This window comes from Pseudorhodoplanes sp., assembly GCF_050250235.1.
Taxonomy (GTDB): Bacteria; Pseudomonadota; Alphaproteobacteria; order Rhizobiales; family Xanthobacteraceae; genus Pseudorhodoplanes.
The window spans coordinates 1-51,647 of the sequence record NZ_JBFWPA010000046.1 but is presented as its reverse complement, the minus strand read 5'-3'; the positions used below and the strand labels follow the sequence as shown (position 1 = coordinate 51,647).

Annotated in this window: 53 protein-coding genes, 2 tRNA genes and 2 pseudogenes; 32 read left to right on the top strand and 25 right to left on the bottom strand. The window is 62.8% G+C overall.

Annotated elements, in window-relative coordinates; genetic code table 11:
• Positions 1 to 236 precede the first annotated feature (236 nt).
• Positions 237 to 3,680, bottom strand: coding sequence for a carbamoyl-phosphate synthase large subunit (gene carB, locus AB7F49_RS19885; RefSeq protein ID WP_428525485.1), 3,444 nt, complete (start codon positions 3,678 to 3,680; stop codon positions 237 to 239).
• A gap of 193 nt (positions 3,681 to 3,873) precedes the next feature.
• On the opposite strand from carB, the gene AB7F49_RS19880 reads away from it, so the two are divergent.
• From AB7F49_RS19880 to AB7F49_RS19870, 3 genes are all read left to right on the top strand, one after another.
• A complete protein-coding gene (locus tag AB7F49_RS19880) occupies positions 3,874 to 5,088 on the top strand; it encodes a YihY/virulence factor BrkB family protein (protein WP_428525483.1) in 1,215 nt (404 codons plus the stop codon).
• 35 nt (positions 5,089 to 5,123) lie between these two features.
• On the top strand, positions 5,124 to 5,522 hold the full coding sequence (locus AB7F49_RS19875) for a RidA family protein (RefSeq protein ID WP_428525481.1): 399 nt from the start codon (positions 5,124 to 5,126) through the stop codon (positions 5,520 to 5,522).
• Between the two features lie 482 nt (positions 5,523 to 6,004).
• Positions 6,005 to 6,247 (top strand): hypothetical protein, encoded by a 243-nt coding sequence (locus tag AB7F49_RS19870; RefSeq protein ID WP_428525479.1) that lies wholly within the window; start codon positions 6,005 to 6,007, stop codon positions 6,245 to 6,247.
• 89 nt (positions 6,248 to 6,336) lie between these two features.
• Here AB7F49_RS19870 and AB7F49_RS19865 read toward each other — a convergent pair whose 3' ends face one another.
• A complete protein-coding gene (locus AB7F49_RS19865; protein ID WP_428525477.1) occupies positions 6,337 to 6,699 on the bottom strand; it encodes a PRC-barrel domain-containing protein in 363 nt (120 codons plus the stop codon).
• A 132-nt stretch (positions 6,700 to 6,831) separates the two neighbouring features.
• Positions 6,832 to 7,008 (bottom strand): hypothetical protein, encoded by a 177-nt coding sequence (locus tag AB7F49_RS19860; RefSeq protein ID WP_428525475.1) that lies wholly within the window; start codon positions 7,006 to 7,008, stop codon positions 6,832 to 6,834.
• Positions 7,009 to 7,301: 293 nt separating this feature from the next.
• On the opposite strand from AB7F49_RS19860, the gene AB7F49_RS19855 reads away from it, so the two are divergent.
• On the top strand, positions 7,302 to 7,544 hold the full coding sequence (locus AB7F49_RS19855) for a hypothetical protein (protein WP_428525473.1): 243 nt from the start codon (positions 7,302 to 7,304) through the stop codon (positions 7,542 to 7,544).
• 60 nt (positions 7,545 to 7,604) lie between these two features.
• Here AB7F49_RS19855 and AB7F49_RS19850 read toward each other — a convergent pair.
• From AB7F49_RS19850 to carA, 7 genes are all read right to left on the bottom strand, one after another.
• Positions 7,605 to 7,681: transfer RNA gene (locus AB7F49_RS19850), tRNA-OTHER, on the bottom strand.
• 98 nt (positions 7,682 to 7,779) lie between these two features.
• Positions 7,780 to 8,469, bottom strand: a complete 690-nt coding sequence (locus tag AB7F49_RS19845; RefSeq protein WP_428525472.1) for a class I SAM-dependent methyltransferase — start codon at positions 8,467 to 8,469, stop codon at positions 7,780 to 7,782.
• Positions 8,470 to 8,596: 127 nt separating this feature from the next.
• On the bottom strand, positions 8,597 to 9,601 hold the full coding sequence (locus AB7F49_RS19840; protein ID WP_428525471.1) for a hypothetical protein: 1,005 nt from the start codon (positions 9,599 to 9,601) through the stop codon (positions 8,597 to 8,599).
• A 70-nt stretch (positions 9,602 to 9,671) separates the two neighbouring features.
• Positions 9,672 to 10,196, bottom strand: a complete 525-nt coding sequence (locus AB7F49_RS19835; protein ID WP_428525470.1) for a hypothetical protein — start codon at positions 10,194 to 10,196, stop codon at positions 9,672 to 9,674.
• A 37-nt stretch (positions 10,197 to 10,233) separates the two neighbouring features.
• Positions 10,234 to 10,743, bottom strand: coding sequence for a DUF6653 family protein (locus AB7F49_RS19830; RefSeq protein WP_428525468.1), 510 nt, complete (start codon positions 10,741 to 10,743; stop codon positions 10,234 to 10,236).
• A gap of 7 nt (positions 10,744 to 10,750) precedes the next feature.
• A complete protein-coding gene (locus tag AB7F49_RS19825) occupies positions 10,751 to 11,359 on the bottom strand; it encodes a TMEM175 family protein (protein WP_428525466.1) in 609 nt (202 codons plus the stop codon).
• A 21-nt stretch (positions 11,360 to 11,380) separates the two neighbouring features.
• The gene (carA, locus tag AB7F49_RS19820) at positions 11,381 to 12,574 is read right to left on the bottom strand and encodes a glutamine-hydrolyzing carbamoyl-phosphate synthase small subunit (RefSeq protein WP_428525464.1); all 1,194 of its coding nucleotides are present in this window, start codon (positions 12,572 to 12,574) and stop codon (positions 11,381 to 11,383) included.
• Between the two features lie 53 nt (positions 12,575 to 12,627).
• Between carA and AB7F49_RS19815 the strand changes: the two genes are divergently transcribed.
• The 5 genes from AB7F49_RS19815 (at position 12,628) to AB7F49_RS19795 (ending at position 14,984) form a co-directional block, all read left to right on the top strand.
• Positions 12,628 to 12,960, top strand: coding sequence for a YnfA family protein (locus AB7F49_RS19815; protein ID WP_428525462.1), 333 nt, complete (start codon positions 12,628 to 12,630; stop codon positions 12,958 to 12,960).
• Positions 12,961 to 13,088: 128 nt separating this feature from the next.
• A complete protein-coding gene (locus AB7F49_RS19810) occupies positions 13,089 to 13,631 on the top strand; it encodes a hypothetical protein (RefSeq protein ID WP_428525460.1) in 543 nt (180 codons plus the stop codon).
• Positions 13,632 to 13,745: 114 nt separating this feature from the next.
• Positions 13,746 to 14,198, top strand: a complete 453-nt coding sequence (locus tag AB7F49_RS19805; protein WP_428525458.1) for a GatB/YqeY domain-containing protein — start codon at positions 13,746 to 13,748, stop codon at positions 14,196 to 14,198.
• A gap of 16 nt (positions 14,199 to 14,214) precedes the next feature.
• Positions 14,215 to 14,517 (top strand): hypothetical protein, encoded by a 303-nt coding sequence (locus tag AB7F49_RS19800; RefSeq protein WP_428525456.1) that lies wholly within the window; start codon positions 14,215 to 14,217, stop codon positions 14,515 to 14,517.
• A gap of 2 nt (positions 14,518 to 14,519) precedes the next feature.
• Positions 14,520 to 14,984: a phage holin family protein gene (locus tag AB7F49_RS19795; protein WP_428525454.1), complete on the top strand. Its 465-nt coding sequence runs from the start codon at positions 14,520 to 14,522 to the stop codon at positions 14,982 to 14,984.
• A 9-nt stretch (positions 14,985 to 14,993) separates the two neighbouring features.
• Here AB7F49_RS19795 and ppa read toward each other — a convergent pair whose 3' ends face one another.
• From ppa to AB7F49_RS19770, 5 genes are all read right to left on the bottom strand, one after another.
• A complete protein-coding gene (gene ppa, locus AB7F49_RS19790) occupies positions 14,994 to 15,533 on the bottom strand; it encodes an inorganic diphosphatase (RefSeq protein WP_428525452.1) in 540 nt (179 codons plus the stop codon).
• Between the two features lie 69 nt (positions 15,534 to 15,602).
• Positions 15,603 to 16,358 carry a rhodanese-like domain-containing protein gene (locus tag AB7F49_RS19785; protein WP_428525450.1) on the bottom strand — a complete coding sequence of 252 codons (756 nt, stop codon included), beginning with the start codon at positions 16,356 to 16,358 and terminating at the stop codon, positions 15,603 to 15,605.
• Positions 16,359 to 16,466: 108 nt separating this feature from the next.
• Positions 16,467 to 17,384 carry a LysR family transcriptional regulator gene (locus AB7F49_RS19780; RefSeq protein ID WP_428525448.1) on the bottom strand — a complete coding sequence of 306 codons (918 nt, stop codon included), beginning with the start codon at positions 17,382 to 17,384 and terminating at the stop codon, positions 16,467 to 16,469.
• An 81-nt stretch (positions 17,385 to 17,465) separates the two neighbouring features.
• Entirely contained in the window at positions 17,466 to 18,062 is a 597-nt protein-coding gene (locus AB7F49_RS19775; protein WP_428525446.1) for an NADPH-dependent F420 reductase, read from the bottom strand.
• A 29-nt stretch (positions 18,063 to 18,091) separates the two neighbouring features.
• Positions 18,092 to 18,733, bottom strand: a complete 642-nt coding sequence (locus AB7F49_RS19770) for a hydrolase (protein WP_428525444.1) — start codon at positions 18,731 to 18,733, stop codon at positions 18,092 to 18,094.
• A 103-nt stretch (positions 18,734 to 18,836) separates the two neighbouring features.
• On the opposite strand from AB7F49_RS19770, the gene AB7F49_RS19765 reads away from it, so the two are divergent.
• Positions 18,837 to 19,763, top strand: a complete 927-nt coding sequence (locus AB7F49_RS19765) for a LysR substrate-binding domain-containing protein (protein WP_428525443.1) — start codon at positions 18,837 to 18,839, stop codon at positions 19,761 to 19,763.
• Between the two features lie 30 nt (positions 19,764 to 19,793).
• Here AB7F49_RS19765 and AB7F49_RS19760 read toward each other — a convergent pair whose 3' ends face one another.
• The 3 genes from AB7F49_RS19760 to AB7F49_RS19750 form a co-directional block, all read right to left on the bottom strand.
• A complete protein-coding gene (locus tag AB7F49_RS19760; protein WP_428525441.1) occupies positions 19,794 to 20,777 on the bottom strand; it encodes a Bug family tripartite tricarboxylate transporter substrate binding protein in 984 nt (327 codons plus the stop codon).
• A 10-nt stretch (positions 20,778 to 20,787) separates the two neighbouring features.
• A complete protein-coding gene (cnbZ, locus tag AB7F49_RS19755) occupies positions 20,788 to 21,537 on the bottom strand; it encodes a 2-amino-5-chloromuconate deaminase CnbZ (protein WP_428525439.1) in 750 nt (249 codons plus the stop codon).
• A gap of 153 nt (positions 21,538 to 21,690) precedes the next feature.
• Entirely contained in the window at positions 21,691 to 22,473 is a 783-nt protein-coding gene (locus AB7F49_RS19750) for an N-formylglutamate amidohydrolase (protein WP_428525437.1), read from the bottom strand.
• Between the two features lie 143 nt (positions 22,474 to 22,616).
• Between AB7F49_RS19750 and AB7F49_RS19745 the strand changes: the two genes are divergently transcribed.
• The 9 genes and pseudogenes from AB7F49_RS19745 to AB7F49_RS19705 all read left to right on the top strand — a co-directional run bounded on the left by AB7F49_RS19745 (position 22,617) and on the right by AB7F49_RS19705 (position 31,760).
• Positions 22,617 to 23,495, top strand: coding sequence for a transglutaminase family protein (locus AB7F49_RS19745; RefSeq protein WP_428525435.1), 879 nt, complete (start codon positions 22,617 to 22,619; stop codon positions 23,493 to 23,495).
• Positions 23,496 to 23,628: 133 nt separating this feature from the next.
• Positions 23,629 to 24,435, top strand: a complete 807-nt coding sequence (locus AB7F49_RS19740) for a transglutaminase-like domain-containing protein (RefSeq protein WP_428525433.1) — start codon at positions 23,629 to 23,631, stop codon at positions 24,433 to 24,435.
• A gap of 469 nt (positions 24,436 to 24,904) precedes the next feature.
• Positions 24,905 to 26,839: a DNA primase gene (dnaG, locus tag AB7F49_RS19735; protein WP_428525431.1), complete on the top strand. Its 1,935-nt coding sequence runs from the start codon at positions 24,905 to 24,907 to the stop codon at positions 26,837 to 26,839.
• Between the two features lie 535 nt (positions 26,840 to 27,374).
• Positions 27,375 to 29,474 (top strand): RNA polymerase sigma factor RpoD, encoded by a 2,100-nt coding sequence (rpoD, locus tag AB7F49_RS19730; RefSeq protein ID WP_428525489.1) that lies wholly within the window; start codon positions 27,375 to 27,377, stop codon positions 29,472 to 29,474.
• A gap of 14 nt (positions 29,475 to 29,488) precedes the next feature.
• Positions 29,489 to 29,755: a DUF4160 domain-containing protein gene (locus tag AB7F49_RS19725; RefSeq protein WP_428525429.1), complete on the top strand. Its 267-nt coding sequence runs from the start codon at positions 29,489 to 29,491 to the stop codon at positions 29,753 to 29,755.
• A gap of 1 nt (position 29,756) precedes the next feature.
• Positions 29,757 to 30,014: a DUF2442 domain-containing protein gene (locus AB7F49_RS19720; RefSeq protein WP_428525427.1), complete on the top strand. Its 258-nt coding sequence runs from the start codon at positions 29,757 to 29,759 to the stop codon at positions 30,012 to 30,014.
• Between the two features lie 7 nt (positions 30,015 to 30,021).
• A pseudogene (locus AB7F49_RS19715) lies at positions 30,022 to 30,204 on the top strand (sigma factor-like helix-turn-helix DNA-binding protein); the annotation flags it as partial.
• 321 nt (positions 30,205 to 30,525) lie between these two features.
• On the top strand, positions 30,526 to 31,023 hold the full coding sequence (locus AB7F49_RS19710; RefSeq protein WP_428525425.1) for a hypothetical protein: 498 nt from the start codon (positions 30,526 to 30,528) through the stop codon (positions 31,021 to 31,023).
• A 26-nt stretch (positions 31,024 to 31,049) separates the two neighbouring features.
• Positions 31,050 to 31,760, top strand: coding sequence for a dCTP deaminase domain-containing protein (locus AB7F49_RS19705; protein WP_428525423.1), 711 nt, complete (start codon positions 31,050 to 31,052; stop codon positions 31,758 to 31,760).
• Here the strand turns inward: AB7F49_RS19705 and AB7F49_RS19700 are convergent.
• Positions 31,757 to 32,251, bottom strand: coding sequence for a DUF1643 domain-containing protein (locus AB7F49_RS19700; protein ID WP_428525421.1), 495 nt, complete (start codon positions 32,249 to 32,251; stop codon positions 31,757 to 31,759). The two genes, AB7F49_RS19705 and AB7F49_RS19700, sit on opposite strands and share 4 nt — an antisense overlap.
• Positions 32,252 to 32,416: 165 nt before the next feature.
• On the opposite strand from AB7F49_RS19700, the gene AB7F49_RS19695 reads away from it, so the two are divergent.
• The 4 genes from AB7F49_RS19695 (at position 32,417) to AB7F49_RS19680 (ending at position 35,680) form a co-directional block, all read left to right on the top strand.
• Complete coding sequence (locus AB7F49_RS19695; protein ID WP_428525419.1) at positions 32,417 to 32,866, top strand: hypothetical protein; 450 nt, start codon at positions 32,417 to 32,419, stop codon at positions 32,864 to 32,866.
• Positions 32,796 to 33,491, top strand: a complete 696-nt coding sequence (locus AB7F49_RS19690; RefSeq protein WP_428525417.1) for a hypothetical protein — start codon at positions 32,796 to 32,798, stop codon at positions 33,489 to 33,491. The genes AB7F49_RS19695 and AB7F49_RS19690 overlap by 71 nt, the downstream gene beginning before the upstream one ends.
• Before the next feature lie 721 nt (positions 33,492 to 34,212).
• On the top strand, positions 34,213 to 35,019 hold the full coding sequence (locus tag AB7F49_RS19685) for a lytic murein transglycosylase (RefSeq protein WP_428525416.1): 807 nt from the start codon (positions 34,213 to 34,215) through the stop codon (positions 35,017 to 35,019).
• A gap of 259 nt (positions 35,020 to 35,278) precedes the next feature.
• Positions 35,279 to 35,680: a hypothetical protein gene (locus AB7F49_RS19680; protein ID WP_428525414.1), complete on the top strand. Its 402-nt coding sequence runs from the start codon at positions 35,279 to 35,281 to the stop codon at positions 35,678 to 35,680.
• Positions 35,681 to 35,713: 33 nt separating this feature from the next.
• Here the strand turns inward: AB7F49_RS19680 and AB7F49_RS19675 are convergent, their stop codons facing one another.
• A complete protein-coding gene (locus AB7F49_RS19675) occupies positions 35,714 to 35,899 on the bottom strand; it encodes a DUF3008 family protein (RefSeq protein WP_428525412.1) in 186 nt (61 codons plus the stop codon).
• 197 nt (positions 35,900 to 36,096) lie between these two features.
• On the opposite strand from AB7F49_RS19675, the gene AB7F49_RS19670 reads away from it, so the two are divergent.
• From AB7F49_RS19670 to AB7F49_RS19655, 4 genes are all read left to right on the top strand, one after another.
• Positions 36,097 to 36,504: an acyl-CoA thioesterase gene (locus tag AB7F49_RS19670; protein WP_428525410.1), complete on the top strand. Its 408-nt coding sequence runs from the start codon at positions 36,097 to 36,099 to the stop codon at positions 36,502 to 36,504.
• An 88-nt stretch (positions 36,505 to 36,592) separates the two neighbouring features.
• On the top strand, positions 36,593 to 37,480 hold the full coding sequence (locus AB7F49_RS19665) for a diacylglycerol/lipid kinase family protein (protein WP_428525408.1): 888 nt from the start codon (positions 36,593 to 36,595) through the stop codon (positions 37,478 to 37,480).
• A 75-nt stretch (positions 37,481 to 37,555) separates the two neighbouring features.
• Positions 37,556 to 37,951 (top strand): DUF4112 domain-containing protein, encoded by a 396-nt coding sequence (locus tag AB7F49_RS19660; RefSeq protein ID WP_428525406.1) that lies wholly within the window; start codon positions 37,556 to 37,558, stop codon positions 37,949 to 37,951.
• A gap of 180 nt (positions 37,952 to 38,131) precedes the next feature.
• Positions 38,132 to 39,097, top strand: coding sequence for an amidohydrolase family protein (locus AB7F49_RS19655; protein ID WP_428525404.1), 966 nt, complete (start codon positions 38,132 to 38,134; stop codon positions 39,095 to 39,097).
• 178 nt (positions 39,098 to 39,275) lie between these two features.
• Here AB7F49_RS19655 and AB7F49_RS19650 read toward each other — a convergent pair whose 3' ends face one another.
• Positions 39,276 to 39,590, bottom strand: a complete 315-nt coding sequence (locus AB7F49_RS19650; RefSeq protein WP_428525402.1) for a helix-turn-helix domain-containing protein — start codon at positions 39,588 to 39,590, stop codon at positions 39,276 to 39,278.
• Between the two features lie 510 nt (positions 39,591 to 40,100).
• Here AB7F49_RS19650 and AB7F49_RS19645 point away from each other — a divergent pair.
• The 5 genes from AB7F49_RS19645 to AB7F49_RS19625 all read left to right on the top strand — a co-directional run bounded on the left by AB7F49_RS19645 (position 40,101) and on the right by AB7F49_RS19625 (position 43,139).
• On the top strand, positions 40,101 to 40,424 hold the full coding sequence (locus tag AB7F49_RS19645) for a hypothetical protein (RefSeq protein ID WP_428525400.1): 324 nt from the start codon (positions 40,101 to 40,103) through the stop codon (positions 40,422 to 40,424).
• A gap of 67 nt (positions 40,425 to 40,491) precedes the next feature.
• Entirely contained in the window at positions 40,492 to 41,712 is a 1,221-nt protein-coding gene (locus tag AB7F49_RS19640; protein WP_428525398.1) for a 3-hydroxybenzoate 6-monooxygenase, read from the top strand.
• 30 nt (positions 41,713 to 41,742) lie between these two features.
• A complete protein-coding gene (locus AB7F49_RS19635) occupies positions 41,743 to 42,204 on the top strand; it encodes a MarR family winged helix-turn-helix transcriptional regulator (RefSeq protein ID WP_428525396.1) in 462 nt (153 codons plus the stop codon).
• A 247-nt stretch (positions 42,205 to 42,451) separates the two neighbouring features.
• Positions 42,452 to 42,958, top strand: coding sequence for a transglycosylase SLT domain-containing protein (locus tag AB7F49_RS19630; protein WP_428525487.1), 507 nt, complete (start codon positions 42,452 to 42,454; stop codon positions 42,956 to 42,958).
• A 105-nt stretch (positions 42,959 to 43,063) separates the two neighbouring features.
• Positions 43,064 to 43,139: transfer RNA gene (locus tag AB7F49_RS19625), tRNA-Ile, on the top strand.
• A gap of 14 nt (positions 43,140 to 43,153) precedes the next feature.
• On the opposite strand, the gene AB7F49_RS19620 is transcribed toward AB7F49_RS19625, so the two are convergent.
• From AB7F49_RS19620 to AB7F49_RS19605, 4 genes and pseudogenes are all read right to left on the bottom strand, one after another.
• Positions 43,154 to 44,419, bottom strand: a complete 1,266-nt coding sequence (locus AB7F49_RS19620; protein ID WP_428525394.1) for a tyrosine-type recombinase/integrase — start codon at positions 44,417 to 44,419, stop codon at positions 43,154 to 43,156.
• A gap of 989 nt (positions 44,420 to 45,408) precedes the next feature.
• Positions 45,409 to 48,804: a hypothetical protein gene (locus AB7F49_RS19615; RefSeq protein WP_428525392.1), complete on the bottom strand. Its 3,396-nt coding sequence runs from the start codon at positions 48,802 to 48,804 to the stop codon at positions 45,409 to 45,411.
• Between the two features lie 400 nt (positions 48,805 to 49,204).
• Positions 49,205 to 50,899, bottom strand: coding sequence for a DUF6119 family protein (locus AB7F49_RS19610; protein WP_428525390.1), 1,695 nt, complete (start codon positions 50,897 to 50,899; stop codon positions 49,205 to 49,207).
• Between the two features lie 247 nt (positions 50,900 to 51,146).
• Positions 51,147 to 51,647, bottom strand: a pseudogene (locus tag AB7F49_RS19605) (ImmA/IrrE family metallo-endopeptidase); the annotation flags it as partial.

Below are 51,647 nucleotides of genomic sequence, written 5' to 3'. Positions count from 1 at the left end.
CACCTCCTGCTGGCAATGCTTCAACTCTGTTTCCAGAGCCGTATAGCCCGCGGCGGTCATCGGAATCTTTTCCATCGTCGTCCAACCTCCAGCCCCTGCGGCCGGTCTCGGCCCTTAGAGCGCGCCCTTTGGGGCAGACAGAGACAAAAGCGCTGATCGCAGGCCGACGCAGGACGCACGGCACGCGATCGGAACTTTTGTCAAAAAACAACCGTCACCAACACGCCGGAACTTGTTCAGTTCCGGCCGCCGAAATAGCTTTGCAGCGCTCGGACCTCGAGATCCCCCTCAAGGAAGGCTTTTATTCCTCGCGCTGCCGCGACGGCTCCGGAAAGAGTGGTGTAGTACGGCACTTTATGCAAGAGGGCTGCGGTCCGCAGCGACGTCGAGTCCGCCAGCGCCTGGGCCCCCTCGGTGGTATTGAAGACCAGCTGAACCTCGCCATTCTTGATGGCGTCGACGATATGCGGCCTGCCCTCGAGCACCTTGTTGATCTTGGACGATGGCACGCCGTGCTCATCCAGGTAGCGTTTGGTGCCCGAGGTGGCGATGATCCGGAACCCCAGTGCCACCAGCGTCCGAAGCGCCTCCAGGATCCGCGGCTTGTCGGAATCGCGCACCGATACGAAGACCGTGCCGGACCGAGGCACCCGGGTGCCGCCGCCGAGCTGGGACTTTGCGAACGCGGTTTCGAAGCTCCGGGCAATCCCCATGACTTCGCCGGTTGATTTCATCTCGGGACCGAGCACGGTATCCACGCCGGGGAAGCGGGCGAACGGGAACACCGCTTCCTTCACCCCGATATGCTCGAACCGCGGCGGCTTGAGGTTGAAGCCGGCGAGGGCCTCGCCGGCCATGACCCGCGATGCGATCTTGGCGACCGGCAGGCCGATCACCTTGGCGACGAAAGGCACCGTGCGCGAGGCGCGCGGATTGACCTCCAGAACATAGATATCGCGATCCTTGATCGCGTATTGGACATTCATCAGCCCGCCGACCTTCAGCGCCAGCGCCAGCGCCCGGGTCTGTTCCTCCAGCCGGGTGATGATCCCGGGATCAAGCGAATGCGGCGGCAGCGCGCAGGCCGAGTCGCCCGAATGCACGCCCGCTTCCTCGATATGCTCCATGATCCCGGCGATGAAGGTGTCCCTGCCGTCGGCGATGCAATCGACGTCGACTTCGGTGGCATCGGACAGATAGCGGTCGAGCAGCAGCGGGCGCTTCGCCGAAACCACAAGCTCGGACGGGCGGTCGAGATCGCCGATCAGACGCGCCAGATAGCGGTCCAGCTGATGCACGTCATGCACGATCTCCATCGCGCGGCCGCCCAGTACGTAGGACGGCCGGATCACAATCGGGAAGCCCATCTCCCCGGCGATCTTGCGCGCGTCTTCGGGGGAGGTGGCGATGGCGTTTTCCGGCTGCTTCAGGCCGAGCTGATCGAGCAGCTTCTTGAAGCGGTCGCGATCTTCGGCAAGATCGATCATGTCGGGCGAAGTGCCGAGGATCGGCACCTTCGCGTTTTCCAGCGCCTCCGCCAGCTTGAGCGGGGTCTGTCCGCCGAACTGCACGATCACGCCGTGCAGCGTGCCGCGCGAGCGTTCGACGTCGATGATTTCGAGCACGTCTTCCGCGGTCAGCGGTTCGAAATACAGGCGATCCGAGGTGTCGTAATCGGTCGACACCGTCTCCGGATTGCAGTTGACCATGATGGTTTCGTAGCCTGCATCCTTCAGCGCGAAGCAGGCGTGGCAGCAGCAATAATCGAACTCGATGCCCTGGCCGATCCGGTTCGGGCCGCCGCCCAGGATCACGACCTTCTTTTTGTCGGATGGCGCGGCCTCGTTGGAGGCATGGCCGGCGAACGGCGCTTCGTATGTCGAGTACATGTATGCCGTGGGCGAGGCGAATTCCGCCGCGCAGGTATCGATGCGCTTGAACACCGGGCGCACGTCGAGCGCATGGCGCTTCGCCGTAACATCGGCCGCGCCAAGTCCGGTCAGCTTGGCCAGCCGCGCGTCGGAAAAGCCCATCGCCTTCAGCCGCCGCATTGCGCCCGGCGTCGCCGGCAATCCCTTGGCCTTGATCTGCGCTTCCATCTCGACGATGCCGCGGATCTGCGCCAGGAACCACGGATCGATCTTGCAGCTTTCGTGGATCGTGTCGTCGTCCTGGCCAAGCCGCATCGCCTGAGCCACTTTCAGCAGCCGGTCCGGGGTCGGCGTGCCAAGCGCTGCGCGGATTGCATTCTTGTCGTCGCCTTCGTCCACGCCCTCGATGTCGATGTCGTCAAGCCCGGTCAGCCCGGTCTCGAGCGAACGCAGGGCCTTCTGCAGCGATTCCTGGAAATTCCGGCCGATCGCCATGGCTTCGCCGACCGACTTCATCGACGTCGTCAGCACCTGCGAGGCGCCGGGGAATTTTTCGAAGGCGAAGCGCGGAATTTTCGTGACCACGTAATCGATGGTCGGCTCGAAAGATGCCGGCGTCGCCCCGCCGGTGATGTCGTTTGCTATCTCGTCGAGCGTGTAGCCGACCGCGAGCTTGGCCGCGACCTTGGCGATCGGAAATCCGGTCGCCTTCGACGCCAGCGCCGACGAGCGCGAGACCCGCGGATTCATTTCGATGACGACCAGCCGGCCGTCCGCCGGATTGACCGCGAATTGCACGTTCGATCCGCCGGTCTCGACCCCGATCTCGCGCAGCACCGCGAGCGAGGCGTCGCGCATCATCTGGTATTCCTTGTCGGTCAGCGTCAGGGCCGGCGCGACCGTGATCGAGTCGCCGGTATGAACGCCCATCGGATCGAGATTCTCGATCGAGCAGACGATGATGCAATTGTCCGCCCTGTCGCGGACCACCTCCATCTCGAATTCCTTCCAGCCGAGCACTGATTCTTCGATCAGCACTTCGTTGGTCGGCGAGGCGTCAAGTCCGCGCTCGATGATGTCGAGAAACTCCTCGCGCGTATAGGCGATTCCGCCGCCGGTCCCGGCCAGCGTGAAGGACGGCCGGATGATCGCCGGCAGCCCGATCACCGTCAGCGCCTCCAGCGCCTCGATCAGTCCGCGCTCGATATAGCGCTTCTTGCGCTCGGCCTCGCCGGCGGCCCACGCGGTAGCGAACGCGGCGAGCGCCTTGGCTTCCTCATCGGCCGGCAAATGCTTCGCCCTGATCGTCGCGACCTCCGCGGCCTGCTTTTCCCGGTCAGCCTGTTTCAGCACCGATGCATTGGCCAGCGCCGAGCGCGGCGTCTCGAGCCCGATCTTGTGCATGGCCTCGCGGAACAATTCGCGATCCTCGGCCTTGTCGATGGCCTCGGCAGTCGCGCCGATCATCTGCACGTTGAACCTGTCGAGGATGCCCATCTTCTTGAGCGACAGCGCGCAGTTCAGCGCGGTCTGGCCGCCCATGGTCGGCAGCAGGGCGTCGGGCCGTTCCATCTCGATGATGCGGGCGACGATTTCAGGCGTGATCGGCTCGATATAGGTGGCGTCGGCCAGGTCCGGATCGGTCATGATCGTGGCCGGATTGGAATTCACCAGCACGATCCGGTAACCCTCTTGCTTCAGGGCCTTGCAGGCCTGGGTGCCGGAATAGTCGAATTCGCAGGCCTGTCCGATGACGATCGGACCCGCGCCAATGATCAGGATCGATTTGATATCGGTTCGTTTCGGCATCGGCTCCGCTGGCACCCGCGCAGGCGGGGCTTCACGCACATAAAAAAAGGGCGCGCTTTGCGCGCGTCCTCATATCCCGTCAGCGAGGGCATATGGGCCCCGCGCGGCCCGGTGTCTAGACCAGAATCGGTGAGGGGGGAAGCCCGCGCCGGCGGGTTATGGGCAACTTTGCGCAAGGCTTTGCGTTAGCGGCATGTTCACCAAGACCCCGGACCTCCCCGCGATGCCGCCCCGCCAGCCAGGAAAGCCGTTCAGCCTGCCGCTCTGGCTTGCCGGACTGGCTGCCGGGACCGCCCTTGGCATGTACGCCCGGTCACGGCCCCGGGCCGAGGCCCAGGCGGCGCCGGTCGATGCGAAGGATTGGCCGGATTCGGCAAGCCGTCCCGAACCGGCAGATGATCGCCCGTTTGGCGAAGCCGCGCCGAATGACGAGCCGCAGGCCGTTCACAAGGCCCGTGCGCAGGAAACCGGCCGCGGCCGCAGCGCCGATTCGCCGGTCCAGATTCCGCTCGCCGGCTGGCGGGATATCGCGTGGCGGACTTATGCCGAAATCCAGAACGACCGGCTGCTGGCGGTGGCGGCGGGCGTGGTGTTCTATGGCCTTCTCGCACTCTTCCCGGCGATCACCGCGCTGGTTTCCTCCTACGCGCTGTTTGCGGAGGCCGCGACCATCGGCAAGCATCTTGCGTTCGCCGCCGCGCTGATGCCGTCCGGCGCCTATGGCATCGTCGAGGAGCAGATCACCCGCATCGCGCAAGGCAGCGGCGGCGGCCTCAGCACCGCGTTCCTGCTCGGCCTGTTGCTTGCAATCTGGAGCGCCAATGCCGGCATGAAGGCGATGATCGACGCGCTCAATGTCATCTATGGCGAGACCGAGGAGCGCAGCTTCGTCCGGCTCAACCTGCTGTCGCTGGCGATGACGCTCGGCGGTCTTGTCTTTCTCCTCATTGCGATCGGCACCGTGATCGTGCTGCCGCTGGTCTTTGCCTGGATCGGATTGCAGGGTTTCGGCGAATGGGCGATCGCGATGCTGCGCTGGCCCGCGGTCATGATCGTGATTGCGCTGTCGCTCGCTGCGCTCTACCGCTTCGGCCCCAGCCGGCGCGCGGCCCAATGGCGCTGGCTGAGCGTCGGCGCGGTGGTGGCAATGCTGCTCTGGGTCGCAGGCTCGGCCCTGTTCTCGTGGTATCTCTCGAACTTCGCCGACTACAACGCGACCTATGGTTCGCTCGGCGCCGGCATCGGCCTGATGATGTGGCTATGGCTGACCTCGATCGCCATTCTCATCGGCGCCGAGATCAATGCCGAGATCGAGCATCAGACCGCGCGCGACACCACGGTCGGACGGGAGAAGCCGATCGGAACGCGCGGCGCGGTGATGGCCGACACGGTGGGCGCGGCACAATAGCAACATAGGGATCGCGACGAGATGGAAGGAACATCATGACCAGTCGGCAAGCCGTCTTTCCGTCCGGTCGCAGGGCGTTGTACGACAAGCACCGCTATTCGGCCGCCATACGCTCGGGCGATCTTCTTTTTGTTTCCGGTCAGGTCGGCAGCCGCGGCGATGGCAGTCCCGAGCCGGATTTCGCGCGACAGGTCGAGTTGGCCTTCGACAACCTCCGCGCCACGCTTGCGGCCGCAGACTGCGGACTGGACGACATTGTCGATGTGACCACGTTTCATACCGATCCGAGCAGTCAGTTCGATACGGTCCTCGCGATCAAGAACACGATCTTCCCCGAGCCGCCCTATCCCGCCTGGACGGCAGTCGGCGTCACCTGGCTTGCGGGCTTCGATTTCGAGATCAAGGTCATTGCCCGCATCCCGGAAAGGGCTTGATGGCGTCGCCCGTGGGGCCGTCCGAACGGCCGGGTTGGGGGGAAGTTTCGGTCGGCCTTATCGTCCTCGGCGTGGTCGGGTTCGGTGGAGGCGCGTTCATCGCGCAACTGCCCATCGAACCGGCTTTCATCGGTCTGATCTTCACCGGGCTCACCGGCGTTGCGGGTCTTGCGGGCTGTTTCTCCTGCGCATTCACTTGCTGGCCGCGTTTGGCGTGCGGCCGACATCCATGCGGTGGCTGATCATCGCAGTGGGAGTCGGGCTGATTGCCTTTGTTGCAAAAAGTGCGGCGATCGTCCTCTACATCCGCATGACAGGAGATAGCACCAGCCCGCAGGAAATCTACGCCAAGGGTGCGAGCGGTGGATTATGGACCGCGATACTGGCCACCTGCTTCTTTGGCGCGTGTTGCGCAAACTCAGTAGTGGCGTGGCGCAGTTCAACGAACGGGAAACTTGTCGAGCGGAACGGCGTTGAACCGGATGGCAAAAGAACCGATCCAACAACCCAAGCCGCCGGCGGAAGTGCCCGAAAAGCCCTATCCGGTCGAAAATCCGCCCGAGCCTCACCCGAACGAAGCCCGTCCGCTGGTCGATCCGGTACCGCCCGACAAGGAATTGCCGCGCATGCAGCAGGCTGACGGACGCGGCTCGATGAAGAGCGAACAACCGCCTCAACCGGATGGTGCGCCCGATCAGCAGCCCGGCGCGGTGCGGGGCACATGATTCCAGCACATGATTGAAACGAACAGAAAGGCCTGGCGCGAGTTGCGCCGGGCCTTTCTGTCTGGTTGCGGCGCCTGCGGCGAGGCCCGTCAATAGGCCCAGGCGGCTCCGTAATAGTCGGACACCTTGCGTCCGCGCGCCGGATCGTTCCAGTCCCACTCGTTCTCGTTGGCGTATTTCGGCGCGCCCTTGAGTTGCTGTTCCGTGACGTGGGTTTGATACCCGCCAAGTTCGGTATTGTACTTCAGCGACGCCCACGGAAGCGGGTAATGCTCGTCTCCGATTCCCATGAACCCGCCGAAGCTCAGTACGGCGTAATCGACTTTTCCGGACCGCTTTCCGATCATCACGCGCTCGATCGATCCGATCTTGTTGCCGTCGGGACCATAGACATTGGTGCCCTCGACCTTGTCGCTGCCGATCAGGTCGTAGGTTTCTCTGCTCTCCGTCATGCGATGCTCCTCCTGTTGCATACAGAATGAAGCAACGACGCGTCGGATGGTTCCGCTATGTCATTCGACACAAAGGAACATGACGCGTTTCCTAAGCGTTGACGTGCTGCGGAAATCATTCCGCCAGGGAGTTCAATCATGAGCCAGAACAATCAGCAGAACCAGCAAGGCGGGCAGGGCGGACAGCAGGGCGGCCAGCCCGACCGGGATCGCGACAATCAGCAGCAGCGGCAGAATCCGGGCCAGGGCGGGCAGCAGCAAGGCGGCCAGCAGCAGGGCGGCCAGCAGGAGCGTCAGCAGCCGGGGCAAGGCAGCCGGCAGAGCGATCAGGGCCGCTGAAATCCGGCGCCGAAAAGCCTTTGACGGCTTGTTGGCAGTCGTCGATCTGACTGCGGGCGGCCCGCGCTTCGAGTGGAAGCCGGGCCGCGATACCCTTTGGCGAAGTGCCGCATTCCTTCACGAGATGTTAGCGATTGTGTCCTTTTTCATAGAAGTTCCTCTGGAACCTTGTTAGCGTTCGATCATCATCGGTTTCGCGTCCCACAGGCCCCGGTGACTGAGAGACCCGTCGCGCTCCCGCCTGCAATTCCAGTGCGGTGCCCATGGCTTCGAGAGACCCTTTCAACATCGTCGAATCGCCTGTGGTTGCTTCCATCCCCTGCATCGGTTGCGGCAACAACATGCACTGCATTCGTCGTCAGCAGGTGACGGCCGGCGAGGTGCAATTGTTCATGTGTGCCGCCTGCGGCAATTCGTCGGAGCGCGTGGTGGGGATGCAGGAAAGCGACGAGGACATTCAAAGCGCGATCGAGAAGAGTCTCGGGATCGCACGCAAGGCGGGCTGACCGAAGCCGGCGCCGATTGGAATTGATGACTCGGCGAAACCGATCGGTTCCGCCAGAGATTGGAGGCCCGGCCTGGATTCGAACCAGGCTAAGGAAGGTCTTGCACGACCTTTGCGTTGCCGCTCCGCCACCGGGCCAGGACCAACGATAACCGCCGTGTGATTGCGGGCAAGCGCAAGTTTCGCCGATCACTAACCGGTAACCTCAATGCTTCGGTTAAGCTTAACGCGCCGCATCAGGCCGGATGCGCGACGAAGGTCATGCGTGTCTGCAAATGACCGATATTGCGTGGGGCGCGTGTGGAGCGAAAGCCCGCCCCATCCAGCCGGGCAGCCATCTCGTGCTCGCCATAACGGGTCAGGCCTGCATCCTTGCGCAATTTCGCGTAGCCGGAAAATGCGGTGCGGAACAGACCGCCGACGGCCGCAGCGAAGAAGCCTTCCCGCCATCCGAAGCGCAGCAGCGCCAGCGCGTCCTTCCAGGCCGGAATATCCGGCTGCACCACGTCCCCGATGACAAGCGTGCCGTCCGGCGTCAGCAGCCGGCGGAACATCCCGAGCAGGCGTACGAGTTCATCGGGCGAGAGATATTGCGATACCGAATGCATGATCACGACCTCGAACGCGCCGTCCGGCAGCGCGGCGACCTCCTCGGGCGCCAGCACCGAAATGGCGTGCTCCGGTGCCACCCGCGCCTTCAGCCGCTGGCGCAGGCTGGGCGCGGCTTCGCACAGGGTCAGCGTCGCGGTCTTGCCGGCGAGACGCTCGGCATAGGCCGCTTCGCCGCAGCCGTAATCGAGCACGCGGTCGCCCGGACGGATGTGTTCGGCCATGCCGTTGCCGGTGATGATCGCATGCACCTGCTTGTGCCGCGCATTCACATAGATCGCGTGGTCGGAATCGAAGAAGGAAATCCAGTCGCCCATGCCGCTCTCGTTGTCTTGTCATCGCCCGGCCTGACCGGGCGATCCAGAAGACGAGCATTGGATTGCGAATACTGGATGCCCCGCCTTCGTGGAGCATGACAAGAGGAGAAATTGGCGCGTCACGCCACTATCGCCGCTTGTCCGCCACCATTCCGGACATGTCGATGACTTCGAAATCCCGGGTGGTGATGCGACGCAATGTTCGCAGCGCCGCCATGTTCCAGCGCGGGTCCGGCGCGCCGGTGATGAAATTGTCGCTGCCGTTGTCGGCGAGGATCATTCCATAGGTCTTCAGCGCCCGCAGGATCGCCTGCGCCTCCGGCGGGAAACCGGAAATGTCGTAGTCCGCCTTCAGCCGCATGCGCATGCCCATCGGCGGCAGATCGTCATCGTGACTGTTGCTCGCCCAGTGACTCGCGGGCGGAATATAGGCGCGCCGCGTCTTCACGACGGTGAAGCGGATCGCGTGCTCGACTTTGCCCGCGCCCACCGCCTCATCGTAGCGGACGAGGCCCGGCAGGATCGGCAGGCCCGCGGCGTCGGCGGAGGTCCAGCGCGGCGGGCGTTCCTGGTTCTTCTTCAGGTCCCAGACCGCGCCGCTGCCTGCGCGCCAGCCGCCCTTGGCATCGGGAAACGCATTGAAAAGTTCGTACAGCACCCAGGAATCGCGATCGAGCACGAGGATGTGGCGGTCGCCCGTACCGTTGGGGCCGCCCTCGATCGGCGCATCGGGGGGAACCGGATAGGGACCCGGATCGCTCTCCTGCGGCGTTTCGGTGAAGCTGATGCGCACCCGCGGCTGAGCGCCCGACACCACGACATAGGGAATGCCGATCGGCGCGCCTTCATGCTCGGTGCCGAAATCGGCATGCAGCGGCTTGTCCCATCCGATGCGCGCCAGGATGCGCTCGGAATTCGGATCGACCGGGTCGCGGGAGATATCCCGGTGCCAGGGGCTGTCGGCGGGGAGCAGCCGCCTTCCTTTCAGGTCGGCATTGACGCCGAGATCCACCGGCGGAACGGCTCCGGCCCCGGGGGCGAGCTGGAATTTCGGGCGGACATTCTCGGCGACGGCGGTCGTGAGCGTGGCGCTCACGAGCAGAACCGCAAGCAAGGGAAGTGCATTCTGCATCCGTGTATCCGATGTTCCGGACAAGGCGCCCATCGCCGAGGCGCCATGCAAGCAGAAGCCCGCGCGGCTGTCACCTCCACTCCCGGATCAGCGGGCCGTCGCGCCCGAAAAACGGATCGGTATCCGGACGCTTGACGCCGGGGATTTTCGCCACCGCGCGCTCGTATTCGGCACGGGAACCGAGGCTAAGGTCGTAGATGCCTTCCGGCGGATAGGCGCCGACCACGATCAGGTCGTCCGAGGCGTCGATGCATTGATGGCCGGTCCCCGCAGGGAGCACCGCGGCATCGCCGGTCTCCATCCCGAATTCTTCTCCCTGCGCGCCGCCAAAGCGCACATTGGCGCGACCCCGCGCGATCGCGAGCGCTTCATGGATGCGCGGGTGGTAATGCGCAAACGGATAGATGCCGTCGCGCCAGGTTCGGCCCCAGCCGTTCGACCGGATGATCGCCTCGATCATCGCGGCAGGATCGCCGACCGAGGTCAGGTCGAAGGCGCGTGGATAGAACAGAAACGGCAAGGCCGGATTGTTCGGGATCGAACCGTCGTCCGGGAACATGAAGCCATAGGCCGCGCCTTGATCGCTTGAAGTCATTGCGCACGGCAACGCGCGGCACGGTCCGCCGTTCCGGTCAGCGCATCCAGGCGGCGTAGACGGAATGATCGCGCGCCATGTCGTCGAACAGCCAGACCATGCGGTCGATAAACCACATCTTGGCGAAGAAGGCGGTCACGGCGCCCGCGACGAACAGCGACGGCGATGCGATGACGAGGCCCCCCAGCATCACAACGGTTCCCGCGCCCCCGATACCGGCAAGCCATTGCGCCGCAACCCGGTGATGCTCTGGAATCGGCCGCTCCTTGCGCGCGAGATAGATGCGCTCGCCCAACACGCCGCGGGACGCCCAGCTTCGCGTCGAGGCCGGCGGCGGAAACGCGCGCGGATTGATGAAAGCCCAGAGTGCGATCAGGGAAAGCGGTAGTGCCGCCCACCATCCGATCCAGTGGATGCTCCACAGCGCGAGAACAAGCGCCGGCCAGATTGCGACCCGCGTCCATACGCTCCACGGATTGGCGTGGCGCTCCCAGCCGGTGTCGTCGAGCCGAAAGAACGTCGCGATGCCGCGGAACAGCGCGTCCATCACGCGATCATCCCGATGCCGCCCGATGCGTGCGCCGCGTCACCAGCGGGCGCACGAAATTCAACAGATAGGCCAGCATCGCCCAGCGCGGATCGTAGAAGCTGACCGCGACCGAGAGGAGCGCGCTTGCGAGCAGAAGCCACAGCGCGCGAGTGCCGTCCTCGAGGCCGTCGGTACGCCAGCCCTCGTGCGCGGCGATCATGTTCAGCCGGATCGCGACCAGCGCCGCAACGCCCATATTCGCCGCATAGATCCACACCGCCGGCGCGAGATCATCGTAGCGGCCGATCAGCATGGTGGAGAACGGCAGGCAGGTGATCAGGAATAGATGCAGCAGCGTCCAGCGCGCGAACGGCTCGGTGACGCGCTCCTCGCCGGCCGCAAGCTTGCTGTTGCCCATCCAGCGCAGGCCGACCACGAAAAACGTGACGATATAGACGACGAATTTCGATTGCAGTTCGGCGACGGCGTGCAGCAGTTCGGTGCCGCTCTTCGGGTCGAACGCTTCCGGCAGGCGGATGTCGATCACCAGCAGCGTCATCGCGACGCCGAACATGGCATCGGCCAGCGCATCGAGGCGGGTCTTGGAGACGGTGCCGTGGTGATGCAGTGGCAACGGCACCCCCGTGCTACGCCGTCACGCGGCCTTGCGCTTGTGCTCGCGCATCATGTCGACGAAGCGCAGGAACAGATAATGCGAGTCGCGCGGTCCCGGCGAGGCCTCGGGGTGATATTGCACGGAGAATACCGGCTTGTCGTTCAGCGCGATCCCGCAATTGCTGCCATCGAACAGCGAGACATGGGTCTGCTCGACATTGGCCGGCAGCGAATCCTTGTCCACCGCGAAGCCGTGATTCATCGAGGTGATCTCGACCTTGCCGGTGGTGAGGTCCTTCACCGGGTGATTGGCGCCGTGATGGCCCTGATGCATCTTCATCGTCTTGCCGCCGAGTGCGATGCCGAGCATCTGGTGGCCGAGACAGATGCCGAAGGTCGGCACGCTCTTGTCGATCATCTGGCGGATCACCGGCACCGCATATTCGCCGGTCGCGGCCGGATCGCCCGGACCGTTCGACAGGAACACGCCGTCCGGCTTCAGCGCCATGATATCCTCGGCCGAGGTCGTGGCTGGTACCACCGTGACCCTGCAGCCGTTGGAGGCGAGCAGGCGCAGGATGTTGCGCTTCACCCCATAGTCGATCGCGACCACATGGAATTCCGGGTTGTCGATGCGCGCATAGCCCTCACCCCATTTCCACTCGCCTTCGTCCCAGGTAAAGCGCTGGCCGCTCGTGACCATCGGCACGAGATCCATGCCGACGAGGCCCGGCCAGTCGCGGGCTTCCTTTTTCAGCGCGTCGAGGTCGAAAGTGCCGGACGGCTCATGCGCGATCACGGCGTTCGGCATGCCCTTCTCGCGAATGAGCGCGGTCAGTGCGCGGGTGTCGATGCCGGACAGTCCGATGATGCCGCGGGCGCGCAGCCACGCATCGAGATGCCGGGTCGCCCGGTAATTCGAGGGATCGGTGATGGCGGCCTGCAGGATGACACCGCGCGCACCCGGCGTCGCCGCCATGTTCACGGTTTCGATGTCGTCGTCGTTGGTGCCGACATTGCCGACATGCGGGAAGGTGAAGGTGATGATCTGGCCGGCATAGGAGGGATCGGTGAGAATTTCCTCATATCCGGTCATGGCGGTGTTGAAGCAGACCTCGCCCACGGCGGTGCCGGTGGCGCCGAAGCCGTGGCCTTCGAGGACGGTGCCGTCGGCGAGCACAAGCAGCGCGGTGGCCTTTGGCTCCGCCCAGCCGGAATCGTGTAATGTGTTCATAAGCGGCCTGAATAATCCGCTCCGCCCGCAAAGCCAACCCCGGACCCAGAGATATGACAACGGCTTTGGTCTATGTCGGCGCGGCGATCGCTGAAATTGCCGGGTGTTTTTCATTCTGGGCATGGCTGCGGCTGGGCCAGCCGGTCTGGTGGCTGGTTCCTGGCATCGCCTGCCTCATCGCGTTTGCCTGGCTGCTCACGCTCGTCGATTCGGCCCATGCCGGGCGTGCCTATGCAGCCTATGGGGGCATCTATATTGCAGCCTCGCTCCTGTGGTTATGGGCGATGGAAGGGGCACGTCCGGATCGGTGGGACCTGATCGGCGCTGCCGTCTGCATTCTGGGCGCCGCCCTCATTCTCCATGGCCCCCGTCCGCTGCCGTCTTGAAGGTCACCGCAACCGGGTTCGGGTTCCCGAGCGCGGGGTATTGGTGTGCCATGCGCTAACGCGGCGCTTGCGATGAGAAGCCCGGCCGGTCAGGATTGCTGCCTCATCAAAGGGGCGGAGGGATACGCATGAGACTGTTGCTGAGCGGATTGCTGATTGGCGCGGTGCTGGCGCTGGGCGCCTGTTCCGAAGGACCAAAGGGCGACAAGGGGGATCGCGGCGAACAGGGTGCCGCGGGGCCGGCCGGTCCTGCCGGCGCAGTCGGTCCCGCCGGGGTTGCCGGGCCAGTGGGTCCTGCGGGCAAGGACGGTGCCGCCGGAAAGGATGGAGCCCCGGGCAAGGACGGTGCGCCCGGCAAGGACGGTATTGCGGGCAAGGACGGCGCTCCGGGCAAGGATGGTATCGCCGGCAAGGACGGCGCCCCGGGCAAGGACGGAGCGCCCGGCAAGGACGGTGCGCCCGGGAAGGATGGCACGACAATCCGTGCGGTCCGCCATGCCTGTTCGGGGGCGTCCTGCAGCCATTCCTGCGACAAGGGTGAAGTGATCGTGAGCGCGCTCTGTGTCGGGGCGCCGGGACATGCGCTGTTCAAGGGCGACGGCGATGTCATCGCGGCAACCTGCAGCGGCGGCGAAGGCGTGAGCCTGCAGCTCTATTGCGCCAAGCAATGAGGCCCTGATCCGGCGCGCTTGGTTTTTGCGTCCGCGGGCGGTACATGCAGGTCGACTGCTGTGCCGCCCGCGTCGTTTTGCGATCGAGCCGCGGCGGCCGGAGGGAGACAGCCCATGCTGCGCGACGACATCAACAATGCCCTGAAAGAGGCAATGAAGGCCAAGGACGAGCGCAAGGTCGCGACGCTGCGCCTCGTGAATTCCACTTTCAAGAATGCCGATATCGAGGCGCGCGCGGCCGGCAAGACATTGTCCGACGCCGATCTGCTTCCGGTGCTGCAGAAGATGATCAAGCAGCGGCAGGAATCGAAAGAGCTTTACGAAAAGGGCGGCCGCCCGGAACTTGCGCAGCAGGAGGCCGACGAGATCGCGATCATCACCGGCTATCTGCCCAGGCAGATGTCCGAGAGTGAAATGACCGCCGCAATCGAGATGGCGATTGCCGAGACCGGCGCGGCCAGTATGAAGGACATGGGCAAGGTCGTCGGGGCGTTGCGGGCGAAATTCGCGGGACAGATGGACTTCGGCAAGGCCAGCGCCGTGGTGAAAGCGAAGCTCGGCGGCTGAGCGGAGTAATTGAGCGATGAACGGTGGCGCCGAGTTGCAACGCGAACTCGAAAAGCTGCGGCGCGAATTGCAACAGGCCCCGCGGGTCGCGGAGGAGGAGGGCGCCGACGGCGGCGCCACGCAGGCCAGGGCCGAACCGGCGTCCCGGCCTGAGGACATGCGCGGCGAAATCGAGCGCGTGTTGCGCGAATTGCAGGACCGGCTGGGCGAGGCTGCCGACGAGGCCGAAGACATCGTGGCCGCGCATCCCTTCGCATCCGTCGCCGCCGCCTTTCTGCTCGGCATACTCGTCGCCAATGTCATGTCGCGGGGAAAGTGACCATGGATCGCTTCATCAACAATCTGCGGGTGCTGTGGCGGACGGAACGGGCGATCGCCGAAATCAAGATGCGACATGTGATCGCGCGATCCGGGCTGAACGCCGCCGCCGGCTTGCTTGCCCTGATCGGGCTTCTGATGTTCGAGGTCGCCGCGTTCTTTGCGCTGCGCGAATTCTGGAACACGATCGGGGCGGCGCTGATCCTGGGGGTTGCGAATTTCGTGATCGCGGGCCTGCTGCTGCTGGTCGCCGATCGAAAAAAGCCCGGCCGTGAACTCGAACTCGCAAACGAGATTCACGACCACACCATGCAGGCCCTGCAGGCGGATGCGCGGCTGCTTCAGGCGGATATCGCATCCTTCGGCCAGGCGCTGCGCCATCCGCTCGACAGCGCGCTGCCGTCGCTGATCATACCGCTCGCGACCATGCTGATGGGCTTCCTGAAAAAGAAGGGCGAGGCGAAGTAGGTCGCGGCGTCAATCGTCCGAATAGGGATTGCAGCGCGCGATCCCGTCCATCACCAGCTGCTCGGCGCCGTCGGCATCCAGCCAGCGCGCGATCGTGACCCACTTGCCTTTTTCCAGGTCCTTGTAGTGCTGGAAGAAATGCGCGATCTGCTCGCACATGATCGCCGGCAGGTCGCGATAGCTCTGGACGCCCGCGTAGAACGGATGCAGCGAATCGACCGGCACCGCGAGAATCTTCTCGTCGCCGCCGGCCTCGTCCTCCATCATAAGCGCACCGACCGGGCGGCAGCGGATCACCGCGCCCGCGACCACCGGCACCTGGCTCACCACCAGCACGTCGCAAGGGTCGCCGTCGGCCGAGAGCGTGTGGGGGATGAAGCCGTAATTGCCGGGATAGAACATCGCCGTGTGCAGAAAGCGGTCGACGAAAAGCGCGCCGGATTTCTTGTCGATTTCGTATTTCACCGGGACGCCGCCGAGCGGGATTTCGATCACCGCATGGATGTCCTTCGGCGGGTTCCTGCCCGATGTGATGCGGGAAATGTCCATGCGGCGACTCCGGATGATTTGCGCAAGAGCGTATCATACGGGGCCGCCGATGTCCGTTGCGTGTGAAGCTCAGTTGCTCCGCAGGGCTGCGGCCAGACTTTCATACGATCCCGGAAAATACGACACGTTGTGCCAGGGTCGCTTGCTCATGAAGTCGGCGAGCTTGCGCGCCTGCGCAGCATCCGCGCCGAACAGGATGATGCGACGATTGAAGTCGTCCTCCGGCAGCGCCATCTTTTTGAGCTTGCCGGACACGACATCATCGGCCGGTGCGCTCACCGCGCCGGGCAGGCTGCCCTTCGCGAAGTCCGCCGCGGCACGCGCATCGATATAGACGGCCGTCTGATCCGCTTTGAAGATGCGGGCGATGCCGGGAAGTTCGACCGCGACCGGTCCGCCGAGCGCGCGCCAGACCGGGATGCCGAGCTGATAGCGTCTCACATTGCCGAAGCCCGCCTCCGAGAGCTGTTCGCCGAGTCGCCGGCTGGCCTGGCAATAGGGTCCGTTGCAGTACAGAACCAGCGCCTTGCCCTTGTCGCCACCGGTCAGCGTCGCAATCGCCGCCAGTTGGGCCGTCGGTGCGGCATCGAGGTTGCGTGCGCCGGGGATGTGACCGGCGTCGAATTCGGCGCGCGAACGGGTGTCGAGCACGAGCACGCTGCCGTCCCGCAGCACTGCGCGCATCTGTTCGGTGTTGATTTCCGGGGTCTTTCCGGTCTCTCCGAGGGTCGCCTGAAGGATGCCGGGCGACTGGGCGAAGAGCGCGCTGGAATTCATGGTCAGGACCACGGCCATTGCGATTGGTTGCAAGAGCTTTTGGATCATCAATGCCTCCTGTTTCGCCGCGGCGTGGCGGCATCACAGCGTGGCGACGTTGAGAAATCCAAGAGGATCGGCTGAGGGCTGCCCGCGGATTTCGCGAGCGCTCGCCGGTCAGAGTGGGTGCGCCAGCGGTCCCAGCGCGTCGGTCACGATCGCGAGCGAGCCGCGGATCGCGCTCGCAAGCCCGTCCGCGTTCTGGAACGGACCGCGCTGGCTCGAGGTCGCAAGATACAGCGTGCGGCGGATTGAAGGCTCGGTGATCTGCCGGGCGTCGAGCCTGCCGTCGCGCACCTCGTCGATCACGGCGAAATACGGCAGCACCGCCGATGCGGCGCCGCGCCCGACCAGGCTCTTCATGGCGGAGATCGAACGCACTTCATAGGCGATACGCAGTTCGCGCTTCATCTCGCGCGCTGCTTTGGCGACGGCGGTGCGCACCGTATCGCCTTCCTCCGGCATCGCGAGATCGAGTGCCAGCAGGTCCGCGAAGGTGATCGGCTTGCGCGGCTCCTCTCCGGGCAACGTCACCAGCACGAGATCGTCCTGCAGGATCGGCACACGCGCGATATGTGGCAGTTCGGGGACATCGTAACAGAGGATAAAGTCGGTTTCGCCCCGTGTCAGCGTATCGGCCAGAACGTGGCTCATGGCCTCGACCAGGCTGAGCGATACACCTCGAAGGCGCTCGCGTGCGGTCATTGCGATTTCGGTTCCGACGATCAGCATCAACGCGGGCGTGATGCCGAGACGGATCGACTCCGTTTCGGGATTGGAATCAGCGGATATCTCTTGTCGCGTCTGCTCGACGAGTTTCAGAATTTCGATCGCCCGCTCGCGCAGGAGCGTACCCGCCCTGGTCGGCTCGACCCCGCGCGAATGGCGCACCAGCAACGCGACGCCGAGGCTTTCCTCGAGTTGCCTGATCTGCATGCCGAGCGCGGTCTGCGCGACGTGCAATTGCTCGGCAGCGCGCGTCATGTTGCCGGTTTCGACCACGCTCAGGAAATAGCGGAGCTGACGGAGATTCATTGCGAAGTCCCGGGGGGCCGGGGCGCGAGCATAGACCGACCCGCTGACCGCCGCGTAGTCAATCCTGCGTCAACGCCAATATCAGAACCTCACCAGATGATGTACCGACAGCGGCCCGCCCGGAAACTGGGTGAGCCACCCGCCGATCGCGAGCGTGCCGAGATCGATCCCGAAAAAGCCGAGCCGCTCGATCAGCGCGCCGATGTCGGCTTTCGCACGTGCATCATCACCGGAATAGAACAGCACGCGCCGCCCACCCTGGGCTCCGGGATCGCCGGAGAGCAGTTGCGGCTGGAGATGGTTGAAGGCCTTCACCACGCGGGCGCCGGGGACGAAGCCGGCGAACACCTCGCTGGATACGCGGCCGCCCAGGTCCGCCGGCCTGAACAGCGGGCCTTCGATCGGATTGTTGGCGTCGATCACGATGCGGCCGCCGAAATCCGGCAAACCCGCGAGCGCTGCCGGCAGCTTCGACCAGTTCACCGCGACCAGCACGACGTCCTGCTCGGCGGTCTGCTCGCGCGTGCCGGCGCGGATCGAGGAGCCTGCTTCGCGTACGAGGTCCGCGAGCGAATCCGGCCCGCGGCTGTTGGAGATGATCGCGTCGATGCCGGCGCGGCCGAGTGCTTTCGCGAAGGCCGCGCCGATATTGCCGGCGCCGATGATTCCGATCGTCATGGTGCTGTCCCTCCGCGCCGGCAGTGCGATTACGCCGCGCGGGCCTTGTGGCCGAGCAATTGCATTTCCCACGCAAACGCGATGCCCGAGCCACCAGCATGGGCAAAGATGTCGCCGAACGCAGGCAGGGTCGCTTCACGTGCCCAGTCGCGCTGCCATTCGGACGCCACCGCGAGCCAGGTGATCGGCGTGACGCCGGACGCGACCATGCGCCGGACGGCCATGTCGTGTGCTTCGGCTGTGACGCCGCCCGACGCATCGGTGACGGCAAAGACGTCGTAGCCTTCGCCGGCCGCCTGGATCGCGGGCATCGCCAGGCAGATTTCGGTCCAGAGCGCTGCGAGGATCAGTTTCTTGCGCCCGGTCTTCTTCACGACATCGACGACCTTGGGGTCCTCCCAGGTGTTGATGAAGGTGCGGTCGATCGGCTTCTGATCGGGAAACACATCCTGCAGCGCCTTGATGAGATAGCCACCGCGCTCTTCAAGAACGGTCGTGAGGATGGTCGGGACGTTGAAGGCCTTGGCCGCCTTGGCGAGGCCGACGACGTTGTTCGCCACGATCGTGGGTTCGTGGCTATGCAGGTTGGCGAACTGGAACGGCTGGTGGTCGATCAGCACCACCACCGAGTTTTCGGGGGTGAGGAGGGCGTCGAGGCCGGCTTTGGTCATGGGTTTGCTCCTTGCGTTGGTGGAGCGAACTTGGACCGGTAATTCCACTATGATTAGACACCAATAGTGGTTATGATCTTCAACTGATATTTGAAAATTGGTCGTGGAAAGTCTCGCCAATCTCGAATGCTTCGTCCGAAGCGCCGAACTGCGGGGTTTTTCCGCCGCCGCCCGGCGTCTCGGCCTCACGCCGGCGGCCGTGAGCCGGAATGTTGCGATGCTCGAGCGCAACCTCGGCATCCGGCTGTTCCACCGTTCGACGCGCAAGCTTGCCTTGACCGATGAAGGCGAGCGGTTGCTGCAGGCCATCGGCGGCACTCTCGATGCGCTGCGCGGCGCGCTTGCCGAAGTCGCGCCCGAGGGCCAGCCCGCGGGTCAGCTCAAGGTCAGCTTGAGCCTCGATTTCGGCATCGGCCATATCCTGCCGCTCTTGCCCGACTTCGTGCGGCAATATCCGCGCGTGCGGCCGGACCTTCACTTCGAAAGCCGCCAGGTCGATCTGATCGGGGAAGGCTATGACGCAGCGATCGGCGGCGGCTTCGAATTGTCGGGTGGTCTGACCACGCGCGTACTCGCGCCCCTGCACATCATCGCCGCGGCCTCGCCCGCCTTCATGCGCGGCCGCCCGGCGCCGGTCAACCCGTCCGATCTTGCGGCGCTCGACGCCGTCGTCATGCGCTCGCAGCGCACCGGACGCGTGTCTCTGCGCGTGATGCGCGACATTGGCGGGACCGAGATGGCGGCGGCACAGCCGGAAACCATCGTGGTGACCGATTCATCGGCGATGGCGCGTGCCGCGGAGCTCGGCCTCGGTGTCGCGCTTCTCGCCGTACCCGACGCGCTGCCCTATCTCGAACGCGGTGCGCTCATTCGTCTTTTGCCGCGCTGGTATGCCGATCTCGGCTCGATCTCGCTCTATTACGCGAGCAAGACCATGCTGCCGGGCAAGACCCGCGCCTTCATCGATCATGTCGCCGACGCGTTTCGCCGCGAGCGGCTGGCGGAACGTTTCGCGGGCAGTCTCGGCTGAGGTCCCGCGCGCGCCTGAGTCCGCCGGAGCCTATTCGACCTTGGCGCCGGAGAATGCGACCACGTCGGCGTAGCGCTTCATCTCCTTCTTGATGAAGTCGAGGGTATCCGCACGCGTCGTGGCCTTCACCTCGACGCCCTGCCTGGTCAGCGCCTCCTTCACCTCCGGCAGGTTGAGCACTTCGACGAACACCGCATTCAGCCGGTCGAGAATGGCGGACGGCGTGCCTCCGGGTGCAAAATAGATGAAGGCGGAGTTCGACTCAAAGCCGGGAAAACCCTGCTCGCCGACGGTCGGCACCTCCGGCAATTGCGGCACGCGCGCGGGATGCGCGACCGCGATCGCGCGCAGCTTGCCAGCGTTCACCAGCGGCGCCGCATTCGGCGTGTTGGCAAAGGCGACCTGGATGTTGCCGGAGATCGCGTCGGTCAGCACCTGGCCCATGCCCTTGTAGGGCACATGCACCATGTTGGTGCCGGAGAGTTTCTTCAGCTCCTCGGTGCCGAGGTGAAACGAGGTGCCGATGCCGACCGAGCCGTAATTGATGGCGCCGGGTTTGGCTTTCGCAAGATCGAGCAGTTCCTTCAGGTTCTTCGCCGGCACGTCGTTGTTGACCACGATGGTGTGCGGGGTGACGCCGGCATAGGTGATCGGCGTCAGATCCTTCAGCGAGTCGTATGGCAGGGACTTGAACAGGCTCGGATTGATCATGAAGGTGTTCGCGACCAGCAGGATCGTGTGTCCGTCCGGCACAGCCTTCGCCACCGCGCCGGTGCCGATCTGTGTCGCGCCGCCGCCGCGGTTCTCGATCGTCAGCGGCTGGCCGAGCCTTGCGCTGACAGGATCGGACATGGTGCGGGCGATGATGTCGGAGGTGCCGCCCGCGGCATACGGGATGATGACGCGGATCGGCTGAGTCGGGTTCCATTGCGCCGATGCGGGCGCGGGGAGCGCGAACACCGCGAGCGCGAGTGCGAGACTGGACGGGCGAAATGCGGGCGATGGGGATGTCATGGCAAGCTCCTCACAGGATCAGTTCGCGGGCCGTGCCCCGCACATCCATTTCGTATTCAAGTCCGATCACCGGCGGTCGCGCGTAGTTCCAGACCAGACCGCCTGCGATCGCGCCGCGCCTGGCCAGCTCTTCGCCGACCAGATGGCCGATATTCTGCACGGTATAGGCCTGCGTCGACACCGCATCGGCCCAGCCGAAGCCCAGGAGCTTGAGCCTGCGCTCCATTTCCGCGATGACGAACCGCACCTTCTCGCGCAGGCCTTCGGGGGAGGTGTCGCCGAAGCGCACGATACGATCGCTGTAGGATTCGGAGCCCGCGCGCGCATCGCCGCCGCCCGACAGCATGAAGGTGCGGCGTCCGCTCTTCGCAGGCATCGTGTAGGTGAATGCGTGCATCGACGGCGTGGCGGGTTCGCCATACATCGGGCACACGTTGGTGCGCGCCACCGGATTCACGCCGTCCTTGTAGATGCCCCATCGCTCGAGCGTCTGCACATAATGCTTGTTGAAGTCGATGAAGCCCTGATCGGTGAATTGTCCCGGCGAGCGCAGTTCGCAATGCGCGAAGGCGGTGGTCGGACGGCCGACCGCCCTCAGGTGCGACTCGACCTTCGCGAAGGCCTCCGCGAGCGGGACCGGCGACAGGAAGCGGACGCGCTCCAGTTCGTAGCCGTCCTCGGCGGCGATTCCGGCGGAATACTGAAACACGGCCGGGATGTAGCGATAGTCACCCGCGGCGAACATGGCAGTGCCGGACATAAGGTCGATCCCCCAAGATTGACTTGTGCAAGCGACATGCCATCGAAAAAGGCGGCGCCGCCAAGGCATCGAGTATAGGCAATTTCGACCGGGCGCAGCCATGCGCGCCGGGGTGCCGGAGGTTTGCAGGCCGCGAATGCGGCGCGGGGGTTGTCAGGCGATGCCGTAGCTCGCGTCACGCAGGCGCCTGGCTTCAACCAGCACCCGGCACATCCGTTTCGCCCATGCACGCTGGTCGCTGTCCGTCTCGATCAGATCGTGGCGGATCTCGATCGCCACATGCGGCAGGCCGCGCTGCTCGCCATGGACCGGGATCGTATAGTCGGTGTCGTCGCTGACCGTGTAGGGCTCGTTGTCCCCCACCGTCATCGCATCCTCCTCGCGCAGCAGCCGCAGCACGAACGCCGCGAAGCGCGAGTCGCGGTTGTAGAGCACGCCGGAATGCCACGGCCGTGTCACGCCCTTGTAGACCGGGGTGAAGGAATGCATCGCGACCAGAAAGGCCGGCAGGCCGTCGCGCTTGCGCCGGTCCAGTTCCGCCGTGATCGCCGCGTGATAGGGCGCGAAGACTTCGCGCTGTCGCGCGTCGATCTCGTCTTTCGTCAGCTTCACATTGCCGGGAACCGGCGTGGTCTCGCTGATCCTGGCGATCGAGCTTTCCGCCTGGAAGGGGCGGTTGCAATCAATCACCAGCCGCGAATAGGGCTGCAGGATCGCATGCGCGTCGAGTTCCTCGGACATGAAGCGCACCACCGGTTCGATCCCGACATCGAAGGCAATGTGGCGGCGCAACTCGCTCTCGGAGACGCCGAGGTCTCCAAGCGCGCGGGGAATCCGCCGTCCCGCATGATCGCTGACCAGCAGGAAAGGCGACGCGCCCCGCGGCCGCAATGCGACGGCGGCAGGAGGATCGTCGGGGGCCAGGAGCAGGGTCATGGCAAATTGCCCAAGATTTGACCAGCGAGGCGAAGCAAATTCATTCGGTGATCCGAAAGTCTTTGAAATGACGCATGATTCGGGTGCTCAATCCAATGTGCCACGATTCTTGCTTTGCTGGAGCGGAAGACCTGGAACGAGCCATGCCGATCCTGACCATCCATCACAAGACCGAGTATCGATATGCGCGGCCGGTCGCCTTCGGCGAGCATCGCATGATGCTGCGTCCGCGCGACGGCCACGACCTGCGGGTGCTGGGCGAGCATCTCACGATCGACCCCATGCCCGCCGCGGTGCGCTGGATCCGCGACGTGTTCGGCAACACCGTCGGCATCGTGAGATTTGCAAAACCATCCGACAAGCTTGTGTTCGACAGCAAGGTGAAGGTCGATCACCGGCCGATGCGCGGCCTGCATCTGTCGCCGGAAGACTACGCCTATCTGCATCCCTTCGCCTATGACGACGAGGAGATGCCGGACCTCGCGCTATCGATCAGGCGCGCCTTTGATGATCCCGAGCACAAGATCGAATTGTGGGCGCGTCAGTTTGTGCGCGGCGATGGCCAGACCCGCACCCAGGATCTGCTCACCGACATCACCCACGCGATCCGGCGCGATTTCGTCTATCGCCGCCGCTATCAGCCGGGCGTGCAGGAGCCGCTGGAAACCCTGCGGACCGGCATGGGCACCTGCCGCGATTTCGCGCTGTTCATGATCGAGGCCGTTCGCTCGCTCGGCTATGCGGCGCGGTTCGTGTCGGGCTATCTGCATGTACGCAACGGCGAACACGACCGCGTCGGCGGCGGTTCGACCCATGCCTGGGTGCAGGTCTATCTGCCGGGCGCCGGCTGGGTCGAGTTCGATCCGACCAACGGCATCGTGGGCAACACCGATCTCATCCGCGTTGCGATCGCGCGCGAGCCGCGCCAGGCGGTGCCGCTCTGGGGCAGCTATACCGGCAGCGCTTCGGATCATCTGGCGATGAAGGTGAATATCCGCGTGGTGTCGGAAACGCAGAGCTAGGCGAGTTCGATCGGGGCCAAGCGAGTTATCTTGTGGCGGCAAGTCGGGAACTTAAGGCAAGGACCAGAATTGCAGCTTTCTCGGAATGAGGGCTGAGGCATCGGCCGGTTCACCTCGAGGGCAGTTTGCGTTCATGCAGATCAGGATTGGCTACGACATCGGCTACGGCGCGGACGCAGCCACGCCGATGGTCATCATGCTCAACGTGCATCCGTCGCGTCAGGGCGACCTCGTCGGCGTCGAAGAGATTTCAACCGCGCCCTACACGCCGATTACCTGCTACCGGGACGGCTTCGGCAACATCTGCGGGCGCCTTGTCGTGCCCGCCGGCGGGCTCGTCATTTCCTGCCGCGCGACCGTCCGCGATTCCGGCTTGCCCGACGTCGTCGTCCCGACCGCGACGCAGCTTCCGATCGAGCAATTGCCCGACGATTGCCTCGTCTATCTGATGGGCTCGCGCTATTGCGAGACCGACAAGCTCACCGATCTCGCCTGGTCGCTGTTCAAGGATACGCCGCCGGGCTGGGCCCGCGTGCAGGCGATCTGCGACTATGTGCACAATCATCTGACCTTCGGCTATGAATTCGCGGCGCCGACCAAGTCCGCGCATTCGGTGCATGACGAACGACGCGGCGTGTGCCGCGACTTCGCCCATCTCGCGGTCACGCTGTGCCGCTGCATGAACATTCCGACCCGTTATTGCACCGGCTATCTCGGCGATATCGGCGTGCCGCCGGAGGAGGCGCCGATGGACTTCTCGGCCTGGTTCGAGGTCTACCTCTCGGGCAGCTGGTACACATTCGATGCGCGCCACAATGTTCCGCGCATCGGCCGCATCCTGGTCGGGCGCGGGCGAGACGCCGCCGACGTGCCGCTCTCCAATTCGTTCGGGCGGACGACCCTGACGAAGTTTCAGGTCTATACGGATGAGGTGGTGTGAGGTCGTGATGCCGCCCGGCTGAAGGCGCTCCCCTGCGGGCTGATTTGCCGGCCTGCGACCTAAACAGGCTTTACCGAAACCATATCGTTCTCGGCCTGAAGGTATAGAATAGTCGCACGGACGGTGTCTTCGACACGGCGCATGCATTCGGCGCAGAAATGGATCTCCTTCGCAACATCCGCGAGGTCTGCATTTCGGACGTGTTGATTTGGCAGATAGTAGCGTGGCGTCGCAAGAAGTCGTTTCGCTTGCGGGCCTTCCGCCAACAAGATCGAATAATTGCCCGGCTTGGAACAACAAATGCAAAATTCGTGCATCAGAACCTCGTAGTGCTCGCTTGTGGAAAACACGGAAAAATGACTTGTTGGACATCTATCTTCAAGACTTAGGCCAAGTCTCGCGGGCGCGGGCAACCCCACTAAGCTAGTCTCGATTCGTTCCACCGGGCTCAGGCCCGAAAGGCGAGCGCATGCGCTTTTCTGCTGATTTTCTTGAGGAATTGAAAGCGCGGCTTCCGGTATCGGAAGTCGTCGGCCGGCGCGTTAAGTTGATGCGAGCTGGTCGGGAGTGGAAGGGACTTTCGCCATTCAACCAAGAAAAGACGCCGTCGTTTTTCGTCAACGACCAGAAGCAGGCCTGGTTCGATTTTTCATCTCATAAGAACGGCTCGATTTTCGATTTCATCATGCTGACCGACGGCGTGAGCTTCCCGGAAGCGGTGGAGCGTCTCGCCACCATGGCCGGCATGCCGATGCCGAAAGTTTCGCGCGAGGAAGAGGTGCGCGAGCAGCGGCGGAAGTCGCTCTATGAAGTGGTCGATCTCGCGTCGAAATTCTTTGAGGCGACGTTGCAATCGCGCACGGGCGCGAAGGCGCGCGGCTATCTTGCCGATCGCGGCCTCGGCCCCGAAACGCAGCTTCGCTTTCGCATGGGCTACGCGCCACCCGACCGCTTCGCGCTGAAGGAGCATCTCGGTCAGCAGGGCGTGTCGGTCGAGGACATGATCGAGGCAGGCCTGCTGGTCCACGGCGACGACATTCCGGTGCCGTATGACCGTTTCCGCGACCGTGTGATGTTCCCGATCGCGGACTGGCGCGGCCGGTTGATCGCGTTCGGCGGCCGCGCTCTCAGCCCGGACGCGCCGGCTAAATATCTGAACTCGCCGGAAACACCGCTCTTTCATAAAGGCTCGATCCTGTTCAACGGCGCGAATGCGCGCATGGCCGCGCATGACGGCAAGCCGCTGATCGTGGTCGAAGGCTATGTCGACGTGATCGCGATGGTGACTACGGGCTATGAAGGCGCGGTCGCGCCGCTCGGCACCGCGCTGACGGAAGAGCAACTGGGACTGCTCTGGAAGATCGCCGACGAACCGATGCTGTGCTTCGATGGCGACAAGGCCGGACGCCGCGCCGCCTATCGCGCAGTCGACCTTGCGCTTCCGAAACTGCAGCCCGGCAAGAGCCTCGCCTTTGCGCTGCTGCCGGAAGGGCAGGACCCCGACGACCTGATCCGCTCCGGCGGCCGCGCTGCGATGGAGGAGGTGCTGAAGAGCGCGCGCCCGCTGGCCGACATCCTCTGGATGCGCGAGACCGAAAGCTCTTCCTTCGACACGCCCGAGCGCCGCGCCGCGCTGGAAGCGCGCATCGGCGAGATCGTCGGCACGATCGCCAGCGAGTCCGTTCGCAAATATTACCGGCAGGATTTCGAGGCGCGGGTGCGCGCGCTGTTTATGCCGTCTCAGGCGGCGGGTGGTTTCGAGCGCGGTCGCGGCTTCCAGCCCGCGAACCGGCGCGGCGGGGCGCGCGGCGACTGGCGCGCGGCGCAGCGCCCGGCGCGTGATCCGTTCACGCAGTCGGCACGGCTCGGCCAAAGCCCGCTGGTGCGCGGCTTCCGCAGCGCCATATCCCCGCGGGAAGCGCTGATCCTGCTGTCCGTGATCGAGCATCCCTGGCTGCTGGAAGCGCATACGGAGGAATTCGCCGAGATCGAGCTCGTCCATCCGGACGCCGATCAGCTGCGCCGCGCGATCCTCGATGCGGCTTCCGGCGAGGCTTTGCTCGAACCAAAGTTCGTGCAGGACGCGCTGTCGGCGCGGGGGCTGAACCCGCTGGTGTCGCGAATTCGGGCCGCGATCACCCATGCCTCGGACTGGCCCGCAAGGGCCGGGGCCGGCGAGGCCGACGTCGCCCAATGGTGGGCCCATATCGTTACCTTGCATCGCAAGGCGCGCACGTTAAATAGGGAGCTGAAGGACGCAGAGCGCGCGCTCGGGGACGATCCGAGTGAAGCCAATCTGGCCTGGATCCGGGACGTTCAGAACAGGCTCGCGGCGCTCGAGGGAACCGAGGCGCTGATCGAGGGTTTTGGGGCGTCCTCGGGCCGGTTGACACGTGGCGTCTAGGCCGTCAGGTCGGTTATGCCCCGTTTTGCGGGGTTTTTTTGGCGTATCGGTTTCGGCCGAAGGGTCAAGGGGTTACGGGGTTAATCCCCACTTAACGGGGCCCCGCGAGAGTAGGTGTGGTGATTCGGCAACCCCGCAGGGCGGGACTCGCGGTACAATGCAGTCCTGCGCCATAGGGTAGGGGATTGGTCGAAACGGCGGGGACGCCCGCCGCGGGAGAGAGAGCTTCATGGCGAGCAAGAGCGCGGCCGGCAAGACGGCGGCCAAGGTGAAGAATTCCATCAAGAATACGGTGAAGTCGCTGTTCAAGGGCGCTGCCGGCAAGGCCGCGTCCAAACCCGAGCCGAAAAAGGAACCCGTGAAGGAAGCCCCAAAAACCTCCCCCGCCAGAGAAACCTCCGTGCGAGAGACCGCCGCCAAGGAAGCCACCCGGGAAACTGCCAAGGAAACCGCCAGGGCCAAGGCGGCCGCCAAGGCTCCGCCGCCGCGCCCCGAACCGGGCCGCACCGCGCTGCTCAAGGCCAGCGCCAAGGCCATGTCGGAGAAGGATGCCGCGAAGGCCAAGACCGCCAAGGACGAAAGCGACAAGGACGGCGAGACCGCCCCCGATACCCCGCTGCCGCTGCTCGATCTGTCCGATGCCGCCGTCAAGCGCATGATCAAGCAGGCCAAGAAGCGCGGCTATATCACCTATGAGCAGCTCAATGCGGTGATGCCCTCCGAGGAGGTCACCTCCGAGCAGATCGAGGACACGCTCTCGATGCTGTCCGAGATGGGCATCAACGTGGTCGAGCAGGACGAGGCCGCCGACGAGGACGGCGAGAAGGAGGAGGCCGACGACGACGACGAGGGCGGCGAACTGGTCGAGGTCACGTCCAAGCCGCTGATCGTCAAGTCCGACAAGGAGCCCTCCGAGCGCACCGACGATCCCGTGAGGATGTACCTCCGGGAAATGGGCTCGGTCGAGCTGTTGTCGCGCGAGGGCGAAATCGCCATCGCCAAGCGCATCGAGGCCGGCCGCGAGGCGATGATCGCGGGGCTGTGCGAAAGCCCGCTGACCTTCCAGGCCATCATCATCTGGCGCGACGAACTCAACGAGGCCAAGGTCTTCCTGCGCGACATCATCGATCTGGAAGCCACCTATGCCGGCCCGGACGCCAAGCTGCCGGCGCCGGTCGGTCCCGACGGCAAGCCGCTGCCCGGCGTGCCCGGCGCCGAGCTTCCCGCCCAGCAGGCCTCGCCACCCTCCGCGCCGCCGCAGCCGACCCCCTTCAAGCCGGCCGGTCCCGGCGCCGCCGACGGCGAGGAGAAGGACCCGGCCGAGCTGGCCGCCGAAGCCGACATGGAGGATGACGAGTTCGAGAACTCGATGTCGCTCGCCGCGATCGAACTCGAACTGAAGCCGAAGGTGCTGGAAACCTTCGACACCGTCGCCAACGAATACAAGCGCCTGCGCAAGCTGCAGGAGCAGGACATCGAGCTGCGCCTGAAGTCGGACTCGCTGTCGCCCTCGCAGGAGCGCAAATACAAGAAGCTGAAGGACGAGATCATCACCGCGGTGAAGTCGCTGCGGCTCAACCAGGCGCGCATCGATTCGCTGGTCGACCAGCTCTACGAGATCAACAAGCGGCTGGTCTCGCTCGAGGGCCGCATGATGCGGCTCGCCGAAAGCCACGGCGTGGCGCGCGAGGATTTCCTGAAAAACTATTTCGGCTCGGAGCTCGATCCGCGCTGGCTCAACCGCGTCTCCAAGCTTTCGGCCAAGGGCTGGAAGAACCTGGTCGCGCGCGACAAGGAGAAGGTGAAGTCGATCCGCTCCGAGATTCACATGCTGGCGTCCGAGACCGGGCTCGAGATCGGCGAATTCCGCAAGATCGTGCATTCGGTGCAGAAGGGCGAGCGCGAGGCGCGCCAGGCGAAGAAGGAAATGGTCGAGGCCAATCTCCGCCTCGTGATCTCGATCGCCAAGAAATACACCAATCGCGGCCTGCAATTCCTCGACCTGATCCAGGAAGGCAATATCGGCCTGATGAAGGCGGTCGACAAATTCGAATATCGCCGCGGCTACAAGTTCTCGACCTATGCGACATGGTGGATCCGGCAGGCGATCACCCGTTCGATCGCCGACCAGGCGCGCACCATCCGCATTCCCGTGCACATGATCGAGACCATCAACAAGATCGTGCGCACGAGCCGCCAGATGCTGAACGAGATCGGCCGCGAGCCGACGCCGGAGGAGCTGGCCGAAAAGCTCGGCATGCCGCTGGAGAAGGTGCGCAAGGTCCTCAAGATCGCCAAGGAGCCGCTGTCGCTCGAAACGCCGATCGGTGACGAAGAGGATTCGCATCTCGGCGATTTCATCGAGGACAAGAACGCGATCCTGCCGATCGACGCGGCGATCCAGTCGAACCTGCGCGAGACCACGACGCGCGTCTTGGCCTCGCTCACCCCGCGCGAGGAGCGCGTGCTGCGCATGCGCTTCGGCATCGGCATGAACACCGACCACACGCTGGAAGAAGTCGGCCAGCAATTCTCGGTGACACGCGAACGCATCCGCCAGATCGAGGCGAAGGCTTTGCGCAAGCTGAAGCATCCGAGCCGATCCAGAAAGCTGCGGAGCTTCCTCGACAATTAGCAGGCTGGCTCGCGATGCCGACAATCGCTTATTTCTACGGCATCGCGATCTGCATGTACTACGATGATCACAACCCGCCGCACTTCCATGCGTTTTACGGCGAGCATGAAGCAAAGGTTGCGATCGACACGGGTGAAATTATCGAGGGAAAATTGCCGCGCCGAGCGATGCGGCTGGTGCGGGAATGGAGCCTGGAGCGCAAGCCGCACTTGATGCAGAATTGGGAGCGCGCCCGCTCCGGCAAGCAGTTGGAAAGGCTTTCCGGTCTCGATGCTGACTAAAGTGACGAAACTTGAAAAGCTTGGCGGTTTCCGTCTTGGTATTCACTTCAACGACGGTAGCCGCGGCGTGCATGATTTTGCCGCGCTTGTGAGCCGGCCCGGCGAAATGCGCGAGCCACTGCGCGACCCGGAGTATTTTCAACGGGTCTTTCTCGAATTCGGCGCGCCGACCTGGCCAAACGGCTACGACATGGCGCCGGAATGGCTGCGGCGCGAGATGGAAGCGGCCGGAGAATTGTCGCGCGTTGCGGCCGAGTGACCGCTCGCGCGAGGAGCGCGTGCTGCGCAGGCGCTCACGTCTCGGCATGAACACCGACCACACGCTGGAAGAAGTCGGCCAGCAATTCTCGGTGACACGCGAACGCATCCGCCAGATCGAGGCGAAGGCGCTGCGTAAGCTGAAGCATCCGAGCCGGTCGCGGAAGCTGCGGAGCTTTTTGGATAACTGATGCTAACGTGTCCCGGGCGCGCTGCAACGCGAAGCGTTGCTGCGCAGAACCGGGACCCAGTCATTGCGAGGCGCGGCGCGCCGAAGCAATCCACAGCGTTATTGACTGGCTTGAACGCGGGGGCTCCAGAGCACCGGCACCGGGCTTAGTATCTGTGGGGCGCTTACGTGAAAGACGAATTTTCATTTCGATTCAGGGGCTTCCGGCTACTTGATTTCGTAAATGTTCTCTATATGTTCATATGATAGATGGCGTGATTGGCAATGGAGCTTGCTAAAATCAGCTGATTCGAAAAAGCGGTGGCTTCTTGGCGAGGTGGAAATGATTTCCGCTGAGGAAATGGCAAACTTGCAGCGTACTCAGTATGCGCATGACATGCGAAATCACTTCGACATCCTGTCGCTTCACAAGAACGATCGGTTGAAGCACTATGGTCTGCATTTCGCCAAATACATCGGAAGGCTTGCACGAGAAGCAGATGAGCCCAAGCCCGTTGAGCGAACGGTCGTCGATGCAGCGTTGGTGTGTCTGAGTGCAGCAAATACATTGCATCAGGATTTGAGCAAAGAAACCTGGTCCGATCTGACAAAAAATAAGCAGATCGATCCATTGCGAATATTTGCCGATGCGGCTGGTCGCTTTGCCGATGCTTGCGAAAAGATTGACCATTTGGAAGAGTTTCTCCCTATCGCTCGGGAAGCAAATCGCGACATCATGGATTGGTTACTGAGGGAGGCTCACGAGAAGAACTTTGCTCTTACGGAGAGGATTGAAGCACGCCGTCGCGAATTAGCGGAAAGGCATTTTTACATTGGATAAATTGCGAGCAAGGCAGCCGGGACCAGATGACGTTTTGGAGCGGAGAGAAGCTTAAGCGTGAGATGCCGTCACTTGTGTCGGATTTCACCGAGCATCGAATTGACTGTGCTGCATACACACTTCGTATGGGCCGGCAGTATTATCTTTCCGCTTCTGAAGACCAAATAAACACCAACAAGATTTGTCAGCTTGAAGAAGGCGAAAGCTTAGTCATTCCGTCTGGTCAATTTGCAGTGCTGGTCACTGAAGAGGAGGTTACAATTCCTCCAAGCGCAATTGCTTTCATCTCTATGAAGACGGGCTTGAAAGGGCGTGGATTGGTGAACGTTTCTGGATTTCACGTTGATCCCGGATACTCTGCTCGCTTGAGGTTTTCTGTCTTTAACGCAGGACCGTCAGCAATATGCGTTAAGCAGGGTGATGACAGTTTTCTGATTTGGTATGCGGACCTCGATCAAGAGGATCAAAAGAACAGAAAAACCGAGGGTCAGAACCGCAATTATAAGAAAGGTATTAGCTCCGGCGACATGAACTCACTAAGCGGTCCGGTGAAGACAGTCAGCGTTCTTGCAAAGAAGGTCGATGACCTCGAGCGAATGCAAATGTGGATGAAGCTCTTCATGAGCGTCATCGGAGTGTTGGGAACAATTGTGCTTGGTGTGATAGTATTCTTAGCTCAAGAAGGAATACGATCCTTTTTATCCAAAGCTGGCGCTACGATAGGATTGAGTATTTAGGTCATCCATCGGGTCGGCTCGTGTCGATACGATACGTAAAGTGGGTGCCGTGGCTGACCCGCATTTGTCATACCCAGGCAATACAACGAGATATTCAAGCTGCGAGCAACGTCAGTTATTGTTTCGTAACGCTCAAGGTACTGTCCGTGTGCGCCCCATCCAACTACAACTTTTCCACTTCTGCTTTTGGTCTCGTGCAGAGCTTCTAAGATGAATCCGTCATTGTAAGGTCCTATAGGGTCTGACTCGTTTCGCAGCGCCTTCGGATCAGTCGCTCGGAAAGCAAACAGGTTCCAAACTATAAGTGAGCCGAACCCAAGCGCCTTCGCCCGGCGTTCGCAGCGTTCGATTGTCGCGTCATTTCTTTCGTGGTCTGCCGTCGAAGGGTTCAGCATTCCGAACGCGAGAGGCGGAAGCGAATCATCCCATTTGCGGTCTAAGCGGTATCGGTACTTCCCACATCGAGAGAATACTGCGCTGCTAAACCCCATGAGACTCGTCTCGACATACGAGTTTCCCAGAGTGCAAAGCATTACATCTTCTCGCCGAATCGAATTTCCCCGCCGAGACTACATTTCGCGCCTGATGACCGAAACTGTTGCAAAAGGCACAAAAAAGGAACAAAATAGAACAGAGATTGAACGGGAGTGCCGAAAATGAAGGTTCTGCTGGTTCACAGTGGCTCTTGCGAAAATGAGCTGAAAAACACCCGTGGTTGGCTTGAGGCTGAAGACTGCGAGGTCGTTATTTTTGATCTTACGGAGTCCGGGCGGAGGGTGCGTGGTGAAGCCCTTACGGATCTTATCGCCGAATGTGATGCTGTCGTCTTTATGGTCGATGCCGCACTCCCACTGGAGGAAGTTCAGGTGGCGGTACTGGCTGCCAACGCTCTAGGCAAGAAAGTCATTAGCGTTCAACTAGACGCGACTATTTTGGCAGAGGTGTTTGACCGATACGGATCGTCGTCGATTCCTTTCAAACATCACATGATTGTTGGCGCCGTGTGTGGCGATCAATTCGAATGGATTGATGAGCATGGCGACCGCCGTGAAGATCAGGATATGGAGCACCATAAATGCAAGAAGAAGAAAAATGCGGCTGCATAGTTATGTAGTCGAACATGACATGGGTTTTGCACCAAACCCTTTTCACGGGGTTTGCACGCTGGCGGCGTGCAAGCCGAGAATTCGAAAATACGCGAAGCTGGGCGAATACATAATCGGCGTTGGCACGAAGAAGCGCAATCTCCATGGGAAGCTGGTCTATATAATGAAGGTCGCTTCGATTATTGGTTTCGACGACTATTGGGCTGACAAGCGCTACCTCCGAAAGCGAGCGGTCGTAAACGGAAGTCTCGTCCAGCGATACGGTGACAACATTTATCATCGAAATCCGAAAACGAACGCCTGGATTCAGGAGCATTCGTTTCATAGCAAGGCGGGGGGAATTCCAGATCCAGATAATCTTGAGGTGGACACCGGGACGACGGATCGCGTTTTGATAGCCGACTGGTTCATCTATTGGGGCGGAGATGGACCGCAGATTCCAAACGGATTTGCCATGTTTGTCCATGAGGGTGTTGGCCACCATTGCATAGAGGACGAGACATTGATTCAAGATTTTGTGGCTTGGGCTGCGTCTAGTGGCGAGCCCGGGGTTCGAGGCGACCCTTGCGAATGGAAGTATGCCCGAAAAAAGAAACAAAGCTCGGCGTCAGCGAAGGCGGCATAATTCAATTCACTTCTTGCCCCGTTGCTCTTGACAATATTCCTAACTAAGATTATATCCCCACTCACCTCGTCCGCCGAGGGGCGCTCTCATGAGGCGTCGTGGCAGCGGGACGAAGGGGAGGGCGCTGCCGGAGATTCGGTTGCAGCCTCTCCTGGGCATGCGCGGGCAATTCCCGCGCGTGACCGGTACGGCGCAAGGCAAGTCGGCCTGCCGACTTGCCTCCTTGTTGGGTGTCGATCCCGGCAGAGCCGGGATCGATGGGGCGTGGTTCGCAAGCCGGCACCCGGGCGGCGCCGGGGGCACGCGCAAACAAGTTTACGCAGTTTGCGCAGCGCAAACTGCTATGCCGGAGGCACTACGGCCTCCTGCCGGGAGCCGGCTGACGCCATGCGCAGGTCAAGGCGCATGGAGGCAAAGCGCGGCCCGGCGCCGAGACAAGGCGCCGTGATGGTGCGTCGGAAGACGCGGCGATCCGAAAGGATCGCAAACTTGAAGGAAGGTTGCGTCGTCCGGCGCACCATTCCCTCTCTCTGACGGAGAGGAGCAACGGGAAATGAAGGCGTGCCCGCGCCTCAAACAACACGGGCGCTGACGCGCGTCCTGTGGACCCTGCCACCCGATCTCCTTCGCGCCTGCGCCCACCCGCCGCGCCGGGCCGGTGCTTCTCTTGCCACAATTGCCATGCGATAAGGATTTTCGACGCATTTTCGAGGCCCCCCGCATGCTTTTCCGCCTGATTGCCCTGCCATTCAGCCTGTGCCTGCTCGGCGTCGCGGCCAGCCCCGCGCTCGCGGCCCAGTGCGGCGGCGATTACAACCGCTTCATCGCGGAATTCTCGCGCGAGGCGGCGGGCAAGGGCATTTCGCAGGCCGTGATCGCGCAGGCCTTCGCCGGCGTCACCTACGATCCGAACGTGATGGCGTTCGACCGGCGCCAGCGCGGCACCTTCAAGAAGAGCTGGGAGGATTATGCCCGCACCCGCGTCGGCCCCGCCCGCATCAAGCGGGCCAAGGCGATGCTGCAGCGCCATGCGGCGCTGCTCGGGCGGGTCGAGCAGCAATTCGGGGTGCCGCGGGAGCTGATCGTCTCGATCTGGACCATGGAGACCGACAATGGCGCCGACATGGGCAAGCTGCCGATCGTGCGCACGCTGGCCACGCTCGCCCATGACTGCCGGCGCACCGACCTGTTCCAGCGCGAATTGTTCGCCGCCCTGCAGATCCTGCAGCGCCAGGACCTGCCGCTCAAGGAGATGATCGGCGCCTATGCCGGCGAGATCGGGCAGACCCAGTTCCTCCCGTCGTCCTATATCAAGTATGGCGTGGATTACGACGGCAACGGCCATGTCGACCTGCGCCGATCGGTGCCCGATGTGCTGGCCTCCACCGCGAACCTGCTGCGCACCAATGGCTGGCAGCGCGGCCAGCCGTTCAATATCGGCACCCAGAATTTCGAGGTGATGCGGGAGTGGAACCGCTCGGAAATCTACCGGCGCACCCTGCATTATTTCTCCGAGCAGCTGCGGTAGGGCGAGCCTCGCCAAGGCTGGCCGGAAGGAGCACGCGCCGCGAACGGGTCAGACGCCGACGCGTACCGATGCGTTGGTGTCGCAGCCAGAAACCGGCAAAATCAGCTGCGTCCGACATCCCCGTTGCGGCCGGTTGTCACGCGGCGCATGCACCGGTCAACGCGCCACCGCGCCGCCGGTTCGAGCGTCGCCGGCGTGAGTCTGTCCGCGCGCCGCCCCATTTCGCCTATGATCGGGACTGCGATTCGGACGCCGAATGATGACCAAACATCGCAAGCCCGCCACCGGCATCGCCCAATTGCTGCGGCTGGAGCACCATACCGAAGGCGTGATCGGGCGCCGGCGTTTCGCCGGACGGATGGGACTGGCGATCGGACTGTGGGCCATGCTGAATCTGGCCGGTCTCGCCATCGGCATGGCCGGGTATTCCTATTTCGAGGGGATGGCGTTCACGGACGCGTTCGTGAACGCCGCCATGATCCTCTCGGGAATGGGCGTGTTCGACAATCTGAACCATCCGGATGCCAAGATTTTCGCCGGCTTTTACGCGCTGATGTCGGGCCTGATCATCCTGGTCGCCACGACGTTCATCCTCGCTCCGGTTTTCCACCGGATCCTGCACCGCTTCCATGTCGAGCAGAGCCGGCGCGATCCGCCGTGACGGAAGGCAGGCGCGATCCGCCGTGACGGAAGGTTACTTGCGCTTTCTGGTCGGCAGGTCGCGGCGTTTGGTCTCCGCAAGCTCTTTCAGTTCGGACTTGCTCATCGACTTGGCCATGCTGCGGGAGGCGCCGCGCAGGCTCGCCTTCGAGCGCTCGCCGCGCTTGGCGGACAGCGCCGCGCCCGCCGCCATCTGCTGCTTCTTCGATTTTGCCGGCATCTGGACATCCCTCGTTCAGGGCCGCGCCTGAGGCGGCCGGACGACCGTTCAATCGCCGGCCGAGGCCCGTGGTTCCAAGCCGTGCGGCGGGTTCAGGCCGTCGGCGGCGGACGGTGGCAGGTCCTGACATTCGTTCTTGGCGCCACGCCTCCCCCGTTGCATACAGCTATGACGACAGCACCTTGGCGGATCGGGTCATGATCGAGTCTTCCAGCGACGGCCGGCCGCGCGGCGCCCTGACCGTCCGGGTGATCGCGATGCCCGCGGACACCAATGCCAATGGCGATATCTTCGGCGGCTGGGTGCTGTCGCGCATGGACCAGGCCGGCGGGATTGCCGCGGTCGAGCGCGCCAAGGGGCGCGTGGTCACGATCGCGATCGAGGCCATGACCTTCATCCGTCCGGTGAAGGTGGGGGACGTGCTCGAGGTGTATTCGCAGCTCGAAAAGGTCGGTCGCACCTCCATGAAAATCCATATCGAGGCCTGGGCGCGCCGCTTCATGACGCACCACCACGAGAAGGTCACCGACGCGAATTTCACCTTCGTGGCCATCGACGATACCGGGCGGCCCCGCCCGATTCCCCAGGAGCGCATGGAGGCGTGAAACGATTTGGCGGCTCGCGCGTTTTGTCGGGCCGTCATTCGGAATACACCGCTCGGCTGTATTCGAATCCTGTGAGCCGGAATCCGCAATGGGCGACACCCTGGTCCTCCTGAACGCACGTGCTGGCGCATTGATCGACGCCGGAGCCGATCATGTGCGCCAGACACTGGAATCCTCGCTGAAGCGCCGCAGCGACACGGTGGAAGTCCGCCTGGTTCGCCCCGGTTACCTCAAGGACGAAATCCAGCGGGCCGCGCAGAGCGATATCTCCACCCTCGTTGTCGGCGGCGGCGACGGGTCGGCGGGCTGCGCCGTGCACGCGCTTGCCGGTTCGAGCAAGACCCTCGGCGTATTGCCGTTCGGCACCATGAACCTGTTTGCCACCGATCTCGGAATGCCGGCCGATATCGAACAGGCGATCGAGAGGCTCGGCGATGCCCGCCCCAGGAGGATCGATCTCGGCCGCGTCAATGGCCGCTATTTTCACTCGCTCTCGGGGCTTGGCTTTTTCAGCCAGATGGCGCGGGCGCGGGAGGAGGTGCGCGGTCACAAGCTGGGTCGTCTCTTCGGGGTCGGGCTCGCCGCGATCCGGGCCTTGCGCAGAACCAGCCCCTTCACCCTCGATTTCCGCACCGAGCGCCGCCGCGAACATGTCGAGGCGCTGGCGGTCCTCGTAACCAACAACCGCTTCGGGCCGGACTGGCGGCGGCCGGTTCTCGACGAGGGCGTGCTGGAAATCCACATCGTCGAACACGCCGGCGCGCTGTCCAAGCTGAAGGCCAGCGCCAACCTCATTGCTGGCACGTGGCGCAACGACGACGATACCGATGGCATTCGCTCGCTCGACGCGCGGCATGTCGTCATCAGCCGAAAGCGCAGCCGTACCTTTGCCTCCACCGACGGCGAGCTGAGACGCGAGCGGATTCCGATACGCTATGAGATCCGGCCGGGCGCACTGACGGTGCTCTCGCTGTGATCGGCCTCCCTGCGCGGATGCCGGCGCGTGCCGGGATCTTGCAATCCGCGCGCGCTTTCCCATTTCAATTCCGCCATGAACGCATCTTTCGCTCATAGCGCCCGCCGCGCGCGTTTCTCCCGCTCCGCCACCCGCGCCGAGCGTATCGCCCGAATCGACCGGCTGGCGAGCCTGCTCGACACGCGCTTCGTGATTCCGTTCACGAAGTTCCGGTTCGGCGCGGACAGCCTCATCGGCCTCGCGCCGGGACTGGGCGACGTCGTCACCACCGCGCTCTCGCTCTACATCGTCTACGAGGCACACAAGCTCGGCGCGCCGAAAACCGTGCTCGCACGCATGCTCGGCAATGTCGCAATCGACGGCATGGTCGGCGCGGTGCCCGTCGCCGGTGACGTGTTCGACGTGATGTTCCGCGCCAACCGCCGCAACGTGCGCATCCTGCGCGAGCATCTGGACAGAGCGGGGCGGTAGCAAATCTGCCGCTCGTCCCGCAAACGGTTCGCGCGAAGCGCGGCCCGATTACAAGCTGCAGCGGGGGACCCAGCTTTTCTAATTGCGAAAAGCAGCGCTGGATGCCCGCCTGCGCGGGCATGAGCGGAGTTTGTCCCTCCGTGCTACACACGCCCCCGCAAATCCAAGCTGGGGGAAACCATGCTCAAGAAACCTGCCTGCCCGGTCATCGCCATCGAGGAGCATTACTGGGACGAGGAATTGTCGGCGACCTATTCGGGCATCGGTCGCGCCACCCATAATCCGGAGCAGGAGAAGCGCCTGCGCGATCTCGGCGAACTGCGCATCCGCGAAATGGATGAAGCCGGCATCGATATGCAGGTGATCTCGCACGGTTCGCCGTCGGCCCAGGGGCTGACCGGTCCCGAAGGCATTGCGCTCACGAAGCGTGTCAACGACCGTCTCGCCGAAGCGATCGCGAAGCACCCGACCCGCTTTGCGGGATTCTGCGCGCTGCCGACTTCCGACCCGCAGGCCGCGGCGGCCGAGCTGGAGCGCTGTATCAGGAACGGCTTCAAGGGCGCGATGATCCACGGCCTCGCCAACGGCGTATGGCTCGACGACCGGTCGATCCGCCCGGTCTTCGCCGAGGCCGAGCGGCTCGACGTGCCGGTCTACCTGCATCCGTCGATCCCGATGCAGGTGGTAATGGATGCCTACTACAAGGACTACATCAAGGATTACCCGATGGTGGTGCGCGCCGCCTGGGGCTTCACAGTGGAGACCGCGACCGTCGCGATCCGCATGATCCTGTCCGGGCTGTTTCAGGAACACCCGAAGCTGAAGATCATTCTCGGCCATCTCGGCGAGACGTTGCCGTTCCTCGTCTGGCGCATCGATCAGGCGCTGTCGCGGCCGGGCCACAAGGCGATGAGCTTCCGCGATGTGTTCTGCAAGAATTTCTATGTCACCACGTCGGGGTTCTTCTCGAACCCGGCGCTGCTCTGCACCGTGATGGAGATGGGCGTCGACCGCATCCTGTTTGCGGTGGACTGGCCGTTCGTGATGAACCCGCCCGGAACCGCGTGGGTCGACACGATTCCGCTTTCGGACGAGGACAAGGTGAAGATACTCAGCGGCAATGCGAAGAAGCTGCTGAAGATGTAGCAACTGGCGAATGATGTCGGCTTGCGCAGATGCGCCGCAGGCCGGCTTGCATATCGAAGCGTTGCGCGGACTTCGCCTCGCGCAACGCTTTCAGGTCAGTACCTTCCGCTTCGGCTGACCGCGATGCGGATTTGCCGAGTGACAGTCGGATGCTTGGACCGCAAGAGCGTCATGCAGTTTACGGCACATCGTCATCGGCAGCCGGGCCGCCTTCGTTTTCAAGCCGGCTGATCTGCTTCACGTCCTGGCGGGAAAATTTCAGGCGGACACCGGCGCCCAGGCCATGACCTTCCGGGACGAACACCGCGCCAAAGCTGTCGAGCGCATTGCGGATGGCCTCGGCATGCGCGTCATCCGGCAGCAACGCCGCGCCATAGGATTCCAGCCGCAGCAGATCCGCAAGCGGAATGCGCGCCCTCCCGGCGAGATCCTGCTGGCTGATGTCGGCCAGCGCGCGGGCGGCGGCGATCTGGCGTCCGCTGATCTTTGTCATTCAGTCTCTCCGTGCCGGGCGACCGCATCATCATAAGCGGTGCTTGACAAATCCTCGATTATTGATTATATTCCTATCACCTCATCCCAACGAGGGGCGTTTCCTGGGACGCCGCGAGACGCGGGATGAGGACGGCGCCTGCGGGTGGGTCTCGTAAGCCTGCCTCCGGGACGCTTCGGGCTGGCCGTCCGCCCCTAATGATGAGGGGCCGCAGGTAGACCTGCTGGACGATGGCCTGGTCGAACGCGGGCGAAAGCCTGCGGGATCGGGATGGGCGAGGCTCATCTGGCCAGGTCCGGAAGAGCGGCTCCGGAGCGAAAAATCGCCGACGTGGAGCGTCGCGAGGCGGGCGGCCTGCGATCAGGCCGTGCACGCCGGAGACGGCGTGATCCAAGACTGGCGCCTTGCGGCGCTCCACGCCCTCACTGGGGCGAACCATCGGGGGACATCGCCGGACCTGAACAATCCGCGCAGGCGCGCGGAAGCGTAACCGCATGCCCGGAGCAGACCATGGCGGAAGACGAAGACGACCTCGACGAGATTCCCCCCGACATCATGCGATTGGCGCAAGACGTCAGCCAGACGTGGCGGCGTTGTCATCGCAAAACCTGCAAGCGGGCGAGGGGCTGCCGTGGCCGCGACGTGCCTTGCGCCGGCGAACGGCCGCCCGTCAAGACGCCGAGCGATCCGGAAAAGGCTGCACGCGACGATGCGCGGGCCATGGCGATCTTTCAGCGCATGCTAAGGGAGCACATCGATCAAGTCCGGCCCGAACAGCACGCCGCGGCGTCTCAGCGGGGAAAGGCCCGCCGCCGCAGATTGACAGCATACTGAAAAACAGTATACTTACAAAAAACGGCCGGCGGCGCTTTGTGAGCGCGGCATTATCGGGAGGTCAGCCTTGGCCAGCAAAGCGCAACCCTCAGTCATCATCGCCGGCGGCGGCATCGGCGGCCTTTCGGCCGCGCTCGGTTTGGCACGCAAGGGCGCCCGCGTGACCGTGCTGGAGCAGGCCGACACCTTCGGCGAGATCGGCGCCGGCATCCAGATCGGGCCGAACGGCTTCCACGCGATGGACTATCTCGGGGTCGGTCAGGTCTGCCGCGAGCGCGCGGTCTATATCGATCATCTCATCATGATGGACGGCCTGTCCGGCGAGGAGATTTTGCGCGCGCCGGTCGACGAGCCGTTCCGGAAGTTCATGGGCAACCCGTATGCGGTGATTCATCGCGCCGATCTGCATGGTGCGTTTCTCGATGGCTGCCGCGCCGATCCGAATGTCACGCTGGTCAACAGGGAGCGTGTGATCTCCTACGAAAACACCGCTGATGGCGTGCGTGTCGTCACTGCGGCCGGCACGGTCTACGAGGCGAATGCGCTGGTGGGCGCCGACGGCATTCGCTCCATGATCCGCGAGCAGATGACCGGCGGCGACCCGTTGCGGGTGTCGGGGCATGTCGCCTATCGCGCGGTGCTGCCGATCGAACAGATGCCGGAAGACCTGCGCTGGAATGCGGCTGCCATCTGGGTCGGTCCGAAGACGCATTTCGTGCATTATCCGCTGCAGGGCTGGAAGACCTTCAACCTGGTCGCGACCTTCGTCACCGATCTGGACAATGTCGGCAGCAACGAGCCGGGCAAGCGCGAGGAGGTGCTGGAGAAGTTCGGGCATATCGTGCCGCGGATCCGCAGAATCCTGGAAATCCCGAAAGACTGGCGGCGCTGGGTTCTCGGCGACCGCGACCCGATTGCAAGCTGGGTCGATGGCAACGTCGCGCTGCTCGGCGATGCGGCGCATCCGACCTATCAATATTTCGCCCAGGGCGCCTGCATGGCCATGGAAGATTCCGTGTGCCTGTCGGACGCGTTCGAGACGTCCGGCGGCGATCTGAAGGCCGCGTTCAAGGCCTACGAGACCATCCGCATTCCGCGCGCCTATCGCGTCGTGCTGTCATCGCGCGAGCTTGGCCGTATCTTCCATGTCGACGGCGTCGAGCGGCTGGTGCGCAATGCCTGGCTGAAGGACAAGACCCCGGAAGAATTCAACCACTCGGTCCGCTGGATTTATGGCGGCAATGGACTGAGCGGGGCGAAGGCCAAGACGGCCGGGCGCGCGGCCTGAAATCGCGGGCGAGAGCGGGGACCCGAGGCCATGCGGCTCAAGGATTTGCAGACACAGCCCGGTCACCTGATCCGGCGTGCGCAGCAGATCGCGGTCGCGATCTTCATGGAGGAATGCGCGGCCTTCGACCTGACGCCGGTGCAATATGCGTCGATGGTGGCGATCAGGGAGCAGACCGGGATCGACGCCACGCGGCTATCGGCGCAGATCGCGTTCGACCGCTCGACGCTCGGCAATGTGCTGGAGCGGCTTGAGGCGCGCGGCCTGGTGCAGCGCTATTCCTCGCCCGGCGACAAGCGGGTGAAACTCCTGAAGCTTACGCCGCAAGGCGCGGCAATCGTCCAACGCGCGCAGGACGCTGTAATGCGCGCTCAGGATCGCATGCTGGCACCGCTGGCCGCGAAGGACCGGCGTGTGCTGCTGGCCTTGCTTGCGCAACTGGTCGAGACCAATAACGATGCCTCGCGGGCCCCGCAGCGACTGACGGCTTGATCCTGATCGCGCCGCATTTCCGCCGTATCCCGCAATACCACCGACATCCCCTCCTGTGATGCATGGCCTGGAAGCACTTGCGGGCTTTCCGGCTGCTGGTTGGTCCGGTCCGGCAACATCAGGTCACAAAGCGTGAATCCGATCGCGGAACGTGCCGCATCGTGGCCGCATTGCGCCTTGTAAAGGCAGGCATCCCCAACAACGACCCGGAGTCGAGATGATTCGTGTTTCCACGATTCGCGTTTCCATGCTTTCGCTTGGCGTCCTTGCCGCGAGCCTGATCCCGCAAACGGGGGCTCGCGCCAACGACGCCTATTCCGCCCTCGTCCAGAGTCACGCCGCCGCGCACGGTTTGCCGCCGTCGCTGGTCCATCGCGTCATCATGCGCGAGAGCCGCTACAATCCGCGTGCGGTGTCGAAGGGCAATTACGGCCTGATGCAGATCCGCCTCGGCACCGCGCGTGCCATGGGCTATTCCGGCAGCGCGGCCGGCCTGCTCGATGCCAACACCAACATGACCTATGCCGTGAAGTATCTCGCCGGTGCCTATCGCGCCGCCGGCGGCAATCCCGACCGTGCCGTGGCGCTTTATGCGAGCGGCTATGGCGGCGGACGCGCGTCGCGCGGTCCGGCTGCGGCGCCGTTGCCGATGCTGTCGCGCGAAGCGCGCGGCGCGCGCGGCGAATATGTGCGGGGCCGCCGCAATGGCCATGTCTCCCGGGCGACCCCGGCGCGCGAGCACCGAATTCAGTAGCGCCGGCGGCTCCCGGCAGCGGGGACTAGCGCTGATCAGCCGGGCGGAGTTGCGTTACCGCCCGGCATTGCTATGAGAGCGGAGCCCGCGCCATGCTGCCGGCCTGGGCCCGTAGCTCAATGGTCAGAGCCGACCGCTCATAACGGTCTGGTTGCAGGTTCGAGTCCTGCCGGGCCCACCAATAAAACCAACCACTTATCGCGCCTTCTCTGACCGTCGCACCGCGACCGCCCCGGTTATCGCCCCAGAAACGATTCCGGTTTCGGTTGGCTTTCGTTCGGCCTTCGTTTCGCCCTTGGCGATCTTCTCCACCGCATCGGACAGGTAGTCGGGGTGGTGATGACCGTAGGTGTTCAACAACACTTCGAGCGACATGCCGAGATAGCCGGCCGCCTGCCACGGATCGGCGCCGCGCTGCATCAGCCACGTCGCCGCCGTGTGACGCAATGTGTGCGGCGAGATCCCCTTCTCAAGGCCAGCAAGTTTCACTGCTTTCCTGAACGCGGTCTTCACCGAGGCCACCGGCTGACCATTATGGGTGACAAAGTGAGTGGCTTCGGGTGCGATCCGGTGCCAGCGGCGAAGATGGGCCAGCAGACGCGGCGGAAGCGGAGCGGGCGGCTGTCGCTTCCGCGTGCGCGTGTCGCCTTGCTTGAGGCGGTAGTAGATGCCTCGCTCCAGATCGACGTAAGACCGTCCGATAGCCCTGATCGGCGAAGCGGCGGCGATCGCGGCAGCACGCGTGCCGGTGTAGAGGCCGATCAAAATGAAACGGGTAAGATGCCGGAGTGGCCGCTTGTCGGTTGCAACCTTCTGCCCTCGTCGCTCTCCGCGGTGCACGGTCTGAATTTCGCGGCAGCGCCAGCACATCCAGATCAGCTTCGCCGCATCAGACCGGGTCAGCCACCTGTCACGCGGGTCGCCCTTTGCCGGCAGCGTGATTTTGACGAGGCCGCGATGGTAGCCCTCGCTGGCGTGGTGGTTGATCGCCGCGCGCAAGTCTTCCAGGTCGCGCCGCGCGCCGCCTTTGTTGCCGCGCTTCTTTGCGTAGCGCCGACACTGTTCGCCGTCCACCTCGCCAAGAGTCTTGCTGCCCCACCAATCGTTAAGGCGACCGATCCGCTTCTTGAATTTGCGGATGCCCGCAACAGTATCCTCCGTCGTATCGTCGACCTTGAAGCGATCGCGCAGAACGTCCAGTTGTGCATCGAGATAGATCGACAATACGTCGCCGATGGGAATCGTCTCGATGTCCTGAGCCTTACGCTTCGGCTCGTATTTCGAAACGATGTACTCCTTCAGCTTCTGTTCCGCGGCCGCAACTTCATTTGCAGCGCAGCCTGTGCCGATATCCCGACCGTTGTCGCGGATGCGCCAGGTTGCTTGGTGCGTGATACTTCCTGTGTTGTCTCGCCGCGCCGGCCTGAGTTCGAGGCGGGCGCCTTTGCTTCGACGCGGCATAGCTCTCGCATCCGTTCGATATGCGCCAGCGTTGTAAATTCCTTGCCGGCAATCCTCTCGATGATGAGCCTGTCGCGATCGCGTTCGCGACGAAGTCCAGACACCGTCATTCCTCCATGAGGAAACGCGATCTTGATCGCGTCTGCAAGCCTTAACGGAGTGTCGCGTGTGATTTCTTGATGCTTCTGATGTGTCAAATTCAACTCCAACGGAGTTCGACATGATCAACTGAATGCTGTGCTGACGATTCTGACAAATGCGATAGAAGAAAGAAACGCGAATGCGGCTAGTTTTCGCGAAGGTGAGTCGTCCGTGCGCGTTGTCGCGCGTTGCATGCCGTGCCTTGTCGCAAGGTCTACAATGATAGCGTAGCAAGAATACTTGCGTTTTCGAAGTTCACTAGAAATGATGGGGGGTGGTGGCGAGTATTAGTTCGTTCGCCGACTAAAAGTTAGCTCCGCTGGGTCGAGAGTGGTTTCAGTCGATGTCGTTGCGAATAGTATCGGTCGTGACCTTCAAACTTCGAATCTGGGGGTCAGGGGTTCGAATCCCTTCCGGCGCGCCAGTTAACATCCTGAGATCAAATCAATTTTCAAATCGGTCCGAAACGACCCCAGACTAAAATTGCCGTTTAGTCTGGGTTTTAGTCTGGGGAAGTTTTCCAAGGATTTTTCTGGATGGGCACTCATCGACGGCGTTGGCATGCGATCTGCCAACGGGTGTGACGCAGCCCTAGCGGCGGAAACCAAATTGACTACGTCAAGGCTGTCTCGGGCGAATTGAAAATCGTTCCCGATGCCGAGGCGCTCAAGACACTCGAAGCCGACTAAAAGAAAATGGCGGATGATAGCATTCTGCTTGGCGAAGCCGAGCCGTTTGCGAAACTGATCGAACGCTGCGCCGATATCGAGCGACGCGCTAACACCAAGAAGTAATCCCGCCAAATCAGACCGTGGTGACGGACAGGGCCTTGGAGCGACCGGCAACCATCACAATCCGTCATCCAAATCGAGAAACGCCGAATTGCCGCGTGAGGACAGGAACGAGATAATCTCCTTCACGCCAGCCACCGTCACTGGCGACGAACTTGTTTTCCCTTCCGAGAGAATCTTCCGGAGCGACTGCTCCTGCGAGCCAAAAATCCATGGCTGCACCTCAGGATGCCGCACAAGCACCCTGACGGCCTCCACGATCTCATCGATCTTTGAAGGGATTCGCTCCGCAAGTTTGTCAATCACGCCGATGCCGTCATTCGGTGCGAAGCCTGCGTTCAAGAGTAGCATCAACTGCGCCAGAAGCCAGTCCGCGTCGATGTCCCACAGGAACCATGCGCCGATGACGCCCAGCTCTTTCTTGAACGGTTCCTTCTCACTGGCAACCTTCGCCAATTCGAGACGCCTGTCCCAGTATGTCCTCGCGCGATCCTGGAGCGTATTTCCGGCCACAAGGTGGCGGCCTGCGAACCACATGGCGTGACGCAGAAGCGACGGTGGCACGCTCTGCCAGAATTCGCGCAACAAATCTTCCGGCAATCGTTCCCATAAATAAAGAACGACGATGTAATCCACGAGTCGGTTGCGGCTGTCGCTGCCGCCGAAGGCTTCGTCATCGCGCCCGACAACGGCAATATGCTCCGAATAAAGATCGCCAAGGGAATCTGTGAGCTCGGCGACCGGGCTCTGGTCGGATTGAATATGGGCGACCCACGCGGCCCTCCGTAGGACGTCGTCTGTCTTCGGAAACAGCGAGGGCAAGTGTTCCCGCAACCACGGTTCTCCAAAATAACACAGCCAATTCAGGTAACGGCCAAGAATCGACCGACCGGCGCGGCCCGCCGTCCCTGCGCGAGCAAGCGCCGCCTCCAGAATGGAGCGCAGTTCGCCATCAAGGGCCAAGGCATCGCGTTGGGCGTTTCCGATTGCATTGCTAGCGTCTTTGCTGCTCCAAAAGAGGAAAAGAATCGACAGCTCAGCCACGGAGCCGATCAGCGTTTGCCGCGCTGAAAAGTAAGGATGCGAGCCATGCGATAGCTCTTCTTCGCTCGGTTCTGGAAAGGCGTCCATCCCGTCAGCCAGAGCGAGAACGAGCGTGCGAACCGTTGCATAGTGTGTAAACGCGACCCCCTCGGCTCCACGCCCGAGCGCCGCCGAAAGCCAGTCGATCGTGACCTTTAGCGTCCATGACCAATCCGGATCATCACCCGGCACGGGCGCCAGGATGGTAAGGTCATCTCTCGATCGCTCAAGCACAGTCCGGACAAGGGAAAGGCAGGGGCCCCACGCGATGGAAGCGTTTTGCTCCGTGGCTCGGCGCAGCCCGTCGAAAAAGTGTCGGATGAACAGAGGCCGAACCGGCGCAAAGCTCACGGCGGCGGTCGAGAATAGGTCGGGCTTGCCGGCCACCGCTTCGCGGAGCTCGTTCGCCAAGGCACCGGCAGTTTCGTTCTGTTGTCCGACGTTAGGTTGCCACGCGATGAGGAAAGCCGCGGTCTTCTCGGCGGGTTGCTCCAGCATCGCCCGCTGACTTAGCGGGCTCTCTTCACGCCTGAAATGCCGCTCCCGCCACGCATCGGGATTACCAAACTCAACCACGGTCTTCTCGACGGCCGCGAGCCGGTCCGGAGGCAGGGCCGAGCGCCAAAGCCACACGGCGTCGCGAACGGTCGTTTCACGATAGCGCCGCTCATCGAGCGCTTCGGCTTTTCGATTCTCGTGCCGTTCGAACCACGTGTGGAACGCCCCGATGTGAGACTCCGCTATCGAGTCGATGTACGCGACAATGCGGCCCTGCTCTGAAGCCGTGAGATGCGGAAACCAGACCCGCGCCAATGAGGCATAATCCTCACGGCACCAATCCGCATCGACCAGGCTCAAATCCGTCAGGGAGGCCGTTGCGAGGTCAGACGCCGAAGCTGGCGAGAGCGCGAGCAAATACAACCGCATTCGCATGAAGATTCTTGCGCGATAGGGCGCCAGATGCTCGAGAACGGCCTTCAGGTCGGCTGGATTTGCGCGAACGGCTGCCGCGGCTACCCGCGCCACGGCGATGACGAGCGCGCCGAGGAAATCGTGCCCGCGCGTTTCCTCAGGCTCGAAGGAGTCCACCGCATAGTAGCTGTAATCGGCCTCATCCAACTGACTCAGCCGCCTATCGACCCGTGACGCTTCCATGAGCAGGCTACAGAGTGCCGGCAACGCTTCTAACGGCCGAGCCGTCGAGAAGGCCTTGACCGCCTGTTCGAGGTAATGCTCGTACATAGTTGCATCGAAATGCGCGGCGATCTCTCCATAGCGTTCGAAGAGCGCAAAGACGGACCGCGACACGCGGACCGCCGAAACAACCTCGCCGGCCGCGATCCACTTGGCCATAATGTCGTGGGGCGCGGCGGTAAAAAGATCGGTGGCAGCGGAGATCCAGCCCTCCAGCACGTCGATGAGCGGGGCCGCTTCCGCCGGCGGCAAGGCTTCGATCACCTCCATGCCAAGGCGGTGCACATCCGGATGCGTCGAAGAGGCGAGTTCGCGGATGGCCTGAACCACACGTGCGCGCGTGGCCGCATCCTCAGATGACGCCATCCGTTCCAAGTAACGTCCCACCGGCCAGTTCCAGAGCTGCAGGGTATTGCCACCGCCGAGGTCGGGCAGCGGTTCTGCCAAGAGACCTTCGGACGCGAGATGTGGAAGCCAAGCCGAGGATTGAAGATTGTTGTAGAAATACGTTTGGAGCTGCAGCGCGCCCGGAATTTCGTTGACGAAGAGCCGGATGCCTTCTGCCGGAGGCAAGGCCGCGATCTCCTTCGCGCGCCGCATCAGCGCTGCGTAGCGCCCTTGTAGTTGCACCATGAGCGCCCGGATGACCGTATCGAAGGGGCGCACGTACTCCGACCGAAACGCCTCGTCCACTTCAAGGCTCAGATGAAAAGAACGCTCGTGAACCCGACCATAGGTCTGGTTGAGCCTAATCCAGAGCTTCGCGATATCGCCGTCTGCCGACAGGCCGAGACGGGTGACAATGTGTTCGATCTGTCTTCTGTGGCTGAAGACCGGCTTGAGCGCTCTCTCCGCGCGCTGTAACGCCGGCGCATCGAAACCCATTTCCTTCAGCGCTGCTCGTGCCTCGGATCGACGCTTCGTTTCTTCGGCGTCGTCGGAGGCTCTCGCTTCCATCGGCGTCGCCAGAACATGGCGAACCAGGGAATCGAGTTCGCGCAACGCATGCCCGGCGAGTGGACGCGAGACGATGAGAGGCAAGGTGCCGCTCGCCAAGCGGCAGAAGTCCACATACCGGTACGCAACCGCGGTGCCGAGCAGTTGCTGAATGAGACGGTTCGTATCTGCCTGTTCGGCGGATAGAACGGAGACGTCTGGTTGGCCGTCGAAGTTCATATTTAGTCTGGATGCCTCAGCTCATTGGTGAGCGACACCGCAATCTCTCAGCTGCCGCCTCATGTGAGCTGTTGAATTGTTCTGGAAACGACAGCCAGGGAAAACCGCTCGCGTCAGCGAATACGCAATACTTCAATGAGATTCTATCGGCCTTGAAAACGTTAGTCGATGGCGGGATGGTCGGATCGTCGGCGCTGATCTTCATTCAAGTTCGCAGTATGCGTGAAGAAGAATAGCAAAAATACTCACGCCTCTCGGCCCTCGATCCGCGATGGAAGGCCCTGCTGAGCCCGCGAGGTCGGGGATGTTCACGGCAGCCCTGATCGACATGGAGGTCGGCGGCGAAATCGGTCGCAACGACAGTGTTCGCGAGGTCCCGCACCCTTCCGAGACCGTTGTGCTACGTCGCCTTGGCCACCGGCTTGCTTGCCGTCTTCGCAGTGAGCTTTTCGATCAGGTGAACTTCGACCGTGTAGCCCATCAATTCGATTCGATCAGCGATCGCGCGCAGGCTGATCTTACTGAAAAAGGGAAGACCGAGGCTGCCCGATTTCCTGTAACGGCTGCGCATAATCCCATAGACCACCGTGAAATCGGAAGGCGTCGGCTTCGAGCGACCATCCGGAAGCAGCTTTTCGAAGCCGGTTTTCTTGGCCTTTTTTTGCCGACGCTGGGCCGCAGCGCGGAAATCCTTGCGGAATTTCTCGTCGCGGACAAACGCTTCAGCGGAAACCACGCCTTGGTTCCACAGGTGGCTGATTGGCGCCGAGTCGTGCCCGTCCTTCAGGTGAATAAATTGCCTGGCTGTCGATAGGAAATCGCACGGTTCAAGGTTCGCTCCACCCATGCCTGCGGGATTAAGCTTCACTTGATCCATGTTCAGCAAATTCTTGCTCGCGTCGAGTTCGACAATGAATTCGCGCTCGTTCGCCGTCGTGGTCGAGGTGACGAAGGGTTTTGTCGATACAAGTTTGGCAAAGCCAGCCTCCACCGTCGCATGGAATATCTTATCAATCGCGTACCACGCGCCGCCGAATAAGACATAGATCGTGCCTTGATGCTCGACCTCGAAGACAAGGCAATCGTAGATTTTACGCTTGCGCTTCTTGTCGCCTTCGCCGTCGATGATTACCCGCACCTCGTGGCTCGACCTGAGCGTCGCCATGTCAGCGACTTGGCTAAAATCGCCAGCCTTGAGTTCGGCAACATAGTCCTCGATCGCAAGCTCGTAGTGCGCGGGCTTCGCGCCAGATCGGAAGCCAACACCATAAAAGCCGATTTCAATTCCTTCCTCCGGATCGAGAATGTCGGGGAGCGCTATATGAAGATCGGAGGAACCTCCGTTCACAATGCTTCCCAATTCGGCGAAAGCCAGGGCGTCGAGTTGTTCCCAGAGGTCGCGCCTGCGCACGGGACTGACGTAGTCGATAAAGCCGTAATCCGTTTTGTAGTCCTGGGCCTGATATAGAGTCAGCGCCTTCTTGCATTTCTCCATCACGTCGACCGGCGACGTCTTAGTGTTCAGCGTGAGCGCGTCTCGGCCCGCTAGCGACCGCGCGAAACTCGCGTCCCGCGGCGATCCAGCCGCAAGCGTGAGCAAATCGCGATCCGTGTCCACGCCAAAACCTTGAAGGTCAGCGTCTCGGCTGGCTTGGATACGGCGCAGGAAAGTCGTGGCATCGAGCGTGGCGATGTCGAGGCTTCGCAGGTTGGATCGCGCAACCGAATTCAGGACCACGCGTAGGCCAAAACCCCGCTCGAAGGCATCAAGATCAAGCGAATGGTGACCGGTGCCGAATGTCAGGGCCATGACACGCTTGATCGGCGGTGTGTCGTCCGTGGTCACGTCAAGAAAAAGCACCGCGCCGCAACTTTGGTTCGCTAAGCGTGGGACCGAGGCTCTGGCGAACTGCCCGATGAACGACGCCCAGGTCGGCGGTGTAGAGGGAGCTTGCCCGACGAACAGCCGTCCCGTTTCGGTTTCGATCTCGTCAAGCTCGTGGTCCTCGCGGAGCGCTGTTTCGACCGTGCGGTTTTGGCGGAGGAGGCGAACGGAAAGAGTCATCGATTTGATCGTTGCGACGGCGATCGTCATCGGTGACCTCCTGAACGGCGCACCTATCGCGCGGCCGACTTCGGCCGATATTCAGCGCGGCGGCGTGCGCACTGGTTCTCTCGTATCCAATCGTCATAGGCTTGGGGACTCCTCGTGGACACGTTCAGAACTCAGATCGAGGCCCCAACGATTGAAATACAACTACTTTTCAATTGCTTAGTGAAATTAGCAAGGTCGCCGCGAGGCCCGCAAACGCATAGTTTGTTGCAACCAAATGGTTACTTCGCTACCGCGACGCCAAGAACCGGTCGTAGGTGTCCTCGTCGACTGGCTCCTCCTGCCAACGTGGCTCATAATTGTCGCCCAACATCAGTAGCGTGACGGCGAAATCATACTGGTCTGCAAAAACAGTCATTTCGCGGACCTCTTCGTTGAACCACACGCCCGCTGGTAACTCGACGCCCAAGCGGCCGTCGACCAGGCGATCTTGCCGCGCTGCCAACGAGGCCGCAGGAATTTCGATGGGGCCGCCGGAGGTTCGGAAAAAGGCACGCGTCCGTAGCGCGGGCTTGCTCGGCTTGGACCACAGAATGAAGCCGTCTCGCGAAACGACCAGCACCGCGCGGTAGTCCGTGTATTCGAGCCATCGGAGGATAGCGGCGATCAACGACACCCGGTAGCGGTCTGCACATCCCGACATAACGTCGAGGTCGACGTTCCGGCGGTCGGGGTCTTGGCGACGGTAGGCATCCAGCGGCAGGAGCAAGGTTGCCGAAAACGCCGTGGC

What these genes read in the sequence shown, in the direction of transcription:
- AB7F49_RS19865 (WP_428525477.1), bottom strand. Translation starts at nt 6,699, where the DNA reads ATGACGGAGAGCAGAGAAACCTACGACCTGATCGGCAGCGACAAGGTC.
- AB7F49_RS19745 (WP_428525435.1), top strand. Translation starts at nt 22,617, where the DNA reads ATGCCGATCCTGACCATCCATCACAAGACCGAGTATCGATATGCGCGG.
- AB7F49_RS19660 (WP_428525406.1), top strand. Translation starts at nt 37,556, where the DNA reads ATGAACGCATCTTTCGCTCATAGCGCCCGCCGCGCGCGTTTCTCCCGC.
- AB7F49_RS19685 (WP_428525416.1), top strand. Translation starts at nt 34,213, where the DNA reads ATGCTTTTCCGCCTGATTGCCCTGCCATTCAGCCTGTGCCTGCTCGGC.
- AB7F49_RS19760 (WP_428525441.1), bottom strand. Translation starts at nt 20,777, where the DNA reads ATGACATCCCCATCGCCCGCATTTCGCCCGTCCAGTCTCGCACTCGCG.
- AB7F49_RS19690 (WP_428525417.1), top strand. Translation starts at nt 32,796, where the DNA reads ATGGCGACCGCCGTGAAGATCAGGATATGGAGCACCATAAATGCAAGA.
- AB7F49_RS19775 (WP_428525446.1), bottom strand. Translation starts at nt 18,062, where the DNA reads ATGACGATCGGAATCATCGGCGCCGGCAATATCGGCGCGGCCTTCGCG.
- AB7F49_RS19830 (WP_428525468.1), bottom strand. Translation starts at nt 10,743, where the DNA reads ATGGACGCGCTGTTCCGCGGCATCGCGACGTTCTTTCGGCTCGACGAC.
- AB7F49_RS19780 (WP_428525448.1), bottom strand. Translation starts at nt 17,384, where the DNA reads ATGAATCTCCGTCAGCTCCGCTATTTCCTGAGCGTGGTCGAAACCGGC.
- AB7F49_RS19740 (WP_428525433.1), top strand. Translation starts at nt 23,629, where the DNA reads ATGCAGATCAGGATTGGCTACGACATCGGCTACGGCGCGGACGCAGCC.
- AB7F49_RS19670 (WP_428525410.1), top strand. Translation starts at nt 36,097, where the DNA reads ATGATCGAGTCTTCCAGCGACGGCCGGCCGCGCGGCGCCCTGACCGTC.
- AB7F49_RS19770 (WP_428525444.1), bottom strand. Translation starts at nt 18,733, where the DNA reads ATGACCAAAGCCGGCCTCGACGCCCTCCTCACCCCCGAAAACTCGGTG.
- AB7F49_RS19650 (WP_428525402.1), bottom strand. Translation starts at nt 39,590, where the DNA reads ATGACAAAGATCAGCGGACGCCAGATCGCCGCCGCCCGCGCGCTGGCC.
- AB7F49_RS19700 (WP_428525421.1), bottom strand. Translation starts at nt 32,251, where the DNA reads ATGGGGTTTAGCAGCGCAGTATTCTCTCGATGTGGGAAGTACCGATAC.
- carB (WP_428525485.1), bottom strand. Translation starts at nt 3,680, where the DNA reads ATGCCGAAACGAACCGATATCAAATCGATCCTGATCATTGGCGCGGGT.
- AB7F49_RS19805 (WP_428525458.1), top strand. Translation starts at nt 13,746, where the DNA reads ATGCTGCGCGACGACATCAACAATGCCCTGAAAGAGGCAATGAAGGCC.
- AB7F49_RS19870 (WP_428525479.1), top strand. Translation starts at nt 6,005, where the DNA reads ATGGCAAAAGAACCGATCCAACAACCCAAGCCGCCGGCGGAAGTGCCC.
- AB7F49_RS19680 (WP_428525414.1), top strand. Translation starts at nt 35,279, where the DNA reads ATGACCAAACATCGCAAGCCCGCCACCGGCATCGCCCAATTGCTGCGG.
- dnaG (WP_428525431.1), top strand. Translation starts at nt 24,905, where the DNA reads ATGCGCTTTTCTGCTGATTTTCTTGAGGAATTGAAAGCGCGGCTTCCG.
- AB7F49_RS19845 (WP_428525472.1), bottom strand. Translation starts at nt 8,469, where the DNA reads ATGGGCGACTGGATTTCCTTCTTCGATTCCGACCACGCGATCTATGTG.
- AB7F49_RS19710 (WP_428525425.1), top strand. Translation starts at nt 30,526, where the DNA reads ATGATTTCCGCTGAGGAAATGGCAAACTTGCAGCGTACTCAGTATGCG.
- AB7F49_RS19785 (WP_428525450.1), bottom strand. Translation starts at nt 16,358, where the DNA reads ATGATCCAAAAGCTCTTGCAACCAATCGCAATGGCCGTGGTCCTGACC.
- AB7F49_RS19610 (WP_428525390.1), bottom strand. Translation starts at nt 50,899, where the DNA reads ATGACGATCGCCGTCGCAACGATCAAATCGATGACTCTTTCCGTTCGC.
- AB7F49_RS19615 (WP_428525392.1), bottom strand. Translation starts at nt 48,804, where the DNA reads ATGAACTTCGACGGCCAACCAGACGTCTCCGTTCTATCCGCCGAACAG.
- AB7F49_RS19835 (WP_428525470.1), bottom strand. Translation starts at nt 10,196, where the DNA reads ATGACTTCAAGCGATCAAGGCGCGGCCTATGGCTTCATGTTCCCGGAC.
- AB7F49_RS19630 (WP_428525487.1), top strand. Translation starts at nt 42,452, where the DNA reads ATGCTTTCGCTTGGCGTCCTTGCCGCGAGCCTGATCCCGCAAACGGGG.
- AB7F49_RS19800 (WP_428525456.1), top strand. Translation starts at nt 14,215, where the DNA reads ATGAACGGTGGCGCCGAGTTGCAACGCGAACTCGAAAAGCTGCGGCGC.
- AB7F49_RS19635 (WP_428525396.1), top strand. Translation starts at nt 41,743, where the DNA reads ATGCGGCTCAAGGATTTGCAGACACAGCCCGGTCACCTGATCCGGCGT.
- AB7F49_RS19620 (WP_428525394.1), bottom strand. Translation starts at nt 44,419, where the DNA reads ATGCCGCGTCGAAGCAAAGGCGCCCGCCTCGAACTCAGGCCGGCGCGG.
- AB7F49_RS19815 (WP_428525462.1), top strand. Translation starts at nt 12,628, where the DNA reads ATGACAACGGCTTTGGTCTATGTCGGCGCGGCGATCGCTGAAATTGCC.
- AB7F49_RS19880 (WP_428525483.1), top strand. Translation starts at nt 3,874, where the DNA reads ATGTTCACCAAGACCCCGGACCTCCCCGCGATGCCGCCCCGCCAGCCA.
- cnbZ (WP_428525439.1), bottom strand. Translation starts at nt 21,537, where the DNA reads ATGTCCGGCACTGCCATGTTCGCCGCGGGTGACTATCGCTACATCCCG.
- rpoD (WP_428525489.1), top strand. Translation starts at nt 27,375, where the DNA reads ATGTCGGAGAAGGATGCCGCGAAGGCCAAGACCGCCAAGGACGAAAGC.
- AB7F49_RS19810 (WP_428525460.1), top strand. Translation starts at nt 13,089, where the DNA reads ATGAGACTGTTGCTGAGCGGATTGCTGATTGGCGCGGTGCTGGCGCTG.
- AB7F49_RS19750 (WP_428525437.1), bottom strand. Translation starts at nt 22,473, where the DNA reads ATGACCCTGCTCCTGGCCCCCGACGATCCTCCTGCCGCCGTCGCATTG.
- AB7F49_RS19665 (WP_428525408.1), top strand. Translation starts at nt 36,593, where the DNA reads ATGGGCGACACCCTGGTCCTCCTGAACGCACGTGCTGGCGCATTGATC.
- AB7F49_RS19855 (WP_428525473.1), top strand. Translation starts at nt 7,302, where the DNA reads ATGGCTTCGAGAGACCCTTTCAACATCGTCGAATCGCCTGTGGTTGCT.
- AB7F49_RS19695 (WP_428525419.1), top strand. Translation starts at nt 32,417, where the DNA reads ATGAAGGTTCTGCTGGTTCACAGTGGCTCTTGCGAAAATGAGCTGAAA.
- AB7F49_RS19840 (WP_428525471.1), bottom strand. Translation starts at nt 9,601, where the DNA reads ATGCAGAATGCACTTCCCTTGCTTGCGGTTCTGCTCGTGAGCGCCACG.
- AB7F49_RS19675 (WP_428525412.1), bottom strand. Translation starts at nt 35,899, where the DNA reads ATGCCGGCAAAATCGAAGAAGCAGCAGATGGCGGCGGGCGCGGCGCTG.
- AB7F49_RS19645 (WP_428525400.1), top strand. Translation starts at nt 40,101, where the DNA reads ATGGCGGAAGACGAAGACGACCTCGACGAGATTCCCCCCGACATCATG.
- AB7F49_RS19655 (WP_428525404.1), top strand. Translation starts at nt 38,132, where the DNA reads ATGCTCAAGAAACCTGCCTGCCCGGTCATCGCCATCGAGGAGCATTAC.
- AB7F49_RS19725 (WP_428525429.1), top strand. Translation starts at nt 29,489, where the DNA reads ATGCCGACAATCGCTTATTTCTACGGCATCGCGATCTGCATGTACTAC.
- carA (WP_428525464.1), bottom strand. Translation starts at nt 12,574, where the DNA reads ATGAACACATTACACGATTCCGGCTGGGCGGAGCCAAAGGCCACCGCG.
- AB7F49_RS19795 (WP_428525454.1), top strand. Translation starts at nt 14,520, where the DNA reads ATGGATCGCTTCATCAACAATCTGCGGGTGCTGTGGCGGACGGAACGG.
- AB7F49_RS19875 (WP_428525481.1), top strand. Translation starts at nt 5,124, where the DNA reads ATGACCAGTCGGCAAGCCGTCTTTCCGTCCGGTCGCAGGGCGTTGTAC.
- ppa (WP_428525452.1), bottom strand. Translation starts at nt 15,533, where the DNA reads ATGGACATTTCCCGCATCACATCGGGCAGGAACCCGCCGAAGGACATC.
- AB7F49_RS19705 (WP_428525423.1), top strand. Translation starts at nt 31,050, where the DNA reads ATGACGTTTTGGAGCGGAGAGAAGCTTAAGCGTGAGATGCCGTCACTT.